Annotated in this window: 45 protein-coding genes; 20 read left to right on the top strand and 25 right to left on the bottom strand. The window is 38.0% G+C overall.

The genetic code is table 11. The annotated features are described in order from the left end of the window. The 3 genes from VB118_08760 to VB118_08750 form a co-directional block, all read left to right on the top strand. A partial coding sequence (locus tag VB118_08760; protein ID MEA4832692.1) for an ABC transporter ATP-binding protein occupies window positions 1-667 on the top strand: 667 nt, incomplete at its 5' end. Window positions 668-1,184: 517 nt separating this feature from the next. Then, complete coding sequence (locus VB118_08755) at window positions 1,185-3,035, top strand: ABC transporter ATP-binding protein (protein ID MEA4832691.1); 1,851 nt, start codon at window positions 1,185-1,187, stop codon at window positions 3,033-3,035. Further along, window positions 3,019-4,914 carry an ABC transporter ATP-binding protein gene (locus tag VB118_08750; GenBank protein MEA4832690.1) on the top strand — a complete coding sequence of 632 codons (1,896 nt, stop codon included), beginning with the start codon at window positions 3,019-3,021 and terminating at the stop codon, window positions 4,912-4,914. The genes VB118_08755 and VB118_08750 overlap by 17 nt, the downstream gene beginning before the upstream one ends. Window positions 4,915-5,012: 98 nt before the next feature. Here the strand turns inward: VB118_08750 and VB118_08745 are convergent, their stop codons facing one another. The 14 genes from VB118_08745 to VB118_08680 form a co-directional block, all read right to left on the bottom strand. Then, the gene (locus VB118_08745; GenBank protein MEA4832689.1) at window positions 5,013-5,171 is read right to left on the bottom strand and encodes a rubredoxin; all 159 of its coding nucleotides are present in this window, start codon (window positions 5,169-5,171) and stop codon (window positions 5,013-5,015) included. Window positions 5,172-5,173: 2 nt separating this feature from the next. Then, complete coding sequence (locus VB118_08740; protein ID MEA4832688.1) at window positions 5,174-5,551, bottom strand: desulfoferrodoxin family protein; 378 nt, start codon at window positions 5,549-5,551, stop codon at window positions 5,174-5,176. A gap of 24 nt (window positions 5,552-5,575) precedes the next feature. Further along, complete coding sequence (locus tag VB118_08735) at window positions 5,576-7,441, bottom strand: flavin reductase (protein ID MEA4832687.1); 1,866 nt, start codon at window positions 7,439-7,441, stop codon at window positions 5,576-5,578. Window positions 7,442-8,067: 626 nt separating this feature from the next. Further along, window positions 8,068-8,523 (bottom strand): phosphotransferase, encoded by a 456-nt coding sequence (locus tag VB118_08730; GenBank protein MEA4832686.1) that lies wholly within the window; start codon window positions 8,521-8,523, stop codon window positions 8,068-8,070. A gap of 4 nt (window positions 8,524-8,527) precedes the next feature. Then, complete coding sequence (locus VB118_08725; GenBank protein MEA4832685.1) at window positions 8,528-9,904, bottom strand: GNAT family N-acetyltransferase; 1,377 nt, start codon at window positions 9,902-9,904, stop codon at window positions 8,528-8,530. Between the two features lie 107 nt (window positions 9,905-10,011). Continuing rightward, a complete protein-coding gene (locus VB118_08720; GenBank protein ID MEA4832684.1) occupies window positions 10,012-10,812 on the bottom strand; it encodes a sugar phosphate isomerase/epimerase family protein in 801 nt (266 codons plus the stop codon). Further along, complete coding sequence (locus VB118_08715; protein MEA4832683.1) at window positions 10,809-11,546, bottom strand: HAD family hydrolase; 738 nt, start codon at window positions 11,544-11,546, stop codon at window positions 10,809-10,811. The genes VB118_08720 and VB118_08715 overlap by 4 nt, the downstream gene beginning before the upstream one ends. Continuing rightward, the gene (locus tag VB118_08710; GenBank protein ID MEA4832682.1) at window positions 11,543-12,313 is read right to left on the bottom strand and encodes a pyrroline-5-carboxylate reductase dimerization domain-containing protein; all 771 of its coding nucleotides are present in this window, start codon (window positions 12,311-12,313) and stop codon (window positions 11,543-11,545) included. Before VB118_08710 ends, VB118_08715 begins: the two co-directional genes overlap by 4 nt. Window positions 12,314-12,384: 71 nt before the next feature. Next, window positions 12,385-13,161, bottom strand: coding sequence for an ABC-2 family transporter protein (locus tag VB118_08705; protein MEA4832681.1), 777 nt, complete (start codon window positions 13,159-13,161; stop codon window positions 12,385-12,387). A 1-nt stretch (window position 13,162) separates the two neighbouring features. Further along, window positions 13,163-13,966 carry an ABC transporter permease gene (locus VB118_08700; GenBank protein MEA4832680.1) on the bottom strand — a complete coding sequence of 268 codons (804 nt, stop codon included), beginning with the start codon at window positions 13,964-13,966 and terminating at the stop codon, window positions 13,163-13,165. Continuing rightward, window positions 13,963-14,964 (bottom strand): ATP-binding cassette domain-containing protein, encoded by a 1,002-nt coding sequence (locus tag VB118_08695; GenBank protein ID MEA4832679.1) that lies wholly within the window; start codon window positions 14,962-14,964, stop codon window positions 13,963-13,965. The genes VB118_08700 and VB118_08695 overlap by 4 nt, the downstream gene beginning before the upstream one ends. A gap of 279 nt (window positions 14,965-15,243) precedes the next feature. Further along, window positions 15,244-15,732 (bottom strand): HD domain-containing protein, encoded by a 489-nt coding sequence (locus VB118_08690; protein ID MEA4832678.1) that lies wholly within the window; start codon window positions 15,730-15,732, stop codon window positions 15,244-15,246. A gap of 22 nt (window positions 15,733-15,754) precedes the next feature. Continuing rightward, window positions 15,755-16,225 (bottom strand): GNAT family N-acetyltransferase, encoded by a 471-nt coding sequence (locus VB118_08685; GenBank protein ID MEA4832677.1) that lies wholly within the window; start codon window positions 16,223-16,225, stop codon window positions 15,755-15,757. A gap of 58 nt (window positions 16,226-16,283) precedes the next feature. Further along, window positions 16,284-17,111: a class I SAM-dependent methyltransferase gene (locus VB118_08680; protein ID MEA4832676.1), complete on the bottom strand. Its 828-nt coding sequence runs from the start codon at window positions 17,109-17,111 to the stop codon at window positions 16,284-16,286. A 409-nt stretch (window positions 17,112-17,520) separates the two neighbouring features. Here VB118_08680 and VB118_08675 point away from each other — a divergent pair, with 409 nt between their 5' ends. The 7 genes from VB118_08675 (at window position 17,521) to VB118_08645 (ending at window position 21,072) form a co-directional block, all read left to right on the top strand. Beyond that, window positions 17,521-18,084: a GNAT family N-acetyltransferase gene (locus tag VB118_08675; protein ID MEA4832675.1), complete on the top strand. Its 564-nt coding sequence runs from the start codon at window positions 17,521-17,523 to the stop codon at window positions 18,082-18,084. After that, window positions 18,077-18,322 (top strand): hypothetical protein, encoded by a 246-nt coding sequence (locus VB118_08670; protein ID MEA4832674.1) that lies wholly within the window; start codon window positions 18,077-18,079, stop codon window positions 18,320-18,322. The genes VB118_08675 and VB118_08670 overlap by 8 nt, the downstream gene beginning before the upstream one ends. Before the next feature lie 18 nt (window positions 18,323-18,340). Continuing rightward, window positions 18,341-19,198, top strand: a complete 858-nt coding sequence (locus VB118_08665) for a GNAT family N-acetyltransferase (GenBank protein ID MEA4832673.1) — start codon at window positions 18,341-18,343, stop codon at window positions 19,196-19,198. A 5-nt stretch (window positions 19,199-19,203) separates the two neighbouring features. After that, entirely contained in the window at window positions 19,204-19,455 is a 252-nt protein-coding gene (locus VB118_08660) for a class I SAM-dependent methyltransferase (protein MEA4832672.1), read from the top strand. 284 nt (window positions 19,456-19,739) lie between these two features. Continuing rightward, the gene (locus VB118_08655; protein ID MEA4832671.1) at window positions 19,740-19,997 is read left to right on the top strand and encodes a hypothetical protein; all 258 of its coding nucleotides are present in this window, start codon (window positions 19,740-19,742) and stop codon (window positions 19,995-19,997) included. A gap of 110 nt (window positions 19,998-20,107) precedes the next feature. Then, window positions 20,108-20,626: an AAA family ATPase gene (locus tag VB118_08650; GenBank protein MEA4832670.1), complete on the top strand. Its 519-nt coding sequence runs from the start codon at window positions 20,108-20,110 to the stop codon at window positions 20,624-20,626. Window positions 20,627-20,763: 137 nt separating this feature from the next. Next, window positions 20,764-21,072: a hypothetical protein gene (locus tag VB118_08645; protein MEA4832669.1), complete on the top strand. Its 309-nt coding sequence runs from the start codon at window positions 20,764-20,766 to the stop codon at window positions 21,070-21,072. Window positions 21,073-21,269: 197 nt separating this feature from the next. Here VB118_08645 and VB118_08640 read toward each other — a convergent pair whose 3' ends face one another. The 6 genes from VB118_08640 to VB118_08615 form a co-directional block, all read right to left on the bottom strand. After that, on the bottom strand, window positions 21,270-22,883 hold the full coding sequence (locus VB118_08640) for a chloride channel protein (protein ID MEA4832668.1): 1,614 nt from the start codon (window positions 22,881-22,883) through the stop codon (window positions 21,270-21,272). A gap of 8 nt (window positions 22,884-22,891) precedes the next feature. Beyond that, window positions 22,892-24,094 carry a flagellin lysine-N-methylase gene (fliB, locus tag VB118_08635; GenBank protein MEA4832667.1) on the bottom strand — a complete coding sequence of 401 codons (1,203 nt, stop codon included), beginning with the start codon at window positions 24,092-24,094 and terminating at the stop codon, window positions 22,892-22,894. Between the two features lie 284 nt (window positions 24,095-24,378). Beyond that, on the bottom strand, window positions 24,379-24,747 hold the full coding sequence (locus tag VB118_08630) for a DUF6483 family protein (GenBank protein ID MEA4832666.1): 369 nt from the start codon (window positions 24,745-24,747) through the stop codon (window positions 24,379-24,381). Window positions 24,748-24,793: 46 nt separating this feature from the next. Continuing rightward, window positions 24,794-26,131, bottom strand: coding sequence for a hypothetical protein (locus VB118_08625; protein ID MEA4832665.1), 1,338 nt, complete (start codon window positions 26,129-26,131; stop codon window positions 24,794-24,796). 277 nt (window positions 26,132-26,408) lie between these two features. Beyond that, window positions 26,409-28,418 carry a ferrous iron transport protein B gene (gene feoB / locus VB118_08620; protein ID MEA4832664.1) on the bottom strand — a complete coding sequence of 670 codons (2,010 nt, stop codon included), beginning with the start codon at window positions 28,416-28,418 and terminating at the stop codon, window positions 26,409-26,411. 2 nt (window positions 28,419-28,420) lie between these two features. Continuing rightward, window positions 28,421-28,648 (bottom strand): ferrous iron transport protein A, encoded by a 228-nt coding sequence (locus VB118_08615; protein MEA4832663.1) that lies wholly within the window; start codon window positions 28,646-28,648, stop codon window positions 28,421-28,423. A gap of 516 nt (window positions 28,649-29,164) precedes the next feature. Here VB118_08615 and VB118_08610 point away from each other — a divergent pair. Next, window positions 29,165-29,887: a phosphotransferase gene (locus tag VB118_08610; GenBank protein MEA4832662.1), complete on the top strand. Its 723-nt coding sequence runs from the start codon at window positions 29,165-29,167 to the stop codon at window positions 29,885-29,887. Between the two features lie 73 nt (window positions 29,888-29,960). On the opposite strand, the gene VB118_08605 is transcribed toward VB118_08610, so the two are convergent. Next, window positions 29,961-30,941 (bottom strand): helix-turn-helix domain-containing protein, encoded by a 981-nt coding sequence (locus VB118_08605; protein MEA4832661.1) that lies wholly within the window; start codon window positions 30,939-30,941, stop codon window positions 29,961-29,963. A gap of 495 nt (window positions 30,942-31,436) precedes the next feature. On the opposite strand from VB118_08605, the gene VB118_08600 reads away from it, so the two are divergent. From VB118_08600 to VB118_08575, 6 genes are all read left to right on the top strand, one after another. Beyond that, on the top strand, window positions 31,437-32,015 hold the full coding sequence (locus VB118_08600; GenBank protein ID MEA4832660.1) for a DUF5317 family protein: 579 nt from the start codon (window positions 31,437-31,439) through the stop codon (window positions 32,013-32,015). Continuing rightward, window positions 32,015-32,539, top strand: coding sequence for a hypothetical protein (locus tag VB118_08595; protein ID MEA4832659.1), 525 nt, complete (start codon window positions 32,015-32,017; stop codon window positions 32,537-32,539). The genes VB118_08600 and VB118_08595 overlap by 1 nt, the downstream gene beginning before the upstream one ends. Beyond that, on the top strand, window positions 32,508-33,146 hold the full coding sequence (locus tag VB118_08590) for an accessory gene regulator B family protein (protein MEA4832658.1): 639 nt from the start codon (window positions 32,508-32,510) through the stop codon (window positions 33,144-33,146). Before VB118_08595 ends, VB118_08590 begins: the two co-directional genes overlap by 32 nt. Before the next feature lie 131 nt (window positions 33,147-33,277). Next, a complete protein-coding gene (locus VB118_08585; protein MEA4832657.1) occupies window positions 33,278-33,397 on the top strand; it encodes a cyclic lactone autoinducer peptide in 120 nt (39 codons plus the stop codon). A gap of 409 nt (window positions 33,398-33,806) precedes the next feature. Continuing rightward, window positions 33,807-35,468, top strand: coding sequence for a diguanylate cyclase (locus tag VB118_08580; GenBank protein MEA4832656.1), 1,662 nt, complete (start codon window positions 33,807-33,809; stop codon window positions 35,466-35,468). 269 nt (window positions 35,469-35,737) lie between these two features. After that, complete coding sequence (locus VB118_08575) at window positions 35,738-35,926, top strand: ferredoxin (GenBank protein ID MEA4832655.1); 189 nt, start codon at window positions 35,738-35,740, stop codon at window positions 35,924-35,926. A gap of 137 nt (window positions 35,927-36,063) precedes the next feature. Here the strand turns inward: VB118_08575 and VB118_08570 are convergent, their stop codons facing one another. Further along, on the bottom strand, window positions 36,064-37,698 hold the full coding sequence (locus tag VB118_08570) for a class I adenylate-forming enzyme family protein (protein MEA4832654.1): 1,635 nt from the start codon (window positions 37,696-37,698) through the stop codon (window positions 36,064-36,066). A gap of 516 nt (window positions 37,699-38,214) precedes the next feature. Here VB118_08570 and VB118_08565 point away from each other — a divergent pair. From VB118_08565 to VB118_08555, 3 genes are read left to right on the top strand one after another with little or no spacing between them, the layout of a single operon-like run. After that, the gene (locus VB118_08565) at window positions 38,215-38,442 is read left to right on the top strand and encodes an AbrB/MazE/SpoVT family DNA-binding domain-containing protein (protein MEA4832653.1); all 228 of its coding nucleotides are present in this window, start codon (window positions 38,215-38,217) and stop codon (window positions 38,440-38,442) included. Window positions 38,443-38,494: 52 nt separating this feature from the next. Next, on the top strand, window positions 38,495-39,349 hold the full coding sequence (locus VB118_08560) for an ABC transporter ATP-binding protein (protein ID MEA4832652.1): 855 nt from the start codon (window positions 38,495-38,497) through the stop codon (window positions 39,347-39,349). Then, window positions 39,346-39,993 carry an ABC-2 transporter permease gene (locus VB118_08555; protein MEA4832651.1) on the top strand — a complete coding sequence of 216 codons (648 nt, stop codon included), beginning with the start codon at window positions 39,346-39,348 and terminating at the stop codon, window positions 39,991-39,993. The genes VB118_08560 and VB118_08555 overlap by 4 nt, the downstream gene beginning before the upstream one ends. A gap of 235 nt (window positions 39,994-40,228) precedes the next feature. Here VB118_08555 and putP read toward each other — a convergent pair whose 3' ends face one another. The 3 genes from putP to VB118_08540 form a co-directional block, all read right to left on the bottom strand. Continuing rightward, window positions 40,229-41,719 (bottom strand): sodium/proline symporter PutP, encoded by a 1,491-nt coding sequence (putP, locus tag VB118_08550; GenBank protein ID MEA4832650.1) that lies wholly within the window; start codon window positions 41,717-41,719, stop codon window positions 40,229-40,231. Between the two features lie 205 nt (window positions 41,720-41,924). After that, window positions 41,925-44,006 (bottom strand): hypothetical protein, encoded by a 2,082-nt coding sequence (locus tag VB118_08545; protein MEA4832649.1) that lies wholly within the window; start codon window positions 44,004-44,006, stop codon window positions 41,925-41,927. Window positions 44,007-44,122: 116 nt separating this feature from the next. Next, window positions 44,123-45,323, bottom strand: a 1,201-nt coding sequence (locus tag VB118_08540; protein MEA4832648.1) for a collagen-like protein, incomplete at its 5' end; no start/stop codon positions are given.

Here is a 45,323-nt window from a genome sequence, read left to right as displayed (position 1 = left end):
CGCCGTTGTCGGAATGAACGGATCGGGAAAGACGACGTTTATAAAGCTTCTTTGCCGTCTTTATGACCCGACAGAAGGAGAAATACTATTAAACGGAATTAATATAAAAAAATACGATTACGACGAATATATGTCGATATTTTCAGTCGTGTTTCAGGATTTCAAGCTGTTTTCGTTTTCACTCGGTCAGAATGTCGCGGCAAGGGTGGATTACGATAAAACAAAGGTTGAGGCCTGTCTTAAAGAAGCAGGCTTCGGAGACAGACTTTCATCAATGCCGGAGGGCGTTGAAACCTGCCTTTACAAGGATTTTGACGAGAAGGGAGTAAAGATTTCCGGCGGAGAGGCGCAGAAAATCGCACTTGCGCGTGCGCTGTATAAGGACGCGCCGTTTATCGTCCTCGACGAGCCGACCGCCGCGCTCGATCCGATTGCCGAATATGAGATTTACAGCAAATTCAATGAAATTGTCGGCGATAAAACAGCGATTTATATCAGTCATCGTCTTTCTTCCTGCCGCTTCTGCGATGATATTGCCGTATTTCATGAAGGGAAGCTTATTCAGCGCGGAAGCCATGACAAGCTTGTCGCCGACGAAGACGGAAAGTATTATGAGCTGTGGCATGCTCAGGCGCAGTATTACGCGGAGGAAGCCAAATGCCAATAATAACGCAGAAAGAAGCTCAACATTACGTTGAGCTTTATTAAAACGGCAATTAAATATGTCTTGTTTTATAAGAGAGAAAAGTCCATATACAAGAGCCTTTTCTCTCTTTAACGGTAATTATTTAATTGCCGAGTTAATAATAAATAATTAAACTTTATATTGAAGAGAACAATACACTTGCTTTTGTTATTATACCGTTAAATGAAATATATTGCCGAAAAATGCAAACTTACTATTGCAATTTCACGAAAAAGGAATATAATAATATAAAATAATTATTAACATATCATAATAACGCGTCAATGGTAGTATTGCTTATTTGCGCGGGAATGAATATCCGCTTAATTATAGAAAAAGCTTTGGTATATGGACCTTTTTCCAATATAAAACAACTATTATTTATCACCATTTTAGTAATCATATTATTCTTTATTGCGGTGTACTATTCTATGATATTACCAATTGCCATGTTGCGACATAAAAATAAAAATATCCCAATCAAAAAGGAGAGGAACGAATGCATGCTGCAAATAAAAAACAGATAAAGCGTGAAAAACCGAAATATGGGATGGGAAGCAACTCCTTGTATATGATCAAACGCGCTTGGCGCGAACGCAAAAGTGTGATTTGGCTTTGCTTTGCCCAGGTTTTTCTGGCGGTGGTAACAAGCCTGTTGGGTTTGTTTATTGCGCCAACCATATTAGGTCAGGTAGAAAACGCCTCTCCGCTATCTGAATTGTTGCTTACCATTTTCGCATTTGCTTGCGGCTTAATGCTGGTTCAAGGGGCTTCCATCTATCTCAGTGTGAATATTGCACCCGGACGACATTTGATCCGTTCCGGTATAGCCATGGATATTCAAGATAAATATTCTAAAACCTCCTATCCCAACACGATGGATCCCGACATAAACCGTCGGTTCGACCAGACACAGTATTCAGTAAAATACGGTCAGTCGGCCACGGAAGCGATCTGGAATACCTTTTCCTCTCTGCTTACAAACGGAATCGGATTTGTAATTTACTTAATATTGCTTTCCTCTCTGGATCCGATATTGCTGGCTGTTGTTTTGGTGACCACGATTACCGGCTATTTTATCAATAAGCATATTAGCGAATGGAATTATCGCCATCGGGACGAAGAAGGGGATTATGTACATCAGATGCGTTACATAAACTCTGTTTCCGAGGATTTTTCATTTGGTAAGGATATCCGCCTTTTCGGGATGGAAGGGTGGCTTCTGGAACTTCATAAAAATGCCTTGAATTTCTTGCAGTCATTTTATCGCCGTGGGGGAACGGTAAACTACGGAGGAGATGCGGTCAGGGTACTATTTTCCTTTCTGCGAAACGGCATCGCTTATTATTACCTCATTTCCATGACAATTCATGGGAATCTAAGCGCTTCAGAATTTTTACTGTTTTTTACTGCGGTAGGTGGATTTACATCATGGATTAACGGGATTTTATCCGGGTTTTCTTCACTTTATATAAAAAGTATGGAAATATCTACTATTAGGGAGTTTCTCGATACGCCGGAGCCGTTTCGATTTGAGGAAGGAAAGCCACTTAAAGTCCGCAAATTTTCAGAATGTACGATTGAACTGCGTAATGTCTCCTTCCGTTATCCGGGAGCACAGAAGGACACGCTACACAATATTAATCTAGTAATTCATTCGGGAGAAAAGCTTGCCATTGTGGGTTTAAATGGAGCGGGTAAAACAACCATTGTCAAGCTGATCTGTGGCTTTTTTGATCCGACGGAAGGACAGGTATTGTTTAATGGTGAGGATATACGACAGTATAACCGTCGGGATTATTACCATATGTTTGCAGCTGTCTTTCAGCAATTTTCCCTTCTTGCGGCAACGATTGACGAAAATGTCGCGCAGAAAAGCCAAGCAGACGAGGATAAAGTATCACAATGTCTGGAGAAGGCAGGGCTTACGCATAAAATGCAGGAACTGCCTTATAAAACGCATACCCATCTTGGCAAGGAAGTCTTTAATGATGCAGTCGGGCTTTCTGGGGGTGAGCTTCAGCGTCTTATGCTGGCCCGCGCGCTTTATAAAGACGCTCCGTTTATTTTGCTTGATGAGCCCACCGCGGCTCTTGACCCTATTGCTGAAAACGATATATATCAGAGATTTAACGATTTGACTAGGGAAAAAACTTCTGTGTATATTTCTCATCGTTTGGCTTCCACTCGCTTTTGTGATCGTATTCTTCTTTTGGCGGACGGTCAAATCACAGAGGAAGGAACCCATAATTTTCTATTAAACCAGAACGGCCGATACGCGGAACTGTTTAAAATTCAAAGCCTGTATTATCAGGAGCACGGAGGTGAGAAGCTTGCAACAGAAATCTAAGAAAATATACAAGCTTTCGTTGAGAAAAGCCTGCGAGCTTAATATCCGTTCTCTTAAGTTATGGTGGAAAAACTATCCGTCCTTGTTTCGGGCGGCACTGATAAACGACCTTTTTAGTATACTGCCTCCCTACGCGGGAATTTATCTTTCTGCAAAGATTATAACCGAGCTTGCCGGAGGCAGAGACCCTCAAGACCTCGCCCGATTGGTAGTTATTACGCTTATTGTGACGACCTCTTTGGAGTTGGTGGGTTGGGGGATAAGCCGGTGGCGTGATTGGGAATTCAGCGGAAATTATGATAAGGCACTAAATTTTTTTACAAAAAAGCTCCTGCATATGGATTATCAGTCTCTTGACAGCGCGATGACCCATGACCTGCTTTCAAGGGTGGAGAATAATCCTACCTGGGTAGGTGGAGGAATCGGCGAAAGCATTTACCAGTGGGAGACGCTTTTATTTGCTATTATGCAAATTATCGGTGCTGTTTCTTTAAGCGTGTCGCTTTTTACACTGCGTGTTCCTCAAAGCGCAGGAATCCTTACAATACTCAATAACCCTATTTTTCTATTCCTGATTATCGCTGTTATGTTTACAGTAACTGTTTTTGCCCCTGCCTGTTCAACCAAAGCAAGCAGCTATCATTCCAAGCTTGCTGATGAAATGCAGACAAGCAGCCGTACTGACTGGTTTTATTCATCCATGGCTAATGATCGGACGCGAGCGGAGGATATCCGTATTTACCGCCAGGACGAATTCTGCCGCGAGATACTGATGAAAGCAAGGATAACCAACCTTTCCGCTCGTTTAAGTCAGTATATGCGCGGGCCTATCGGCGGATATCATGCGTTAGGAGCGGCAGTTTCTAATGTGTTTACAGGAATTGCCTATGCTTTTGTCTGTGTCAAGGCGTGGGCGGGAGCGTTCGGCATTGGCGCTGTGACTCAGTATATCGGGGCGATTACAGCACTTTCTGGCAGCGTATCGTCACTGCTGGGTACCTTGGGAAAAATGCGTAGCAATGCGGAATTTTTAAGCGACACCTTTCAGTTTTTAGACATTCCCAATGATTTGCATAAAGAAGGTATGGCTGTTAAGCCGGACGCAGACAGCCATTATGAAATAGAATTTCATAATGTCAGTTTTCGATATCCCGGCAGTGAGATTTATGCTTTGCAAAACGCATCCTTTAAGCTAAAGGTGGGCGACAGGCTTGCGGTGGTAGGGCAAAACGGAAGCGGAAAAACGACGTTCATTAAGCTGCTCTGCCGTCTGTATGACCCGACGGAAGGCAGTATCACTTTAAATGGAACTGACATACGTGAGTTTTGCTATGAGGAATATCTGAAGCTTTTTTCCGTGGTGTTTCAGGACTTCCGCCTTCCGGCATTTAAGCTGGGGCAGGATGTGGCTGCAGCGGAGGAATATAATTCGGATTGCGCCCTTTCCTGCTTGGAAAAGGCAGGCTTTAGGACCCGGTTGAATACATTGCAAAGAGGTTTGGAAACACCTCTTTACCGTGATTTTGATAAAAGTGGCGTTGAGATTTCCGGCGGAGAGGCGCAGAAAATCGCGCTTGCGCGTGCGCTGTATAAGGACGCGCCGTTTATCGTCCTTGACGAGCCGACCGCCGCACTCGATCCGATTGCCGAATATGAGATTTACAGCAAATTCAATGAAATTGTCGGCGATAAAACAGCGATTTATATCAGTCATCGTCTTTCTTCCTGCCGTTTCTGCGATGATATTGCCGTATTTCATGAAGGAAAGCTTATTCAGCGCGGAAGCCATGACGAGCTTGTCGCCTACGAAGACGGAAAGTATTATGAGTTGTGGCATGCTCAGGCGCAGTATTATGCGGAGGAAGTGAAATGCAAATAATAATGCAGAACAAAAAAGCTCAACATTACGTTGGGCTTTTTGTATGACATTGATTATTATGTAAGATTATTATAGATAACATAGAGTAATGGCTTTATTTATTCCGCTTTTTTAAACTGATCTTTTCCCGCTCCGCAGACCGGGCATACAAAATCATCCGGAAGATCTTCGAATTTTGTGCCGGGGGCTATGCCATTTTCAGGATCGCCTTTTTCTTCGTCATATTCCCATCCGCAGATTTCACATATATATTTCATCTTTATATCTCCTTTTTGTTCCATAGTCCGTGTAGATTGCAGTAAGCTAAAGCCGCCTCGACTTCATCGTCGCCGCAAATCATGAAGCATACCTTCGGTTCGTCGCCGGGCTTCAACTGCTTTCTCTGGTTGCCTTGTTTGGTCTGAAGACATATCCATTCGATATAATGCTGTTCTGTCATAGGATGAGCGACGCTTCCGATTTCTACTATGACCTTGTTGCCTTCGCGTTTTATTACCGGAACATGCTTTTCATGCGAAGCATCGATGGTGTTTGGAACAAGCTCGCTCATCTTTTCGCCGCAGCAAACGACCGGTACGCCTTTGTTTTTTACAAAAGCAATGATATTGCCGCAATGCTTGCAGATATAAAATTTCAATTCCATTATTTTGTCCTCCTAAAATTATTTTTGTAATTCAAAATCTGATTTGGGATGTTTGCACAGTGGGCATACCCAGTCATCCGGAAGCTTGTCAAATGGTATACCTTCTTTTACTTCATCATATATATAACCGCAGATTTTGCATATCCAGATTTTCCCGACGCTTACGTACTTTTGCTGCGGTTTCGGCTTAATATGAGAAAAGTAATATTCGTATGTAACAGATGGAACGAATGAAAGCTTCCGTGCTTCTGTTACCTCGGCGATAAACAGTGTATGTGTTCCGCAATCGTAAGAACCGATTACTTTTCCGGAAATGACGGCGTTTGTAATTTCTGTTATATATAAAATACCGTTGGCGCTTCTGTAGGTGTTTTTAATACTTTCAAACTTATTGACATCACGTCCGCTTTGAAATCCGAAATGCCTGAATATGTCAAACGGAGCTTCTTGGGCCAGGACAGAAACGTTAAATAAACCGGATTTTGCTATCATGTCATGCGTATAATTCTGTTTATTGACACAGATACTGATTTGTTTCGGCTGACTGGTTATCTGCTGAACCGTATTTATGATACATCCGTTGTCTTTGACGCCGTCATTTGCAGTAAGAACAAACAGACCGTATGAAATATTAAATAATGCGGATGAATCAACCGGCGCATCAGGTTTTACTTCAGGAGTTGATTCAGTATTTGACATAGAACTTGAGATCGCATTTACAAGCGCATCAATTTCAACGGACTGCGATTCCTTAATTGAAGATTTAAGAGTGACTGTCGGTTGTAGAAAATTCATGTTTTTGCATCCGCTCAGAATTTCCTGCATGAGTTTTCCGCTGAGCGGAGCCCAGGAACCATTCTGGATGAAAGCAACTGTTCGATTTTGAATATTGTGCGCGGCCAGGTCGCGGAGCAACTCGTCCATTGTAACAAAAACACCCGCGTTATATGTTGTGGACGCGAACACAAGATGGCTGAATTTAAATGCGGCCGCAATGATCTCAGACGCAAAGGTGACGGAAACATCAAACATCACGGAATGTATCTCCATGTCGTGCAGCCGGCTTGAAAGGATTTCCGCCGCGTTTTCCGTGTTTCCGTAAACCGAAGCATATGCAATCATTACCCCGGTAGTTTCCGGAGTATAAGAGCTCCACGCCTGATACTTTTCTATATAAAAACTGAGATTTCTTCGCCATACAAAACCATGTAGAGGGCAGATCATTTGTATATCATGCGCTGATGCTTTTTTTAGAAGAGCCTGTACCTGAACACCGTATTTTCCGACAATATTGCAGTAATATCGACGCGCTTCGTCAAGGAAGTCGCGCTCGAAATCCACTTCATCGGCAAAAACAGCGCCGTTCAATGCTCCGAAACAGCCGAATGCATCGGCAGAATAGAGAATTTTTGCCGTTTTGTCAAAGGTCATCATCACTTCCGGCCAGTGAATCATCGGTGCCATCAAAAATGTCAGCTCATGTTTTCCGGTGTTTAATATATCGTTTTCCTTTACAATAAGGTACTTGAATTCGACGTCGAAGAACTGCTGTATCATTGTCAAGGATTTGTTATTGCATACGACCGTGACCTCAGGATATCGCCGGATAAGTTCAGAAAGTGTTGCGGAATGATCGGGCTCCATATGATGAACTACTACATAATCGAGTTTTCTTCCATTAAGAACATGGGTTATATTTTCAAAGAATACTTTGCTTACTGCTTTGTCGACTGTGTCGAACAAAATTGTTGATTCGTCCAATAATAAATAGGAGTTATAGGAAACGCCTTTCGGTACGGAATAAACTCCTTCAAACATGGCAAGGCGCCGATCATTGCCGCCGACCCAGAATAAATCATCTTGAATTTTTTTGGTGCAGTACATAATCCTCCTTGCGTGATTACAATTATGATCTTTACAATCCTCTTTATAATATCAAAAATGCTAATATATAACATTAAAAATTATAGCATATTTATTTAATCGTGTCAATGACAAAACTATATCTTATCTGTAACAGTTCATATCCGGTTTTGTATCGGTATCCATTTAATAGTGAACAAATTATAAGTGCAGGTTTGCAAATCTCTTGAATATCTCTTTTTCACAATCTTTCACACTGTAATTATATTGAAGTATCAAGCTAATAAGCTCTGAATTTTTATTTGAAGCTGTATCACACTCACATAAGTCAGCGATAAATCCGTATATATAATAAAAATTCATCAGGCTGTAAAAATTATCAGGTAATCCGGCTGAGAAATATGTATATATAAAGCCATTTTTAAAATTATCGCTTATATCGTTATCGAATAATATAGTGCCGAGCTCGAATTCCGGATCACCATATCCTAAATTATAATTATTAAAATCAATGGCAACAAGCGTTTCATCTGCCAGTAAAATTAGATTGCCAGGATTGTAATCACCATGGTTGAAACATTGCGGACGATTATATAAAAGAAATAGATTGTTATTCAGAATATCTACAATTTTTTGAATATCAGAGTCTAACAATGAATTGTTTTTAAATATACAAGTCTAGTACATATTTTTTGTTCGAATCGTTTCAACCACGGTTCTGCGTCTGCAGGAGCAGAAATAGCATGAATTTTTAAAAGTATTGCTGCGGCTTTTTGACCAAGCGAATATAATTGTTCTTTGGGAAGCTGTGGCGACAGAATTTCTAGGTCTTTTCCTTCGCACCATTCAGTAAGTTGATAAATATGTTTCTTATCATATACACCGAATTCAATTGGCTTTGATACACGGATACCATTTTCATATGCTTTTCGCAGCATATTGAATTCAGCTTGTTTTCGTTCATACTGATTAATATCGGATATACGAAGAAGAAACCGACTACCTTCGGAGCAGGTAATACGAAATTTCTGATCTCCGGACATACCCTTAGTAATCGGTACTTTATCTGTAAATTCATTATTCAATATTTCGAGCTTTGACATATAATTACTTTCTATGTAATACAAATTTTTGCACCGGATAATCAAATTCGGTCAGAAGCTCGTCAGGCTCAAACCCAAACTTCCGATATAAAGCTCTCGGAACAATGCCTTTGGCATCGTTCTCGCGGAATGTCGTCACATTTATGTCGCACTCCGGCATCAGATTAAGCATTTCGCGAATAAGCGCGGATGCGACGCCGCGGCATCGGTATTCGGGATGTACCGCCATGCAGGAAAGGCAGTGATGGTGCGGAGAGAATAATAAAATACCTGAAAGCTTGCCGTCTTCTCTTATACACAGCGCCGTTTTTCGAACAATATTTTTTTTCAGCGTTTCTGTATAATTATCAATATCAAGCCCCGGAAAATCTTCAGCGACGGTATTCACAAGCGCAAGCCACGCCGGAATGTCCTTTTCCTCCGCACATACAACATGAAAATCCATAGAGATGATAGCTTTATCCTGTGTCAGAGGTATAAATATATCCTTACACCATCCTGAAAGCTTACCGGCAAACCAATCCTCCTCCGTCCAGCTTTCACAATGCAGAATTATACCTAGTAAAACATTCAACGCGAAAGTATAGCCGAGAGCCATAGAATCAATTGTCTCTCCCGCCGTTATATAACCCTCTGTTATCGCACGCCTGTTTATGATCCCGCCTATACAGCAAAAAAGCGCGCTGATATCCATCATCGGGTGACAGTAACCGAAAAGAGAAAAATCAATCGTTGCGACACCCGCCTCTGTTAACAGCATATTTGAAAGCGAAAGGTCGGAATGAACGGGAATGAAATCATCTTCTGACTGCTGTAACAGTTCAGTAATTTTATCGAGAGCTGCCGCCATTATTTCGCAGCTGTTACGGTCAACTGCACCGACAGCGGCCAGTTCATTAAGCTTTCTTTTCAAACGTCCGCACAACGCTCCGTCATATCTAAGCGCGGGGATTTTCTGAAAGCTGCGTGCAGCTTGATGCAGTTTCGCGGTCATTTCGCCGATCTTGCGGCAAAGAGGAGGAAAAAGCTCGCTTTTATCAATTGTATGTCCTTCAATCCAAGTCAGCATAGTTGCAGTAATACCGTCGGACAGCTTTGTAACAAGTTCACCATTCAAATTTTGAACCGGTGTCTGTACATTCATTTTGAACAATTTCAGATGAGAAATCAATGAAAGCTCGCTTTGATAAAGCTGTATACGGTCAAAGCCTTCATATATCGGATCGGTTGTAAAGCCATCCTTATGTTTGTGTATTCTCAGCAGGTATTTACCATCCACCTGAAAAGTCATGTTTTCATTGTGACGAATAAGCTCAGTATCTGCGTTGGCAAGTCCGTATTGCCCGAGCGCTTCAATAAGCAGTTTGCTATGTTCTGCCATTTTAATGACCATACCTTTCCGCCGAACAGAAAATATCTCTATTCGGCACCATAATTGCGGTTGCTCTAACTACAAAGAAAAAGTGCTAAAATTCTACTTTTTCACCTTTATTTATCAAGAAGCTGTCTGAGCTTAACGGCGCGCTCATATGCCAGATGCAGAAAATCAGAAGGAGATATGGTCTCATATCCGCTGTTTCCGATTTCAAGACCGACTGCTCCCCAATATTTAATAGCTTTTATATTTCTCATAGCCTCGTTCCATTCAATAGTACCATCATAAGGAAGACGATGCTGATCATCTGTGCCGTCGTTATCATGCAGATGCAGCGCGATAAGCTTGCCGCCGAATTCTTTAAGTAAATCCTCGTCCGGCGTTCGGCAATGCCAATGTCCGATGTCAAAGCAGAATTTTACACGATCCGATTTTACATTATCTAATATGTAACGAACATATTCCGGACGGCGTAAGTTTTCAAACGCAAGATTTATATTGTTATCTTCTGCTTTAAACACAAGTCTCTTTATTCGCTCCAGACCGGTTACACCGAAGGGCGGAGGATTGTTACCTCCTGAGACATGAATAACCATTGCCGGTATGTCATATCTGACGCAGTCATCAATACACGAGAGCTGAGTTATTAGGTATTCGTCGCCGTCGATACCGTCAAGCCAAAGACTGTTGCAGCTTTCAAAAGGTGTATGCAGATTTTCAATATACAAGCTGTTTTTTCGTGCAAGACTGGGATTAAGGTGTTTTGTCTCGTGCGGATTATCAGGAAATCCGCACCAGCCGAGCATAACTCCGTCAAAGCCCGTTTCACGGATTAGTTTGTATCTTTCATTCATCGGTATTTCATATCCGAAAGAATCATGTATTGTAATTTTTCGAGTGTTGTTTGTATTCATTTCATTCTCTCTAAAACATCAATCATCTCGTCCCACTCGTGTATATGCAAGTGTTCGCATGCGGGACAAAAATGAGGAATTTCATCTTCACGCGGGTCTTTTACCGAAGCGCATTGATACCACACCGGGAATATACCGACTTGTGCCGAGCCTTCCACATCTGCCTGCGGATTGTCGCCGCAATACCATACATCTTTTGCGTCCAGTCGTGCCTTGCGGAGAGCAAGCTCAAAAAGCAACCGATTCGGCTTGCGGAACAGATAATCGCTCGAGGTTATGACAAATTCAAACCGATTATTCGGCAGAAGCCGGTTCAGTCGTTCGGTCAGTGCTTCGCCAGACCAGAGGAGATTGCTAATGACCGCGCTGCGTATACCTTTTCCGCTTATGTAATCGAGCATTTTATTGGCATTTGGCATAATGGCTCCCATGGACGCGCCGTTCCAGAATACCGTTTCTATCTCTCGTGGGGAAAGGGAGAATTCTATTCCTAAAAATTCATACAGAAATCGGTCTCCGACCTGACCGGAGATGTCATAACCAAGTTCACGAATACGCTCTACATTTTCGTCGAATACCATTTCGGCGTATTTCTGTACATCATCAACGGTACAATGGTTTTCATTTTTTATAGCATATTTCATAAGTTCCTCATTTCCGCGCATCGAGTCCCATCCAGGCTCATACAACAAGGTGTGGCCGTAATCAAAGATGATCATTTTTGGTAAAGTCATTTCTCATCTCTCCCTTTGTCACCTTTCGCTTTTTGATATGCTTGCTTCACCGAATGAAGAATATGCTCATTTACGTGATTTACGTTCATGCACTGTATACCTGCTTCAGTGGCTCCGCCTTTGGTCGCCACTTCAGATATTGTTTTATTGTAATCAGAATAAGACATAGCCGTCCTGAAGTTGGACTCCGCTATTTTTTTGCTTGTTTCTTCATCAAACCCCAATTCAATACCTGCTGATATCATGGATTGAATAAGATAAGCCGAAAATCCAAGACCACAGGCGGAATAGGCTGTTATTTTTTCGATTTCGAATTCCGCAACTTCAAAGGCAAATCCCATACCTGAAAATAGATTTATCCATTCTGCGTTCTTTGTATGTGTGTATCCAATGATTCCGTCTCTATGACTTATGGACAATGTCGGCATCGCGCGGATAATTTCATCTGCGCCGTATAATTTTTCAATCAATTCAGATATACGAACTCCTGCCATAAGACTTATTACATTCTTTCCTTCAACTTTGGTAGGCGGCAGCTCTATAAAAGTATCCCTTTTAAGAGCTATTATAAGATTATCGCAGAGATCAAACGCATTTTGAATTTTATCTGTCGTTGTGAACCCGAATTCTTTTTCCGCTAGAGAAAGGGTTTGGACAGATCTGGCACAAATTACAATATCTTTTTTACTTATATCTAGATTAATAAGCGCTTCGGCAAAAGCCTTACCGAGATGCCCAAAACCGATTATTCCAAACTTTTTACTCATTTGACGTACTCCAATGTAGCGAATTTTTGTATCTCATATCGACCTCGTAAATTTATTATATAGCTTTTTCTTTATGACCCAGTGGATTTATATTTTTTGATACCAAATTTGAAAAATGCATAACAAGGTACCATAAACACGAAACCTAATATCGGCAAAAACATATATACAATCTTATCGGATTTGCCAATGAGATACAGAAAAGGATAATACTGAAACAACGCAAGCGGAATAATGTATGTAAAAAACTTCAGCACACCTTCTCCGTAAATCGAAAACGGATATTTGCCAAATTCTCTGCCGCCATCGGTAAATATATTCATAAATTCAAGACCCTCAATAGTAAAAAAGCTTAATCCTGCATATAGAACAAAAAGCGCAGAAAAGATCACAATACCGCCTGATATCATAATAATAAGTGTCAATATTTTATCCGCAGACCAAACAATTTTGCTTGCCGGTATGGCATAGCAAATCATAATAATCGCCTGTAATAATCTGCCAATCCGTGTAAAGTCAATATTTGATGTTAAAACTTGAAAAATCTCATTTTGAGGACGAACCAAAATTCGATCAAGCCCTCCGCTTTTAATGAGTCTTGGAAATACATCAAATCCTCGCACAAAGCATTCGGTTATAGAAAATGACATCAACACAATTGAAAAGCAGAGCAATACTTCTGAATAACTAAATCCGTCAACGCTGTTAAATCGCGAAAACATAAATGAAACACCTAAAAATGCTGTGAATGACACCAAAAATTGCCCTATTGTCATCATGATAAAGGAGGATCTATATTGTATTTGGCATTTTAATAACATAGCGATATATTTAAAATAAAGCTTCATGTCAACCTCCTTGGACAATGACTTTTTTTAGGGCTTGCTTCATTAGAAACTTACCAACTAAAATAAGGGAAATAAGCCATCCGAGCTGCAGCAATATGCTCCATAAAATATCTTTTCCGGTTGTATATCCGGTGTAAATTAAAAAAGGTGTGTTTTGCATGGATGCAAAGGGAAGGGCATAAATTACGGGCTGTAACCATTCGGGGAAGAAAGGGAGCGGAATAATTGCACCAGCAAAAAACTCAATTACAGATGTCGCAAGTATTCGTATTCCGGTTGGTGAAATAGTATAAAAGCTTGAAATATAAATGAGCATGGAAAAAGCTATCAACACAAAAAAGCCAAGAAAAACGGAAAACAGAAATAGAATTCCTGACAAAAAATCCGGCGGCAAAGTAATATTAAATGGGAAAGGTAAAAAAGCCGCAACTAATAATATAGGGAAACACCGGAGAACGGTCCTAGAAAGCCTTATTGCCATGTTTTTAACAAACCACATAGAGTAAATATCTATAGGTCTGCAAAGCTCGTAAGCAATATTTCCTGTTGTAATGGCTTCAAAAATATCGTTATCGAAAAACCATGCCATAAACATTGCCAAAAATGCTTGCTGTATCCAAATATAATTAGATAGCTCAGGAAAAGACATAGGGAAGCTGTTTTTGTCGTTTTTAAAAAATGCCCAAAACATAAGAAGAGTAAATCCACCCCATGCAAATTGTGTGGCTATGCCTGCCCATGCAGCCGCGCGATATTGCAATCCGGTTATAAAACGTATTTTGAAGAAAGACAAGTACTTCTTCATATCATGAATTCCTTGTATAGGGAAACCACCATTTCTTCGGCGGTGGAACCTACGACAGAAATATCCTTTACTTCAATTTTGGCGAAGATTTCACAGATTGCATTTGACACAGATATTTTTGCTGTATCAATCAAAATTTCCGCGTGACCGTTATAGTCTTTACTTATAGTTATTCCGTCTGCCATTGCGGTTGTTGTTATCGATTTCAACATTGAATTTTTATTGGATACATAATCCACAATCAGAGTTTTGTATGACGAATTTCGTTTTTTAAGCTCACTCAATGAGCCGTCAAGCAAAATTTTTCCTTTGCCAATAAGTAAAATGCGTTCGGTTAACGCTTCAATATCCTGCATATCATGAGTCGTTAAAATAACAGTGGTTTTATATTCACGATTAATGGCTTTTATAAATTCACGGACAGCAATTTTGGAAACAGCATCCAGCCCGATAGTTGGTTCGTCTAAAAATAGGATTTTCGGATTATGTAAAAGAGAAGCTGCTATTTCACACCGCATACGTTGACCTAAAGAAAGCTGTCTAGCAGGAGTTTTTATGATTTCACTTAAATTCAGCATTTCAATCAAACAACAAGACATTTTTTTATAAGTATTGTAATCGACTTTATAAATATCTTTGAGAAGCTCAAAGCTGTCAATAACAGGCACGTCCCACCAAAGCTGTGAGCGTTGTCCGAAAACAACACCAATTTCTTTTACATGGTTTATTCTGTCTTTCCACGGCGTTCTGCCATTTATTAGACATTCACCGCTGTCAGGGGTGAGTATTCCGCTCATGATTTTAATAGTGCTGCTTTTTCCCGCTCCGTTAGGACCAATATATCCTACCATTTCGCCGTCATTTATTGTAAATGATACATTATCCAGCGCGTGGATATAACTATATTCTTTTTTAAAAAACGCGCTTAACGCTTTGGCAAAGCCTGCATTCCTTTTTGCCACTTTGAAGGTTTTATTAACACCAGTAAGCTTTATCAATTTTTCATCTCCTAACATTAAATGTAATTTAATAACACGGCAATTAATTGTGAGAGAAAAGATTTAATAATATATGAGCTTTCCTCTTCTAAAAAAGTGATCATATAATGACATTTTTAAATAGTTTTTCTGTATTGTGTTAAAATTCTTTCCCGATCCCAAATTTCACCCGATGATTCAACAGTAAAACGAGCGGTAAAACTCTTCAAAAATTCTACTTTATCGTCATATATGGCTCGGCTGACTTCAAAATTCAAATCATCACGGTATTTGAAAAAGTCAAGCTGGGCGCTCAGTCAAAAGATAATTACTCACATCATTTATCGTTTCGTTATGAGGTACAGCATAAAGAAAATTCATCCATATGTCATATGTGCCGAAGTGATCAAGGTAATCGGCATCTTGATGAAGCTTTATGTAATCGGAAAAAAAACGGCGGTTTGATGATCTGTCATCATGAACCGCGATTATTCCGCATATATCGTCAAGCTCCGCAGCAGTACAATGATCGCTTAATATTTCTCTTGTTATGGCAGAGCCTTCTGTGCCATGTTCCTCGATGCCGTTTGCTATATCGTGAAACCAGGCGGCAATCGTCAATATTTCATCGTGGCTTTGATCATTCGGGAGAATGATTCCGCGCAGTGTGACGACTAATTTTGCCACTCGTTCGCCATGATAATATTTGTTGCCGCGTTCTTTCCAAGAATGGCTGCGTTTATCTTTCATTAATTCGGTGGCAATTGATTTGATTTTATCCAAGTTCATGAATTATTTCCTCAATACATATTTAATGTTTATGATCTTCCTTCTTATAAAACAGTGTTGTCCAGATTGTATAACCGTTGCGTTCGTAGAAATTTCTTACTGCTCCTGCATCCTTTGTCGCTGAAGAAACGAAATAATTATTAATATTATTTGATACAGCTTTTTTTTCAACGAGAGCAAGCAGGTTTTCTCCGATTCTCCTGTTCCTGCATTCAGGATGAATATATAAATCATTTACGCAAAGATAATCGGAGTTATAATCAAAAATATTAATATAACGCTCTCCGCTGTTGGTTATTACATCTGCAGTAATATATCCCACAAGTTTTTCAAAGTCAAATGCAAGAATAAAATAATCATTTTGATGCTTAAGTATATCATCTTCATTATCGCAGACAACGCCGAAGGTGATGTTTTCTTTTACCCAATTATGTTGCAGGTCAATAACGGCATTACAGCATTCGGGTGTAAATATTTTATAACTTATGTTCATATTATTTTTTCTATAATTTTATCAGTAAGCTCTGAGGGCGTCAGAGTACCTTCAATGGTCATATCGCAGTACGGTCTGACGGTTTTCTTGCCATTTCGATGTCAATTACATCCCGCAAAACGATATTTCCTCCGTGCGCGTTGATTGCTTTCTTTATATCATTGCAAAGAGCGACTCTGTTACTTTTCGGAAGTGCTATATGATCAGAATAAATACTGATCAATGAAGTATAATCTTCAGCAGCGTAAGTGCGTTCTCTGTAATACATTTTAAAAGCAATATCGGTGAATCCATATTTCAAAGATATCTGCGCTCTTGCTTCCGCCTGTTCTGCTGAGTACTCATGAAAAATTTCACTGGGATCAGCCGGATGATAAATTGGATTGTAGTGTAATTTATATGCCTTCTGTATATCATCGAACAGCTTTTCCTGCCGATTGTTGTTCCTATAATACGGATGTATTGTACATCGTGCAAACACACCGCCGGGCTTCAGCATGTCAAATACTTTTTCATACCCGAGCTCCTCCGGAATCCAATGGAAAGCACCGGCGGAATAAATCATATCGAAAGATGAAGACTCTGCGCAGAAATCCTGAAATGCCATATTTTTTACTGAAAAATTTTTATACTCTTTGAATTTATTACGGGTAAACTCCGCAAGGTTTTTCCCTAATTCAACCGCAGTCAGATTACAGCCTGTCCGGAGTATAGGAACGGTCGCTTGTCCCGTTCCTATGCCGATTTCCAGAACATTGCTGTTCATATTGATTTCTTTGTATGCGAATAAATCCTTATACAATTCACTGTTATAGGTTGGGCTCCACCTGTCAAACTCTTTAGCCACAGTATCAAATGTCCATTCAAGTCCTTTAATAACCGGCATTTTATATCTCCTCTTCATTTGATGGTTTATATAGATTGCAGTTGTTCGAACCGCAAAGGTAAAAAAATTCGGTAACCATCATATTACCATATAATGTTCTTTATTTCAACATTGAAGTACGATTTTTAAGAAATATTTTAAAAAATAATTGACAAAGCTTTGATATTATGATATATTGAAAAAAATCTAATTTAGAAAGGCAAAGGCTTTGTTTATAATGGCTATGATTAATCGAGTCGATATGTATATGCAGCAGATTCAATTCGTGGTCATGAATGACAACGGGCTTTTGCCGTATTTCGTGTGAAATACTATATACATAATTGATTTGATATAGTAATTAACGAAAATAACGGTTGAAAGCTTATTAAGCTTTCAACCGTTTAATTTTTATACGGAGGAAAATATAGTGTTGACACATAAGGGAACGATTACACTTACAACAAAAAGGCTTGTCTTGATAAAACTGTCAATTGACCACATACAAGAAATGTATGATAATTACGCGACAGATACAAAAATGACCAAATATTTATCTTGGGAGCCATATACCGATATAGAAAAGATGCGTGAGTTCATGTTGAAGTGTATATCCGAATATGAAAATATTGAATGCTATCACTGGGTAATAACAATGAACGAAACATTTATAGGTACAATTAACCTTCATAATATTGTAAACCGTCATGAGCGATGTGAATTAGGGTATTGCATCGGCTCTAAATGGTGGAACAAGGGCATCATGACCGAAGCAGTACGCGAGATGATCCGTTTTGCGTTTGAGGAACTGAATATGAACAAGGTCAGCGCTTTACATGATACTGAAAATATTACTTCCGGCAAAGTTATGCAGAAAAATGGTATGAAGCAGGAAGGATTGCTGCGTGAGCATTCTGTACGTAAGGATGGTTCTCGAGGTGACTTGGCAGTATACGCAATTTTAAAAAGAGAATGGAGCGAAAGAAATGAATAGAAATAATGACAACATCAATGTCACCATTCGTCTCGCTTCTCTTAATGACGCACCGGATATAGCGAAAATTCATTCCAGATCATGGGAAGCAGCGTATCACGCAATTCTACCAACTGAGTACATAAAAAAGCAATGTGAAAAAAGACCGGAGCAATGGAAACACATTCTGTCGTTTGAAAATACCAGTCACTACGTTATCGAAAAGGATGGAAAGGCTGCTGGAATGTTTAGCGTTTGAGAACCTCAACAAGAAGCAATCGAAATTGCATACGACACAGAAATAAACGACACTTTTTATGAACTGTATAGTATTTATCTGCACCCAAATTATTTTCGACAAGGCATTGGAATGCAAGCAATGAACTTTGCTTTTGATAAAGCTGTGAGCAATGGAAAGAGCAACATGATTTTATGGGCCTTTGCAAAAAATACAGATGCAATTAAATTTTATGATAAATGCGGTTATGTTGCTGACGGAGCAACAAAAATTTATAATTGGGATATTAATGAAATGTATCAGAATGAGGAGGAAAATATAATGCCGAATCTTGTAATAATATTAGGACCTCATGCCGTGGGAAAAATGACGGTCGGACAGGAGCTTGAAAAAATCACCGGCTATAAGCTGTTTCATAATCATATGACAATTGAGCTTATCAGAAAATTCTTCAGTGTTCACAGAAGCGAAGAGGGAAGACATTTATCGGAGGTGTTTCGTCGTGAAATATTTGAAACGGTTGCAAAAAGTGACTTATCGGGACTGATATTTACATATATGTTTGCTTTCGACATGCAGAGCGAATATGACTATATACAAAAGCTCATTGATTTGTATAAAAGTTACGGAGCAAAAACCTGTGTGGTTGAATTGTGTGCAGACTTTGATGTACGTATTGAACGCAACAAAACCGAAAATCGACTGGCAAACAAGGAATCCAAACGAGACATTGAACATAGTGAAGCTGAAATGCGATCTACCTCGGCGAAATATCGCCTTAATTCATATGATGGTGAAAATTTACCGTTTGAGAATTACATGAAAATTGATAATACCGAATTATCGCCCGAAATAGTTGCGCAGATCATATGTGATAAATTCAATCTGAAGGAGTGAAAATCATGTCAAGTAATCAAGATAAAATATTTGCCAGATATTCAAGACATTCAGAGGACGGTCGTGAGACTATTTCACGAACTAATTCGCTTGAATACTACTACACTAAAAAGCACCTGGAAGGATTCATCACAAAAGAAAGCAAAGTGCTTGAGGTTGGTTGTGCTACTGGGTATTATGGAATGCATTATGCTGACAAATGCGGTGAATATGTAGGTATTGACATTTATCCACCACACATTAAAATTTTTAAATAACGAATAAATGAACGAAGACTCACTAACGTATCATGCAGAATTGGCGATGCTATAAAACTTGAGGAAATTCCTGATGATAGCTTTGATGTAATACTCTGCTTCGGACCCATGTATCATTTGCCGCCCGAGGAACGTGAACTTGTTTTACAGAGTGTTTCCGTGTCGCAAAGTCAGGAGCTATACTTGCCTTCGCATATATTAATAAAATCGGTGTTTATACAGGTGCTTGTGTTTATGACGATTGGAGAAATATTTATCCGAATGAAAAAACAAATGAGTATGTATTGAACAAGTCAACGGATGATGAAAACCCATACCTTTTTCATTTTACAATGCCGGAAGCAATGGAAAGCATGGCAGTAAAATATGGTCTTTTAAAAATCAAGAACCTTGGCACTGACTTTTTTATAACCATGAAAATCGTTAACGACATGAGTGATGAGCGATTTGAAGTAATGAAACCGCTGTACGATCAAATGACAAGCTATGAATCCTGTACCGGCATGAGCAATCATGCATTGCTTATTTGCAGAAAGCAATAGCTCATATTCTGTTCTGTATATACAAAATGAAAAATATGGAGAAGGGAATTAATCGGCAATAAAATAATTACCGCTCAGTCAAGGTTTATTAATCGCCGTTTTAATAATATATGAACCCAACACAAAAACAACCGTTATTTATAATAACTGGAGCTTCCTGCGCCGGCAAGTCAACAACTTGTGAAATTCTTTTCAGAGATGAAAAGGATTATATCGTTATGGAAAGCGATTTGCTATGGAATAATATCTATAACACGCCGGAGGATGATTATCGCGAATACCGCCGTCTCTGGATGAGAGTATGTGCAAACATATCTCAGATCGGCAAGCCTGTTGTGCTGTGCGGATGTGCTGTACCTGATCAGTTTGAAAATGCTCCCGAACGAATTATGTTTTCTGAAATACATTATATTGCCATAGTATGCGGTGAAGACGAATTAAAAAAACGAATGCAAAATGGCAGGGGCGTCACAGATGAAAACTGGATAAAGAACTCTGTTGATTTTAATAAATGGCTAATAGAAAATTCGAAAAAAACAAATCCGGAAATATTCCTTTTAGACATAACTATTTTATCGCCGGAAGAAGCCGCTTCAGCGATGAATAGAAGGATCATGAGTTTTTTATGAGGTGTGAAATATAAAAGCTAAACATCTGATTAACCGAAGATCTTCTCTTTTTTTATTAAACATAGTCAAATAATGAATTTTTCATTGATAATTAAAATATCATTATTATCGAAGACTATATTAAAAGGAGAATACTTATGCCAGATATCACGGCTCTGATCACATCCTTCGGCATTTTAGTGGGAATTACGAATATAATAACAGAAGTCTTGAAAAAAATATTATGGAACAAAATACCTACATCGTTGCTCGCTTTTATAGTATCACAGCTTATCACTATTTCAGCTTTTATCAGCTATTGCGCTTTTAATTCAATTCCGATCATGTGGTATTACTTCCTGGGTGTTATTGTTTCAGGTTTTATGGTGGCTTATGCCGCAATGTTTGGTTTTGACAAGCTCAGGGAGATAATTACAAGCATGGGTATAAAAGACAAAGAACAATAAATTCCTAATCGAAAATTATTAAACGGCAATTAAATAATTCATGTATATAAGAGAGAGATGCTCATATACCAGAGCCTTTTCTCTTTTTAAGCGGTATTATTTAAATGCTGAGTTAATAATAAATCCCGTCTACCGGTTAAATGTTGCCGGTGGACGGGACATTTTTATATTATGCTTTGTTTTACTCAACTCTTTCGCTATTCCTCTGTGGATTTTTGTAATATCTTGTCTTTTAGCTCAAGAAGCGACTGCTCTCCCATTAGATTGTTCAGCTCTTCTATTATACTGTCCATATCATACGTTTCAATATGCATCAGAATTTCATCTCCGTCACCAAGAGGTTTTCTGATATTTGTCCCATCGGGATGAATAACGGAAAGGACAAGACATGATGCCGGCCACAATATATCTCTTGCTTCTTTTCCGCTGACAAAGGAACCAGGGAGGACCTTGCATTTAACTTCAACGATACGGCAGCTTTTTCCTTTTCTTAATTTCCCGATTTTATGTTCTATTACTATATCGTTGATTGATGCGAATCCTGCTGTTTCTAGAATGAAATATGATGTATATACACCTAAAACTATGAACATGGAGTTATTAAGTCCGCCGAAAACTTCAATAGCAAAAATAACTGCCGTAATAGGTGTTTTAAAAGCGGAGCCCAAAAAAGCGGCTATTCCTATTACTATCATTGCAGTGTAGTATTCCTGATTAATGGCGCCTGAAGCGATAATACACTTAGCACAAAGCGAAGCGCTGAGAGCTCCGAATAAAATGGTCGGAAGAAATAGACCTCCGGTGACTCCGGATATGCTTGAAAACAGCGTCATTACACATCGAACCGCGAAGATGATTATCAACATATACCAAACAATGGAACCGGTGAAAATCTTTTCGACAACATCATGTCCTGATCCGGTAAAATTATATGACAGCATTCCAATCAAAACAGTTAATATGAATATAAATATTATTCTGAGTGTAAATGGAAAATCAACAAGCTTATTTGAGAATTTTTTTAATATTTTATAAGAGAACAATATCAATATGTTACTGATTCCGGCGCAAATACCCATTAGAACAGGAATCCAAAACATATTAATTCCTAAAACAGCTTGCGCTTCCAATGAAAATCCGGAAATACTGATTCCCAACGCGTTTGACAAAGCTGATGCGATAAAAAATCCAGAAACAACGCTGACAGATGAAGAAAGCACTATCATAGGAGTAAATCTGCGGTGAGCTTCTTCAAGAGCAAAAAAAATACCGCTCACAGGAGCGCCGGTGGCTACTGCAAATCCGGCGGAAGCTCCGCCGGTCATTATATATCTTTTCAATGCTTTATGCTTTTTACCGGACATCTCAGCGCAGCCCATGCCTATGCATGAACCCATTTGCACGCTCGGTCCTTCATTACCAAGAGGTACTCCCACAAAATATGTGATTAGTGATGAAAAAAGCACACATATTAAATCGCGAAACCATTTTATGCTTATAAAGCCACGCAATGCGGCGATAGCGGTTGGTATTCCGCCGCCTTTAGCTGAAGGTGAGCGCTTTAGAATATACACAGTAATTAATGCAAGAAGGGCTGCTATAGCGCAGGCCAACGTTATATTTAATAGATTTTTCTCTGCAAAAATGTATATCTCATGTGATTTTTTAATTATGATATTAGATATTACTTTATATATGCATACCCAAACACCAGTAAAGGCTCCGGCAAGAGCGGGAAGAAATAAAGTAGAAAAAGCAAAGCTTACCGCATTTTTAAGCTTTCTTACGGTATTATCGGTAAAATTGTACATAACTACCTTTATATATCTGACAAACTATTAATTAGTACTTTTGATGAAACACAAAATGACCGGAAAATAACTTCTGCGTTCATATAAAACGATGTATGCTCGATGAAATGCATTATACCTGAAACCGAATCTGTAAAATCATCTTTTTCTGATTTATCATTCATATAACATGCTGTTGTGAGCTTAATAAGTGAATATACCGCGCAGAAAGAAACGAAGGTATTTGCGGGCGATTCTTTCGGATCGGAAAACGGAAAATTTTCATAAAACATATGATTAACAAGAATTTTTTCAAAATACAACGGATAATCCGGTAAAACTGTTTCCAGATGAGAAAGTGCTTCCGTATATTTATGCGAGGCATATTCAAGTTCGGTCTGATCCGGTATAGTATATTCATCAAGCTTGTCTGTGTTTACACCCAGGTATTTCAGACACATGAAACCATAAGCTTTAAGCTCTCTGCTTACGTTTCCCAATATAGAAATAAGTTTTATCGCATAAATAAATGAATATGAAAATGATGAGAAGCAGAATATGTCCGGATACATTTCAAGCTGCACACCTGTTTTGTCAGTTATGTATTTACCAATTTCTATTATACGATCTTTAATTTTAAGACTTCTATCCTCCATGATGCCGATACAATGATATAATATATCTCTTTTATAACCTTCAAGCACATAGCTGCAGGTAGGAATATCAGAAGGGTCTATAGTAATTTGCTCCGAAGAAAACGTCAAAGGAGCAGTAGAAGAAATCAATAATTCAACGACTTTTTCACAGCTGCATGAACAGACACATTCCGGAATATAACCTTTTCTGATAGCGCGGGGATATAGCTTGCATATCTTCGGAAGTGAACAAGGCCCGCGATCTGCATGTAACATACAATATCCGTTTGCCATAAGCAGCGGACAGCGTCCATCCGAATCCGGAGCAACAAGAGCATAGCGTTCCTGATATGGATGATCGCATATTACAAATGCTCTGTCAAGCCTGGCACGCAGTTTTTTCGAGCATGGAAGCCCGATCAGTCTGTTATATTCTTCGTATGAAACGGATATGCCCCAGCCCTGGCAGCAAATGCTTCGGCATGATGAGCATTTGCATGAAAAATCCTTGTAATAATCAGGTACGATAAATTCGGCTGATTTCGTATATTTATGCTCCGTTTCAATAAAATAAAACTGAACTATTATAATCCACAATTGAATGAAATGTCAATATATATTTTAATCAATATTGTATGTATTGTTTTCTCCTTATACGTAACACAATATAAAATATATATACATTTAACAATCATAACAATAATGGAATTAAATACATCAAAAAATAAAAGCGAAATAGCTTTCACTTTTATTTAGAAAATTATAATTATGTTACAGATTTATTATTAACTCGGCATTTAAACAATTACCGCTTAACGTGAGAAAAGACTCTGGTATATGGGCTTTTCTCTCTTATAAAACACGGCTTATTTAATGCCGTTTTAATAACTGTAATACGGAACGCCCAGGTGATTAAGCACCGTGATAAGTCCGTCTAATATTTCGCTTCTTGAAAAACCGCACTGGACAAGCTCCTTATCTGTCATTCTGTTGAGAGTCTGATAAAAATCAAGCGCAACAAGCAGAAAACTACCGTCACGAGCTTCCATAGCTTCGAAAAGCTCATTCTCCGCTTCATTAAGCTTGTTTTCACCTATAAGCTTTTTAATTTTTTCGTATATTTTATCAGACACCAGGCCGGGCATTCCCGATGGAGAGTATTCGATATCATCAATTTTATAAACAAGCTTTGCTACAAATTGAATTATAATATTTATTTGGCGTAATACCCAGTCTTTTTCGTAATACATAAACTCTCGTTTTAACAGAAGTAATTATGCAGTCTTATATTATGCGTTATTCTATTGTAATAAAAACACCCTCGCCGGATTCTAGAGTAAGTTTATAACCGTTACCGGCGTTTGTTAAAACAGTCGGCACACCTTTGATATACGCTGTTACGGTGCTTTTGTCGGAAGTCAATGTAAACAATACATCAGTTGGTAGTTTATCAGCAAGCTCGCTCATATTGACAATAGTAAAAGCTTTCGAATTACTGTCGTTATCTTTATCAAAACATCCGACAAGTATCGATTGAGTGGTTTCTATTGTTTTTATAATGTTGAAATTATTATACTGATCTGTATAATTCTTAACATAAGCAGGTACTTTTCCGCTATTTACAGTATATGCACCGAGACTTTTATACTTCATATAAATGTTGGAAAAAGATTTTATTTCCGAATTCACTTTCTGTACTCTGTAATATAATTCGGTTAATTCACCGGCCGTGCTTACAAAGCCTGTCGGGAAAAGATCACTCGGAGCGCCTCTCCAATATATAATAACCTTTGATCCGAAAGAAAGCGCCGTATATAGCTGGAATCTTAAATCTTCTATGCTGGCTTCACGATTGTCATAATAACTGTCCCATCCAATAGCTTGGATATAAGTTCTGAAATCAAGGTTATGGCTTCTGCATTCATCGGCGACAATTGCAAAACAATTAATGAAGTTATCATATGTATGCATTTCGCCGTTATCATATATTGTCAACGGATATATATCAACCGATATAAAATCCGTCGCAACCTTATCAGCAAATTCCTTAACATATTTTTTATAATCGCTTGTACCAATTTGTTGTTCTGTAGCATAAAGAGGCAATAGATTAACTGAAGCAAATTTATCCGGGAATGCTTTTTTATAAGCTTCGGTTATTTTAGTAATAGTATTATAATCATTTATGCTTGGCTCATCCCAGAGGATATTGCCTAAAAAAGCAGGGCTGTCCTTATAACTTGCGGTTAATTTAGCAATATTGGCATATGGGTCACGATCCAAAGCGTCGTGAATAAGATATTTTAAATCATTTTTTTCACATAAATCCAGTATCTTTTTATTGTATCCGTCTATTACAAAATCTATTCCGGCATCCTTGAGTGCTTTTGCATGCTGTTCATCTGTAAAACCGGAAAGAAAGCCATTCCACACGCCAAACTGAATATTTTCTTTAAAATTTTTATAAACATTATCACTTGCCATAATCGTGTCATCTCCGTTTTCAGTATTAGAGGTTATTGTATCTGAATTGGAATCCAATGTTCTTAAAGTATCAGAAGTATCAATGCTTTCTGAACAGGAAGCAAGAAAAAGTAGTAATACGCAAAAAATCGATAAATAGATTTTATTCATATCAGACTCCATTATTATGATTATTAAAACGGCAATTAAATAAGTGTTGTTTTATAAGAAAGAAAAGTCCATATACAAGAGCCTTTTCTCTCTTTTGGCGGTAATTATTTAATTGCCGAGTTAATTATTTGAATTAAGCGGTAATAATATCTCCGATAAACTGTGCGATTCTTGTAATATAAATTAATGTATTATATGCCGTTAATATATTGCTACTTAATCACAATGAATCAATTATATCACTGCTTATCCAATATGTAAAGACAATATGTAAATATTATAATAACATACTGCCTATGTTATATACAGCAAAAGAGCATATCCATGCGATTACGCACTGAGATATTACCACACCTAAAGCTTTCCATCCAGAACCAAGCTCTCTTTTAATAGCGTTTACAGCGGCAATACAAGGAGTATAAAGAAGGGTGAATATCAGAAAACTAACGGCCGACAGACCATTAAACATACCGGGAAGAACTGTGTTCAGCTCAGACAAACCTGATGAAGACAATACGCTTAAAGTCCCGACAACGGCTTCCTTAGCAGAAAAACCAGCTATTAATGAAGATACTATTCTCCAATCTGAAAAACCGAGTGGCTTGAAAACAGGAGTTATTGCCCTGCCAAAGAAAGCAAGGAGGCTATTGGAGGAATCTGTAATAAAATTAAGCTTTGTATCAAACGAGCTCAGACACCAGATTATCAAAGTAGCGTAAAGAATGACAGTAAATGCTCTCTGTAAGAAATCGTTTGCTTTTTCACGTAAAAGAAGCAGAACACTTTTAAAAGAAGGAAGTCTGTAGTTAGGAAGCTCCATAACAAAAGGAACCGGTTTTCCGCGATAAGCAGTCTTATTCAGAATAAGAGCTATTACAATACCGATTACCATACCTATTATATAAAGCAAAGTCATTGCCAACGCGGAATGAGCAGGAAAGAATGCGGCGCAGAAAATTGCATATATAGGTATTTTAGCGGAGCAGCTCATGAACGGTATCAACAGAACGGTCATGTGTCGGTCGCGTTCACTGGAAAGCGTGCGTGTCGCCATTACGGCAGGTACCGAACAACCGAAGCCGATGATCATAGGAACAAAGCTTCTTCCGGAAAGGCCGATATGGCGCAACAACTTATCCATAAAAAAAGCAACTCGCGTCATATATCCTGTGTCTTCAAGAATAGACAGAAAGAAAAATAAAACCAGGATTATCGGAAGGAATGACACAACCGCTCCTACTCCGGCAAATATTCCGTCGGTTACAAGACTTTGAAATACAGGGTTTAAATTGTATCCAGACAACGCTTTTCCGACAATGTTACCGAGCGAGTCGATTCCTGTCGACAAGAGCTCAGAAAAAAAGCCACCGATTATACTGAACGTAAGCCAGAAAACCATGGCCATTATCGCTATAAAAATAGGTATTGCAGTAAATTTTCCTGTGAGAATCTTGTCAAGCTTTTCGCTAAACTTTCGTTCCTTACTTTCACTGCCTTTGATCACAGACGCTTCGCATACTTTGGTTATAAAGTCATATCTCATATCAGCAAGCGCAGCGTTGCGATCAAGTCCGCGCTCATTTTCCATCTCTATGACCGAATGCTCGATAAGCTCAACTTCATTTTGGGAAAGAGCCAAGCGTGTAATAAAATTCAAATCATCTCCCTCAATCAGCTTTATAGCGGCAAAGCGGGAGGGTATACCAAGCTTTTGGGCATGATCTTCAATTACATGAGCAACTGAATGTATACAGCGATGTACGGGTCCGGGAGAGCAAAGCTCCGTTACCGCAGGCCGAGTTTTTTGAGAAGCGGCATTGACAACAGCTTTTATAAGATCTGAAATACCTTCGCCTTTTGCTGCGGATATAGGTATAACCGTTATGCCCAGCAACTCGGACATCCTGGTAATATCAATTGAACCTCCGTTTCCCCTGACTTCGTCCATCATATTCAATGCAAGTACGGTCGGCACTCGCAGCTCAAGAATTTGTAGCGTCAGATAAAGATTACGTTCTATATTAGTTGCATCGACAATGTTTATAATGGCATCGGGCTTTTCATTCAGAATAAAATCTCTTGTGACGATTTCTTCGGCGGAATACGGCCGAATGGAATATATACCCGGAAGATCTACGACAGAACAGTTTTTATAATTATTTATAAATCCTGATTTTTGTTCTATTGTCACTCCGGGAAAATTACCTACATGGCAATTTGAACCTGTTAGCGCGTTAAAGAGCGTTGTCTTTCCGCAGTTCTGATTTCCGACAAGCGCAAAAGTCATATTCAGGCCTCCTCGTTAAGTTCTATAAGAGCCGCGTCATCTTTTCTGATAGTAAGCTCATATCCGCGTACCGAAATTTCTATTGGATCTCCCATAGGTGCAACTTTATGTACTGAAACCTTTGTACCGGGTATAAGGCCCATGTCCAGCAGCCTGAGGCGCAACGTGCTGTTTCCGTTTACTGAACGAATTACAGCAAAGCGTCCGATGGGCAGCTTATCAAGATTCATAAATCCTCCAAAACAATGATGAAATATAAGTTAGTCAAAGCTAACCGTATATAGGTTAGCATATCCTAACCGTTTTGTCAAGAGGCATATTCGATATTTATTTAATCTTCATCTCTCTATTATTGTACAAAATACTTGATATTGCCGAGTGAAAATGCTATAATTTATTAAAAAGTTATTTTATAAAAGGCAAATAAATAATGTTATATATTAACTGCAATTAAATATTCCGTTAAAATGTAAAAAGATCTGGAATATGAGTTTTTATCTTGAAAAATCATTACAACGTGAAATAAAATTTTAGATGCCGATGTTTAAACAATGAAATACATGAAAAACAAATTGTGTATTCAATACGGTGAAAACAATAATGAAAGAATTTAATTTCGTAAAAATTGAACCTATTAAAAAAGGTTGGTCGGAAGATAAAAAATATTGTATTAAAAAGCCGGACGGAACGAGATATTTACTCCGGATATCCTCAATAAATATGAATCTCGTAAAATGCTTTATGATATGCTTAACAGAGTTGTTCTTCTTAGTATTCCAATGTGCGAGCCTGTAGAATTCGGCGTTTGCGAAGATGGCGTCTATATACTGCAAAGCTGGATTAACGGCGAAGATGCGGAAAAATCGATACCGCTGCTTCCGAATTCTGAGCAATATTTATACGGTGTTGAAGCCGGTAAAATATTAAAAATTATTCATACGATATCAGCGCCGCTGACGCAGGAGGATTGGGAAACAAGGTTTAATCGAAAAATCGACCGTAAAATAACGGGCTATATGGATTGCCCAATAAAGATTGACGGCGGCGAAACGCTGATTGAATATATTAATGCAAATCGCTGTTTGCTAAAGGGAAGACCGCAATGCTTTCAACACGGAGATTATCACATCGGGAATATGATGATTGAACGTGGAAGACTTGTAATAATAGATTTCGACCGTTTTGACTTTGGCGACCCGTGGGAAGAATTCAATCGTATTGTGTGGTGCGCACAAAAAAGCCCTTGGTTTGCAAGCGGAATGATCGATGGATATTTCGATGGCATTCCTCCCGCTGTATTTTGGAAGTTGCTTGCTCTTTATATATCAAGCAACACGCTTTCATCAATTTTCTGGGCAATACCATTTGGTAAGAGCGAGATCAATACTATGGTAAATCAAGCGAAAAATATTTTAGAATGGTATGATTATATGAGAAGCTACATACCGGAATGGTACGTAAAACCTTAATATATTACAGCCGATTATATTATATAAAAACACAGTCCTTCGTGAAAGCGAAGGACTGTTACAATAGTTTCAATTATTTCTTTATTTTCATAGCTGCGGAAATACCGCCGAACAGAATTCCTGCAATGGGCCAGACAATCCATGTTATCTGCCAGTCTCCGCTTATAAAGCTCCATGCGAGATACCCTGCGACGATAATAGGCCAGTATATACCACCAATTTTTTCGGCGGCTTTATTCGCCTCGACTTCCTCAGGTGAATAATCACCCTCTCGTAAAAGAAGATCATAGCTCGTTTTAATGTTACCAAAGGATATGAATAAATACACAGCAATCGCAACCATCGCAAGCAATAACGACAACAACAAAACACATGTAAAGCCGGACGCGCCGGACGCGCCTGCAACGATAAGCGGAACGGAGCAGAGGACGCAAAGAGTTACACCGGTTATAAGACTCACAATATAATTGTGTTCAAATGAATGTTGCTTATTCTTTACGATGCCGGCAACGCCGTATTCAAGTTCAAAATCAGTTTTCGTAAGATATTCAAATCTTTTTGTTTTAAATCCGTTCGATATAAAAATTCCAACAGCTATAGCAACCATTATTAAAAGAACTGGTACACCGATTCCCGCTGCTAAAGCTTCACTTATATTATTGCCCCATGGGTTATTCTCCGTCATATAACCGAGAATTATAAACAAAATAGGCGATAGGACACAGAGTGCCGCTCCGATGCCTACTCTTACGCCTTCGGATTTTTTGGTTTCCATAAATTCATTCGTTTCTTGAATAGACACACGGACTCTTGTTTTGTCATCAGGAGTGTCTTCGCCAGTGTATTCGATTTCCTCTATGTTATCTTTTAGAAGATAATCAGTCGTAACTCCGAAAAGCGATGCCATATCGATAATTTTACTTATATCCGGTATGCTTGCTGTTGATTCCCATTTAGATATTGATTGCCGGGATACATTAAGCTTTTCTGCAAGCTCTTCCTGAGACCAACCGTTCTTTTTTCTGAGATTAAGTATTTTCTGTGAAAGTATCATCTGCATTTCTCCAATTGATTATATAAATTACGGCTTTTTCTGAGTGACTTCCTTTGCCGCAAGAAAATAATAACACTTTCTGTGGTTGCTAACAATCAATCCCGCTTTGAAATATAGCAACCGGCGGTTGCTTCTCTATCATTATTGATTGCATTTTATAAAATTTGACGAATTTCTGAAGCTTTAAGTTGAAATTTTATTTATGCAAAACCGAATAATGCTTTTCTGATTTCTATAGATAAGCTGACGAATATTATGATCTATTATAACATATGTTACTTGATGTTGTAAATATATTTATAATAAGCCATGTTAATAAACAATAAATGGATATATTAAAATATAGTTGTATACTATATAATAATTAATAAATTCTATAATATGTCTATTTGGGGGTCATAAATTATAAACTTACTGTTGTTTTTTTGGAAATATTGTGATATAATGTCCATAGATGTAAAATAAGGTATTTATTCGTGAAAGGCTGGAGACGAATTGATAGTAGAGATATTTTTAGTATGTCTTCTCGCTAAAGTTAATCACTATAAATTAAAATATCTGTTTTATACCTGGACATTTTATATTGTCCTGTTAATTCAATGTGTATTAGTTTATATAGAATTCAGTGTGTTTTTCAATGATTACTATTTTATTCAACATGTTTATTTAATTGAACCCGCTATTATTTTGTCTTTTATGTTTTCAATGTTTGTCTATAAATTATACAAACCTGCAATAACTGGATCATTTTTTATAGTAATAGGTACTCTTCTAAATAAATTCGTAATTTCTCAAAACGGCGGCAAAATGCCTGTGTTTCCGAGCTTTTCATATATTACTGGATATGTGTCTCCTGAGTTGCTTGGTTCGGTTGACGGGCTTCACGTCCTCGGCGGTTCGAATATAAAATTTAAAATTCTGACAGATTATATTGATTATGGTTACAGCATATTAAGTCCGGGCGATGTATTTATTCATTTGTTCGTATGTATTATGCTGTATTATTTAATAAGAGCTTTAAATGAAAAATATAGTAATAGTAATGATATAAGCGGTTTTAGGAGGAAGATTTAATGGGCGGAATCTCAGTAAAAATGATAACGCTGCTAATAATCGGTCTGCCTCAGTCTGTTCTTGCCGTTCTTGCCGTTCAATTTTTCACGAAAACTAAAATTGATATCAAGAAATTTTTACTTATAAGTTTAATTTGCGCTGTTTCCACATATCTGTTCAGGCTTTTACCGATCGCAATTGGCGTAAATACGGTGTTAACTCTTTTCGTGATAATCGTTTCTTTTCAATTTATATATCGAAACCAGCTGTCAAAGGTAATAAATGTAATAATATCGGCTGTTGTTTCTTTTATTTTAATTGTAATTTCCGAAGTATGCAACATGCTTTTGCTGACATTAATTTATGGCGGTTATGATGAAGCGTCTAAATTATTGAATTCAAAGAATGGTCTGACACAGGCTCTGAGCGGTATTCCGGCTAATATATTTTTTGCGATATTTATTTTTGTTGGTTATTATATATTAAACAAAATTGAAGCAAGGAAAATGAAAGATGGAGAAACTGGCAAGGAAACTGGCGAATAATATTTCGCTGTCGCTCGGTTATGACAGCGAAAAAGAAGCTGTTATTGCATATGGTTTGATTGCAATTATTCAAATTGTTTTCACTACTTTGCTTGTATTACTATTCGGATTATTGATCGGTACTCCTGCGGAAGCATTGATCGTATGCTTTTCTGTCAGCTTTTTAAGAAAATACAGTGGGGGGGCTCATGCCAGAACCGCCGAAATATGCACTGCCTTCAGCGTATTTTACTGTATTACGGCAGCTGTTATAGCTAATAAGTTATTAACAGTGATATATAATCCATTTATTATGACGGCCGCAATTATTATAATATATTTGTTATCATATATTATTGTTTATAAAGTGGCACCGGTTGATTCCCCGAATAAACCAATAAGAACGGAAATCAAGAAAAAGAAAATGAAGAAAGGCAGCTTCATTGTTCTTTCAATATATTTTATTATTTCTGTGCTGCTTTTAGCATCTGGATATAAAATGTTCTTTTCATATGGAATCAGCTTGCTTTTTGGAGTGAGTTGGCAGATATTTACTCTTACTCACACAGGTGCCAAATTCATTGATTTCATAAATCATATGTTTACATATAATGAAAAGAAATCATAACCCAAAGATGTTGGTGTTCTTTGACCATTAGAGCATGATTTAAGCAATCATAAAATCAATCTTTATCTTATTGATATTTCAAATTGCATTGGCAATTTGTGATAAATATTTATAATAAAAGGAGGAGCATCATGAAAAAGCTTTATGGCATAATCGCAGCGCTTTCCACATTGGTCGCGGCGTTGGTTGCATCTTCTGCTTGTCTTTATTTCATTTACCAACCCGAAGAACCGAAGTCTCTCAACGACTAAGCACAGCAACATAATAATATATAGAAGGCGAAAAGCCTTCTATATATTATTATAATGCTTATAATGATCTTCGTAATTGATAATTAATCAGGTTTTAAACACGAATATTATCAATATCGAGTTTAATAATCAATTTAGAAACAGCAATCACTGCTTCTCATTTATGTTGCGATTAATATGGTCTTTTCTCTTGTAAGACAATGTTTATTAAATTGCTTTCATAATTATATATAAAATGATTTTCTTGGAGGAAAAATTATTTTTTGGATACTTATAATATAATATACACAGAAGAGAAATAAATAGATATTTATATATACGTCTTTGATTATAAAAATTGAAAAATCATTTAAGAGTGAAGTAATAACGCGTATATTATGGGAAATAATGTTAAATAGAGGAATTTAATATGTTAACAAAAGAAAATGATAAAGAAACACAGATTAATCAGATATTAAACATAGTTAAAATAGCCTCTTTGTCATTTCCGGCTATTGCTCTTCTGCAGTATAATTCGTTTAGATATAATGATATTGTGCTTTTTTTGAAATCCGGTGTAATGATAGCTTTTGTTTTATTGTTAATATTAACAACATATATATTATGGGTATTAATACAATCAAAAATCAATGATAAAAATCCGATAAAAAAATGGATCGATCCATTAATATCGATGACGATCGCATTTTTGTCAGTTATGTTGACAGGTTCATACGAAAGCAGTTATAAATATCTATTTTTATTTGTCATTATTTCATCCAGTATAGAATGCACCATGAAGGAAAGTATATTAGTTTCCGGTATGTCGGCTATATTTATTTTAGGAATTGATCTTGGTTTTGCGCCTAAAGCGGAAATAAATACATTTTTCGAAAGCGACATTGTTCTTGCTTGCGTTTTTTTAATCGTCTCATGGACAATAGGATATTATGTCAACCTTAGAAAAAAACATATTGAAAATTTGAAAGAGCTTGTCAATATTGACGGACTTACCGGGCTTTATAATCACCGTTATTTTTTTGATTATTTATCAAGAAACATAAAGGAAAGCGAAAATGACGGCAGTGAATTGTCATTATTATTTATAGATATAGATAATTTTAAATATTATAACGACCTTTACGGACATCAGAAAGGTGACGAGGTTCTTAGTGCAATTGCCGGTATTATTAAAAAAGTCGCGCAATGTAATTCATTAATTAGTCGTTATGGAGGTGAAGAATTTACAGTTTTAATGCCAAAAACAAGCGAAGCCTCCGCTATTGAAGAAGCGGAAAAAATACGAAAATCAGTACAGGAATATAAATTTGATGGACAGGAGAATCTGCCGGGCGAAAACCTTACAATATCTGTAGGCGTATCGGTTTTCCCGATAAAAGCAAAGACAGGTACGGAGCTATTAGAAAAGGCAGATGAAGCTTGTTACAGAGCAAAGTTTTTATCGAAGAACCGTGTCGAAGCATATTATTCAATTTTGGAAGAACTTAAAAACAATATATATAATATAGACAGTGATACGATTGCTTCAACAAAAACTTTAATTGCGGTCATAAATGCCAAGGATAAATATACATATGGTCATGTGGAAAGAGTTGTTTACTACTGTACGCTTCTGGCAAGAAAGATGAAGCTTGTTGATACAGATAAAAAAAGGTTGATATTTTCGGCTTATCTTCATGATATCGGAAAAATTAATATTTCAGAGCAAATCTTGATGAAAACAGAGCCGCTTAACGAAGAGGAATGGGAAATATTAAAAAATCATCCTCAAAATGCAGTGGAGATTTTAAAGAATATAGGCTCATTGAATGAAATGATTCCGATTGTATTGCATCATCATGAAAAATATAATGGCACTGGATATCCCGATAAGCTTAAGGGAGAGGAAATTGATTATTTAGCAAGGATGTTGACAGTCGCAGATAGCTTTGATGCCATGACATCAATGAGACCGTATCAAGCTAAGAAAACATTTGATCAGGCAATAAGTGAGTTAATCAGATGCAGCGGAACACAATTTGATCCTGAAATTGTAAAAGCGTTTATAAGCGCCATTCAAGAAAGACAATAATTATGCTCCTTACACTCATATAATGGTACTTCACTTACGAGCTTTTTACTGGTGCAAAAAATTTGGTTCAGCTAGGTATTATTATTCCCAATTAAATAATTACCGCAAAACAATACTTATTTAATTGCCGTTTTAATAATGATAATATAATGTTTTTATGAATGATTACCTGAAAAAAACGACAATATAATAATGGTTTTTATACAGAAACGTTGAATTAATGTCAAGGCGTTTTTGCAATAATAATTAATATGAAGGAAGTTAAGCATATGAAAGCAACTATAGACAGAAAAGGCTGTATCGCCTGCGGACTGTGCGTGTCAACCTGTCCGGAGGTTTTCCGGATGGCTGATGACGGGCTCGCCGAGGTTTATACGGATCCTGTTCCAGAATCTGTGGAGGAAACAGCGACCGAAGCGCAAGAAAACTGTCCTGTCTCTGTTATAACGGCAAAATAACTTTAAAATCTGTTTTTTAAATCAATTATAATAAAAGTTGTTTGTTCTTTATTAGAACGAACAACTTTTTTAAAGCAGATTTATTCCGTGATTCTATAGATTTATATCATTAATATCACATATAAAAACCAGGTTAATTACTTAGTGGTCTGAACTTCTACAAGTCTGCCACCGCAATATTTCTCACGTAGCTTTGGCTTTTCGATCTTACCGGTAGGATTTCGCGGCACATCATCAAAAATTATTTTTCTTGGACGCTTGTAGCGGGGAAGAGCCGTACAATACTCATTAATTTCATCTTCGGTAGCTGTTTCACCATCTTTGATTGATATTATTGCCGCGGCAATTTCACCGAGTCTGTCATCCGGAAGTCCGATCACCGCAACATCCTTTATTTTTATGTTTGCGCGAAGAAAATCCTCTATCTGTACGGGATAAAGGTTTTCTCCTCCGGTTATGATAACATCCTTTTTACGGTCGATCAGATATATAAAGCCATCATTATCAATTCTGGCCATATCGCCGGTGTAAAGCCATCCATCTTTTAATATTTCAGCAGTTGCTTCGGGGTTTTTGTAATAACATTTCATAACACCGGGGCCCTTAACCGCGAGCTCGCCAACCTCATCGCCCGAAACTTCATTTCCGTTACTGTTTATTACTTTTGTTTCCCAGAGATAACCCGCTTTTCCGATCGCGCCTACCTTATTAATGTTCTCGACACCGAGATGAACACAGCCGGGACCGATTGATTCTGAAAGACCGTAATTTGTATCGTACTGATGATTCGGAAATATTTTTTTCCATCTTCTAATCAAACTCGGAGGAACCGGCTGCGCACCGATATGCATAAGTCGCCATTGATCAAGGTTATATTCTGACAGTTTTATATCGCCGCGATCTATACTGTCTAGAATATCTTGCACCCACGGGACAAGAAGCCATACGATCGTGGCTCTCTCGCTGGATACACAGCGAATGACCCATTCAGGCTTTACACCACGAAGAAGAATCGCTTTTGAACCGGAAATAAGACTGCCAAACCAATGCATCTTTGCGCCGGTATGGTAAAGGGGAGGAATACAGAGAAAAACATCATCCTTCTTTTGCCCGTGATGATGCTGCTCGGTAAGGCAGGATGAGACTAGCGCAAGGTGACAGTGAAGTATTGCTTTTGGAAAGCCGGTAGTGCCTGAAGAAAAATATATTGCCGCGTCATCGTTGTCGTTTAATTCGACTGCCGGAGCCACGGATGAACAAAATGTGGTAAGTGTATTATAACTGTCTGCAAAAATCGGCAGATCACATCCGACATAAAACATATGCTTAATGCCTACAAGCTTCTTTTCTATCTGTTCGACACGACCTACAAATTCAGGCCCGAAGATAAGCACTGACGCGTCAGAAAGCTCAAGGCAGTATTCGATCTCATCAGCGGTATAACGATAATTCATTGGTACCGCGATAGCTCCTGTTTTAAGAATACCAAAATATATAGGAAGCCATTCGAGGCAGTTCATAAGTAAAATTGCTACTTTATCGCCTTTTTTTACACCTCTTGTTAAAAGAAGATTGGCAAAGCGGTTTGCTTTTATATCAAAATCACGCCAGGTCATCTCCCTGCGGTATTTGCCACCGGGAGCTGATTCAATTAAATTATATTCACGCCATGTGATGGGATGAGAGGGCTGCATTTCAGGATTGATCTCAACGAGCGCAATATCATTCGGCCATAATTTTGCGTTTTTTTCGAGAAAATCGGTAATCGGCATTTAATGGGATTCCTTTCAAATGTGAATTATAATGAGTAAATAAAAGCCCTTGACAAACCAATGGTTTGTCAAGGGCGAAAAATCGCTGTACCACCTTGCTTCGCCTGCGTGAAATTCACGAAGACCTCTTTAGCATACATAAATAATGCTTGCCGCGATAACGTGCGGACGCGTCACTGTCTACTTGGTATTTGATAAAATGATACATACACCGTTCGGAGTGAAGCTCTCAGGATGTATTCATAAAGTAAATCGCGCGCCTCTCACCGTCCGGCAGCTCTCTTTGCGTATTAAAGCTTTATTACTTCTTCCCGGTCATTGCTTTTGTCGAAATAGCAATATTAAATTACAATTATAAGTATATCATTATGAATGCATCTTGTCAATGGAAATAATTAAAAATATCGTAAACCGATACAGAAAGCAAATATATAACTTGACTTCATACAGTAGAAGTGCTATAATTCCAAACAGTAAGAAAAGTTATACAAATCATACTTTATGTGAGGATTATAAATGAATAAGGGCAAAGGAAAATATGCCTGGACGGTAAAAGTAGGGGAAAAAGGACAGATCGTAATTCCGAAGGAAGCAAGAGATGTTTTTGGTATATCTCCAGGTGACACACTGATCATTCTCGGTGATATAAAAAGAGGAATAGCAATTCCGCCTAAAAATTCATTTGACAAAGTCGCTTCTCTGATTTTTGGCGGCATCGTTCCTGAAGGCGAAAATGAAGAATGAATAAAGAATGAATGCAATTTTTGCGATAAAATAAATATAGAGGATTATGACAATGAAAGTATTATCAGTTGATAAACTCACAAAGAAATATTCATCGTTTAAACTCGATGATGTTTCATTTGAGCTGGAACCCGGGAGGATAACCGGATTTATTGGTAGAAACGGAGCAGGGAAGACAACCACACTAAAATCACTTTTGAATTTTGTACATCCGGATTCAGGTAAAATTGAATTCTTCGGGCTTCCTTTCGCTCAGAATGAGCTTGAAATTAAAAAAAGAATAGGTTTTGTTTCAGGAGGTATAGATTATTATTCAAAAAAAAAGCTTAAAACAATTACTTCTGTAACAAGCTGTTTTTATGAAAAATGGGATACAAAATCATATAAAAAATACACTAATATGTTCTCACTTGATGAAAATAAAACTCCGGAACAGCTTTCAGCGGGTATGAGAGTAAAATATTCTCTTGCTCTCGCTTTATCTCATAACGCTCAGCTTCTTATTCTCGATGAACCTACAAGCGGATTGGACCCTGTATCACGTGATGATCTTCTTGATGTATTTTTATCACTTTCTGATGAAGGAAAAACTATATTGTTTTCAACACATATAACTTCCGATCTTGATAAGTGTGCCGATGATATTATATATATAAAAGACGGGAGAATAATCGCTTCCGAGGCATGCGCGGATTTTGTCGGAAAGTACCTTGTTGCAGAATACGCTTCGGCACCGTCAGTACTTGCCGGGAGCTTAATAGGTGAAAAAAGAGCAAAGTTCGGCTATTCGGCATTAATTGAAAAATCTTCATATGAAAATTATAAAACAGAAATTAATAATACCGTAATCAAAGATGCCGATCTTGAAAGCATAATGATTCATCTTGATAAGGAGGAGACTCTATGAAATTTTTGCTTGCAAAGGAATTCAGTCTTGCCATACATCCTACAAATATATTATTTATGTTTTTGTCCGCTATGATGTTGATCCCAAACTATCCATATTATGTTATATTCTTTTATACGTCTCTAGGTATATTTTTTATTTGTCTTACAGGGCGTGAGAACCACGATATATTTTACTCTATGCTGCTCCCTGTACGCAAGCGTGAAATTGTGAAGGCAAGGATTTGGTTAGCGGTGATACTGGAAGCAGCACAGCTTATATTCTGCCTGCCTTTTGCAGTAATCAGAGGGACATTTAATATGCAAGGAAATGAAGTGGGAATGGACGCGAACATAGCTTTTTTTGGAATTTCATTAATAATTATCGGTATATTCAACTTTGCTTTCTTCAGACGATATTACTCCTCACCTGATAAAACCGGTAAAGCTTTTGTGTGGGCCAGCATAATCGAATTTATATGTATAACGATCTTTGAGACATGCGCACATGTAATACCGTTTTTCAAAAATGAACTTGATACTCCTGATCCGGAAAACCTTACGCAAAAACTCATTGTTTTGTCTGGTGGAATAATTATTTTTATGGCTCTTACAATATCTGCATATAAAATATCCGTGAAAGCTTTTGAAAAGCTTGATTTATAAAATATTAAGGGTTGTATTCTTACGCCATTATGGCATGTTGATACAACCCTTCAAATTTGAGGTAATTATTAAAACAGCAATTTAATAATCCTTGTTTTAAGTGAAATAAGTTTGCTGCTTATTAACTCAACAATTGAATAATTACCGCTAAAAGAGGGAAAAGCCTTTGATATATGGACTTTTCTCACTTTTAGAAAAAACTTATTTAATTGCCGTTTTAATAATAAACATCAGATTATTCTTCGTCCGTTGCTTTGTTTGCGGATTCAAAATAAGAGCTGCTGTCAATTATATTTTTTGCGTCAGATTTTGAAACAAGCACGGCGCATATAAATCCTATTATAAATCCCGGTAAAAGCTCATACACACCGGTTGATGATGAAAGGAACATCAGCCAAAGGACATCAGCAACAGTGCCTCCGAATATACCTGCAACAGCTCCTTTGTATGTGCATTTTTTCCAGAACAGAGATAAAAGAATAACAGGACCAAACGCGGAGCCGAAGCCTGCCCAGGCATTTTCGACGAGATCCATTATACTTCCGCTTTTTGGGTTTATTGCGATAAAAAATGCAATTATGGTAATGATCATAACAACCGCACGACCAATCCATAAAATTTCTTTATTGCTTGCATTTTTACGGAGAGGTTTGTATATGTCGCTTGTTATCGCTGAAGCAGATACGAGAAGCTGTGAATCTGCAGTACTCATCGATGCGGCGAGAATTCCGGAAAGAAGAATTCCGGCTATAAAGGGAGGAAACAAATTTCTTGCCATATGTATAAATACTAGGCTCGAATCCTGGTTTGAAAGTCCCGGTATGAAAATCCTACCAACCAGTCCGACCGCAACAGCGGCTGTGAGCGCCGCAACAACCCATACAAGAGCAATTATTCGGCTTTTTTTAATCATTGAAACTTTTTTGATTGACATAAACCTTACAAGGATATGAGGCATACCGAAATATCCGAGTCCCCATGCAAGTCCGGAAATAATTGATGACGCACTCGCCCAGTCGAATTTTCCACTAGGAAGTAAATTCCAATAATGCTCACTGATCCCTACTGCCGTGCCGATATCAAGTGTGTTGCCCTGTCCAATTGCTATAAACGCTACTATCGGAGTAATCATTAAAGCAACAAGCATTATCATTCCCTGATAAAAATCAGTCCAGCATACCGCAGCAAATCCGCCAAGGAAGGTATATAGAAGAATAATACAGGTAGCAATTAAGGTGGCAATATTATAATCAATACCTAAAACAGAATTAAATAACAATCCACATGCTTTGAAGCTTGAAGCAGCGTATACCGCATAGCAAACAAAGAAGACCGATGCGCATATTACCTGTAATAACATGTGTCCGCCGGCAAAACGATTTGATAAATATTGTGGTATTGTTATGGAGTCATTTGCAATTTTCGAGAATTTGCGAAGTCGCGGCGCAACATAAATCCAGTTCAATATGGTTCCGATAAGAAGACCTATTGCTATCCACACCTTGCCCATACCGTACGCGAGAATAGAGCCGGGAAGACCCATGAGAAGCCAAGCGCTCATATCTGATGCTTGTGCGCTGAGAGCCGTGACCCAGCTGTTCATTTTACGTCCGCCTAGAAAATAATCCTTTTCATCTCCTCCTTTTGTTTTCAGAAAGAAATAAACACCGATACCTACGACAAGCAGGAAATATAGAATAAACGCAATTAGCTCGCCGATGTTCATAAATTATAACAACTCCTGTCATTTAATATATATATTTTTACATATGATAACATATTACACTGCAGAAATCAAGAAAATAATTCAATATTTAAAGTTGTTATTTGTATAATTGCAGAATTCACTGAATATTTTTAACCAGTAAAAACGCAGAGAGAAGCTTTTAACAGCTCTCTCTGTATAAATATTAATTATAACAATTAAAATATTATTTTTCGAATGAATATGTGAGTACTTTAATTGCATCAGTATCAGAGGAAATCGAAAATTTCATACCATCTCCCGATACATTATAAACTCCATAAATCCATTCTGAATTTTTATCTATGTTATAGTAAAAGCTTTGTGTATCTGTTGAAATTGTTAATGTACCCGCCGACGAGGCAGTGACTTTTAAATAAATATTAACGGTCTCATTTGATAAAAGCGATTGATCAAACAGCCAAACGGATGAGTTATTTCTAAGCTCTCCTAATTTACTGACATTTGTCATAATACTCTTGAACAATTTACCGTCTTTGTTTGGAGATAACTTTAAATAATATCCGTTCGCAGACAGCTCACATGAAGCTCCATCCGCGATTACAGCATTATTATATACAAAACCGTTCATTATATAAGAGTCGCATAGTGAAATAGGATTAATAGGGTTTTCCGTCCAATATTTACTCGGAACAATTGAATTTATTTTCCCGTATTCGCTCATACCGAAGCATAATTCATCTATATTAATACAATATGGCGATTGACGGAGCGAACAATCAAGAACGGAAAGATTATTATCAAAATATGTGTCATTGCTCAGAATCAAAGTTGTTTTCCTTCCGTAAGCATATGATACTGTGCTTTGAACGTCATCAGTAAGTCTTTCATCAGTATTATATAAGCATTTTACATATCCGCAGATATTTGACAGCAGGATAGTGCAAGCCATAAAAATAATAACAGAATTGCGTTCCTTTTTGCCAAAACCATTAGATAAGAATTGGTATGCCATATAAAGCAAAAATGTCATGACTACAACCTGCATAAACAGGCGTGAATTGAAATCGCCTCTTGAAAATGTAATATAAGAAAGAGATATTGCATCCACGCAATATGATTCTCCGGATAATATTGATGTGAACGACTGAGTGGCGAACACGGCAATTAAATAAGAAACGCCAAGCATCATTATGCCATGCGGTTTCTTGTTTTTTAATTCAGGTGACAGGAAAAACATAAAAAATAAGGGCATAAAGGGAAATAAATATCTGATATGAATTCGTCCCGCATGGAAATTTCCAACCGTTTCACTTGCATAAAACATCCAGCAGGCTCCTGCGGCATACATCGCAAGAACAATTACTGAAAAAATTATCAGTCTGCGCTTATGGTTCGGAAATTCTTTTATTGATGCTAACGGGATAAGTATGGGAAATATTCCGAATGCGATTATTGTATAAAAAATGTAAAGCAGCATTCCGGGAAGAGTTCTTGAAATATGCTCGATCATATTTGCCGGAGCATATGTGTTGTATATAGTTTCAACCGAAGGGTCAATTTTTAATTTTGCGACACAAATAAATCTGAATACAAAATATAATAACGAAAATACACCGGTAAAAATCGCGAATTTTATAATAGCTTTCTGGTCTTTGTTCTTTATAGAATAAATGATTAAATACAGTGAAAATGCAATGACGAGCGCAATTGAACCGGATTTTGACAGATAAAGCAAAAAAGAAATAATTGCACACACGGAAGCTCTAAGTGATGAAATCGGGCAGCCATCCGAGAAAGCAGGGAGCATTAAGAATATTGCAAACAGAAAAATCGGATAAACAAACGCTTCGGTCATCAGCCTTGACGCCATGATCATATCCGGTATGAAAAGCGAAAATAACGCGACTGCATAGGCGGTTTTTTGATTATTTAAAAAGCGGTCAGCTATATAAAATGCCGGAAATACGGCAAGGCTCATAATAACAGTATTGAACAGTTGTACAACTCTGAAAATATTTACTGACGCAGGGAGCGCAAAAAAAGGGGAAATTACAAATGAATATAAAAGAGTATAATATGAAACCGGCTGTGAACGCATCGACACAATTCCGCTTTCATGAATAGAACGCGCAAGATTCATATAAATATTCTCGTCAGGTAAAATGATGGGATTTTGACTCGTAAATAATCCGATAATAAATCTTAACGCTGTGAATATTATATAAAAAGCCGTCAGTACGGCTATCGGTTTTATATTACAAATATATTTATATAGTCCTGATCTATTGTTTTTGCTTTTTTCCATATGTAATATTCTCTCAATTAAATTAATTGCTGATTTAAGATAAAATATGTGTGTATTGCAATATAACACAGTCGAGAACGGCGGAAATTGCTCCGCCGTTCTCATGATTGAATTAATTAACTAATTTTAATAATGCTAAGTTGGGCGCCGAGGGACGGAGCTAAAACCATAGTAATTGGAGTGGGAGTAGTATTACGCAAAGTAATAACGTTGCCCGCTATCAGATTGAGCATTGCGGTTCCGCTGACAGTATCCGTATTGTTTATTAATGAGATATACGTTGACGCATCACAATTATTATCTACCGCGATAGCTATCTCTGCTCCTGCTCCTGCCGTATATGAAATTGTATATGAAATCATATATGTTCCGGTTGAGTTGATCGTATAAAAGGTTGTGCCAGGGGTATGACTGATAGGGGGGAGAATCGGTCCGTTATGTGAAAAAGGAACATCGGCTCCGCCAGCGATTGTTGTATCACCAACAGTCGCTATATCATATATATAACCGAAATCACTTGTGATTGCACCGGTAGCGCCGGTTTTACCTATTGCGCCAGTAGCGCCGGTTTCACCGGTGGCACCAGTTACGCCTGTAGCTCCGGTATCACCCTGTATGCCTTGAAGACCCTGAATACCTTGAAGACCCTGATCGCCCTGAATACCTGCATTGCCTGTAGCACCTGTGGCACCGGTTGCGCCTGTGGCACCGGTTGCGCCGATTTCACCAGTTGCGCCATTAGCGCCTGCAGCACCAGTTGCTCCGGTTTCACCAGTGGCACCAGTTGCACCTGTAGCGCCTGTAGCGCCTGTAGCACCTACTGCACCGTCAGCACCTGTAGCACCGTCAGCACCTGTTGCACCTACTGCGCCTGTTGCGCCAGTAGCACCTGGAGCTCCAGTGGCGCCTGTTGCGCCAGTAGCACCTATACCTGTAGCACCTGTAGCACCTGTAGCACCTGTTGCTCCTGCAGGACCCTGAGGACCTTGGGGACCCGGTAATCCGGGTACTCCAGGAATACCGGGAGCTCCTGTGGCGCCTGTGGCTCCGGTCGATCCGGCAAATCCACGGTAACCTTGCTCGCCTATGGCACCTGTCGCGCCTGTAGCTCCTGTTGCGCCAGTGGCACCTGTCGCGCCGGTCAGCGCGGCGTCAATATTTATTTTTTCAGTAATTGTGTTCTGTCCGACATATTTTATCGCGCCTATATTCGCCGCGTTATAATATATCTTGCCTTTAACTGTCACATTTTCAAGAGTAATTGCGTCATCGCTGTTATCGGCGGTTATGAACAGGTCTCCGTCTATCACCATATCG

Source organism: Oscillospiraceae bacterium (assembly GCA_034925865.1).
In the GTDB taxonomy this organism is placed as follows: Bacteria; Bacillota; Clostridia; order Oscillospirales; family SIG627; genus SIG704.
The sequence above is the reverse complement of the archived record's forward strand: the minus strand, read 5'-3'. Positions and strand labels throughout refer to the sequence as shown.

Excerpts from the sequence above, each read along its gene's own strand:
- VB118_08680 (MEA4832676.1), bottom strand. The coding sequence starts at position 17,111 with ATGCCGGTTATTAAAGGACTTGAATGGACATTTGATACTGTGGCTAAA.
- VB118_08545 (MEA4832649.1), bottom strand. The coding sequence starts at position 44,006 with ATGGAAAAAAGCAAAAACAATAGATCAGGACTATATAAATATATTTGT.
- VB118_08685 (MEA4832677.1), bottom strand. The coding sequence starts at position 16,225 with ATGAACATAAGTTATAAAATATTTACACCCGAATGCTGTAATGCCGTT.
- VB118_08605 (MEA4832661.1), bottom strand. The coding sequence starts at position 30,941 with ATGATACTTTCACAGAAAATACTTAATCTCAGAAAAAAGAACGGTTGG.
- VB118_08585 (MEA4832657.1), top strand. The coding sequence starts at position 33,278 with ATGAAAAAGCTTTATGGCATAATCGCAGCGCTTTCCACATTGGTCGCG.
- VB118_08595 (MEA4832659.1), top strand. The coding sequence starts at position 32,015 with ATGGGCGGAATCTCAGTAAAAATGATAACGCTGCTAATAATCGGTCTG.
- VB118_08705 (MEA4832681.1), bottom strand. The coding sequence starts at position 13,161 with ATGAAGCTTTATTTTAAATATATCGCTATGTTATTAAAATGCCAAATA.
- VB118_08660 (MEA4832672.1), top strand. The coding sequence starts at position 19,204 with ATGTCAAGTAATCAAGATAAAATATTTGCCAGATATTCAAGACATTCA.
- VB118_08630 (MEA4832666.1), bottom strand. The coding sequence starts at position 24,747 with ATGTATTACGAAAAAGACTGGGTATTACGCCAAATAAATATTATAATT.
- VB118_08590 (MEA4832658.1), top strand. The coding sequence starts at position 32,508 with ATGGAGAAACTGGCAAGGAAACTGGCGAATAATATTTCGCTGTCGCTC.
- VB118_08715 (MEA4832683.1), bottom strand. The coding sequence starts at position 11,546 with ATGACTTTACCAAAAATGATCATCTTTGATTACGGCCACACCTTGTTG.
- feoB (MEA4832664.1), bottom strand. The coding sequence starts at position 28,418 with ATGACTTTTGCGCTTGTCGGAAATCAGAACTGCGGAAAGACAACGCTC.
- VB118_08700 (MEA4832680.1), bottom strand. The coding sequence starts at position 13,966 with ATGAAGAAGTACTTGTCTTTCTTCAAAATACGTTTTATAACCGGATTG.
- putP (MEA4832650.1), bottom strand. The coding sequence starts at position 41,719 with ATGAACATCGGCGAGCTAATTGCGTTTATTCTATATTTCCTGCTTGTC.
- VB118_08570 (MEA4832654.1), bottom strand. The coding sequence starts at position 37,698 with ATGCCGATTACCGATTTTCTCGAAAAAAACGCAAAATTATGGCCGAAT.
- VB118_08645 (MEA4832669.1), top strand. The coding sequence starts at position 20,764 with ATGCCAGATATCACGGCTCTGATCACATCCTTCGGCATTTTAGTGGGA.
- VB118_08610 (MEA4832662.1), top strand. The coding sequence starts at position 29,165 with ATGCTTAACAGAGTTGTTCTTCTTAGTATTCCAATGTGCGAGCCTGTA.
- VB118_08565 (MEA4832653.1), top strand. The coding sequence starts at position 38,215 with ATGAATAAGGGCAAAGGAAAATATGCCTGGACGGTAAAAGTAGGGGAA.
- VB118_08555 (MEA4832651.1), top strand. The coding sequence starts at position 39,346 with ATGAAATTTTTGCTTGCAAAGGAATTCAGTCTTGCCATACATCCTACA.
- VB118_08650 (MEA4832670.1), top strand. The coding sequence starts at position 20,108 with ATGAACCCAACACAAAAACAACCGTTATTTATAATAACTGGAGCTTCC.
- VB118_08755 (MEA4832691.1), top strand. The coding sequence starts at position 1,185 with ATGCATGCTGCAAATAAAAAACAGATAAAGCGTGAAAAACCGAAATAT.
- VB118_08730 (MEA4832686.1), bottom strand. The coding sequence starts at position 8,523 with ATGTCAAAGCTCGAAATATTGAATAATGAATTTACAGATAAAGTACCG.
- VB118_08720 (MEA4832684.1), bottom strand. The coding sequence starts at position 10,812 with ATGAATACAAACAACACTCGAAAAATTACAATACATGATTCTTTCGGA.
- VB118_08725 (MEA4832685.1), bottom strand. The coding sequence starts at position 9,904 with ATGGCAGAACATAGCAAACTGCTTATTGAAGCGCTCGGGCAATACGGA.
- VB118_08560 (MEA4832652.1), top strand. The coding sequence starts at position 38,495 with ATGAAAGTATTATCAGTTGATAAACTCACAAAGAAATATTCATCGTTT.
- VB118_08745 (MEA4832689.1), bottom strand. The coding sequence starts at position 5,171 with ATGAAATATATATGTGAAATCTGCGGATGGGAATATGACGAAGAAAAA.
- VB118_08575 (MEA4832655.1), top strand. The coding sequence starts at position 35,738 with ATGAAAGCAACTATAGACAGAAAAGGCTGTATCGCCTGCGGACTGTGC.
- VB118_08615 (MEA4832663.1), bottom strand. The coding sequence starts at position 28,648 with ATGAATCTTGATAAGCTGCCCATCGGACGCTTTGCTGTAATTCGTTCA.
- VB118_08735 (MEA4832687.1), bottom strand. The coding sequence starts at position 7,441 with ATGTACTGCACCAAAAAAATTCAAGATGATTTATTCTGGGTCGGCGGC.
- VB118_08670 (MEA4832674.1), top strand. The coding sequence starts at position 18,077 with ATGAATAGAAATAATGACAACATCAATGTCACCATTCGTCTCGCTTCT.
- VB118_08710 (MEA4832682.1), bottom strand. The coding sequence starts at position 12,313 with ATGAGTAAAAAGTTTGGAATAATCGGTTTTGGGCATCTCGGTAAGGCT.
- VB118_08690 (MEA4832678.1), bottom strand. The coding sequence starts at position 15,732 with ATGAACTTGGATAAAATCAAATCAATTGCCACCGAATTAATGAAAGAT.
- VB118_08640 (MEA4832668.1), bottom strand. The coding sequence starts at position 22,883 with ATGTACAATTTTACCGATAATACCGTAAGAAAGCTTAAAAATGCGGTA.
- VB118_08625 (MEA4832665.1), bottom strand. The coding sequence starts at position 26,131 with ATGAATAAAATCTATTTATCGATTTTTTGCGTATTACTACTTTTTCTT.
- VB118_08580 (MEA4832656.1), top strand. The coding sequence starts at position 33,807 with ATGTTAACAAAAGAAAATGATAAAGAAACACAGATTAATCAGATATTA.